At 68.5% G+C, this 57,671-nt stretch carries 46 protein-coding genes and 2 tRNA genes (1 of these 48 only partly in view); 23 read left to right on the forward strand and 25 right to left on the reverse strand.

Going from position 1 to position 57,671, the window contains the following annotated elements:
* The 4 genes from accC to OXQ95_RS05565 form a co-directional block, all read left to right on the forward strand.
* Window positions 1-981 carry the 3' portion of an acetyl-CoA carboxylase biotin carboxylase subunit gene (gene accC / locus OXQ95_RS05550; RefSeq protein ID WP_242095519.1) on the forward strand. 399 nt of this gene lie to the left of the window's left edge, so 981 of the gene's 1,380 nt are visible here — the last part of the coding sequence; its start codon lies beyond the left edge, outside the window; the stop codon is at window positions 979-981.
* 246 nt (window positions 982-1,227) lie between these two features.
* Window positions 1,228-1,566: a P-II family nitrogen regulator gene (locus OXQ95_RS05555; RefSeq protein ID WP_242095518.1), complete on the forward strand. Its 339-nt coding sequence runs from the start codon at window positions 1,228-1,230 to the stop codon at window positions 1,564-1,566.
* A 43-nt stretch (window positions 1,567-1,609) separates the two neighbouring features.
* A complete protein-coding gene (gene glnA / locus OXQ95_RS05560) occupies window positions 1,610-3,022 on the forward strand; it encodes a type I glutamate--ammonia ligase (RefSeq protein ID WP_267380448.1) in 1,413 nt (470 codons plus the stop codon).
* A 248-nt stretch (window positions 3,023-3,270) separates the two neighbouring features.
* Entirely contained in the window at window positions 3,271-4,608 is a 1,338-nt protein-coding gene (locus OXQ95_RS05565) for an FRG domain-containing protein (RefSeq protein ID WP_267380450.1), read from the forward strand.
* A gap of 74 nt (window positions 4,609-4,682) precedes the next feature.
* On the opposite strand, the gene OXQ95_RS05570 is transcribed toward OXQ95_RS05565, so the two are convergent.
* Complete coding sequence (locus tag OXQ95_RS05570) at window positions 4,683-5,660, reverse strand: quinone oxidoreductase (RefSeq protein ID WP_267380452.1); 978 nt, start codon at window positions 5,658-5,660, stop codon at window positions 4,683-4,685.
* The gene (locus OXQ95_RS05575; protein ID WP_242095514.1) at window positions 5,657-6,415 is read right to left on the reverse strand and encodes an SDR family oxidoreductase; all 759 of its coding nucleotides are present in this window, start codon (window positions 6,413-6,415) and stop codon (window positions 5,657-5,659) included. The genes OXQ95_RS05570 and OXQ95_RS05575 overlap by 4 nt, the downstream gene beginning before the upstream one ends.
* Window positions 6,416-6,535: 120 nt before the next feature.
* On the opposite strand from OXQ95_RS05575, the gene OXQ95_RS05580 reads away from it, so the two are divergent.
* Window positions 6,536-7,960: an aldehyde dehydrogenase family protein gene (locus OXQ95_RS05580; RefSeq protein WP_267380455.1), complete on the forward strand. Its 1,425-nt coding sequence runs from the start codon at window positions 6,536-6,538 to the stop codon at window positions 7,958-7,960.
* Here the strand turns inward: OXQ95_RS05580 and OXQ95_RS05585 are convergent.
* The 4 genes from OXQ95_RS05585 to OXQ95_RS05600 form a co-directional block, all read right to left on the reverse strand.
* Window positions 7,906-8,997, reverse strand: a complete 1,092-nt coding sequence (locus OXQ95_RS05585) for an acyltransferase (protein ID WP_267380457.1) — start codon at window positions 8,995-8,997, stop codon at window positions 7,906-7,908. The genes OXQ95_RS05580 and OXQ95_RS05585 overlap by 55 nt on opposite strands.
* 135 nt (window positions 8,998-9,132) lie before the next feature.
* The gene (locus OXQ95_RS05590) at window positions 9,133-13,245 is read right to left on the reverse strand and encodes a translocation/assembly module TamB (RefSeq protein WP_267380459.1); all 4,113 of its coding nucleotides are present in this window, start codon (window positions 13,243-13,245) and stop codon (window positions 9,133-9,135) included.
* Window positions 13,245-15,209 carry a BamA/TamA family outer membrane protein gene (locus OXQ95_RS05595; RefSeq protein ID WP_267380461.1) on the reverse strand — a complete coding sequence of 655 codons (1,965 nt, stop codon included), beginning with the start codon at window positions 15,207-15,209 and terminating at the stop codon, window positions 13,245-13,247. The genes OXQ95_RS05590 and OXQ95_RS05595 overlap by 1 nt, the downstream gene beginning before the upstream one ends.
* A 273-nt stretch (window positions 15,210-15,482) precedes the next feature.
* Window positions 15,483-15,695 carry a hypothetical protein gene (locus tag OXQ95_RS05600; RefSeq protein WP_242095509.1) on the reverse strand — a complete coding sequence of 71 codons (213 nt, stop codon included), beginning with the start codon at window positions 15,693-15,695 and terminating at the stop codon, window positions 15,483-15,485.
* A gap of 178 nt (window positions 15,696-15,873) precedes the next feature.
* Here OXQ95_RS05600 and OXQ95_RS05605 point away from each other — a divergent pair, with 178 nt between their 5' ends.
* Complete coding sequence (locus tag OXQ95_RS05605; RefSeq protein WP_242095508.1) at window positions 15,874-16,041, forward strand: hypothetical protein; 168 nt, start codon at window positions 15,874-15,876, stop codon at window positions 16,039-16,041.
* Between the two features lie 271 nt (window positions 16,042-16,312).
* Here the strand turns inward: OXQ95_RS05605 and OXQ95_RS05610 are convergent, their stop codons facing one another.
* Window positions 16,313-16,927: a S24 family peptidase gene (locus tag OXQ95_RS05610; RefSeq protein ID WP_267380467.1), complete on the reverse strand. Its 615-nt coding sequence runs from the start codon at window positions 16,925-16,927 to the stop codon at window positions 16,313-16,315.
* Between the two features lie 90 nt (window positions 16,928-17,017).
* Here OXQ95_RS05610 and OXQ95_RS05615 point away from each other — a divergent pair, with 90 nt between their 5' ends.
* The 4 genes from OXQ95_RS05615 to OXQ95_RS05630 all read left to right on the forward strand — a co-directional run bounded on the left by OXQ95_RS05615 (window position 17,018) and on the right by OXQ95_RS05630 (window position 19,595).
* Window positions 17,018-17,194: a hypothetical protein gene (locus OXQ95_RS05615; RefSeq protein ID WP_242095506.1), complete on the forward strand. Its 177-nt coding sequence runs from the start codon at window positions 17,018-17,020 to the stop codon at window positions 17,192-17,194.
* Window positions 17,191-17,499, forward strand: a complete 309-nt coding sequence (locus OXQ95_RS05620; RefSeq protein ID WP_267380469.1) for a hypothetical protein — start codon at window positions 17,191-17,193, stop codon at window positions 17,497-17,499. Before OXQ95_RS05615 ends, OXQ95_RS05620 begins: the two co-directional genes overlap by 4 nt.
* A gap of 66 nt (window positions 17,500-17,565) precedes the next feature.
* Window positions 17,566-18,354, forward strand: coding sequence for a tryptophan 2,3-dioxygenase family protein (locus OXQ95_RS05625; protein ID WP_242095462.1), 789 nt, complete (start codon window positions 17,566-17,568; stop codon window positions 18,352-18,354).
* A 56-nt stretch (window positions 18,355-18,410) separates the two neighbouring features.
* Complete coding sequence (locus OXQ95_RS05630; protein ID WP_242095461.1) at window positions 18,411-19,595, forward strand: acyl-CoA dehydrogenase; 1,185 nt, start codon at window positions 18,411-18,413, stop codon at window positions 19,593-19,595.
* A gap of 20 nt (window positions 19,596-19,615) precedes the next feature.
* Here the strand turns inward: OXQ95_RS05630 and OXQ95_RS05635 are convergent, their stop codons facing one another.
* Both OXQ95_RS05635 and OXQ95_RS05640 read right to left on the reverse strand, forming a co-directional pair.
* Complete coding sequence (locus OXQ95_RS05635) at window positions 19,616-20,023, reverse strand: protease inhibitor I42 family protein (protein ID WP_267380473.1); 408 nt, start codon at window positions 20,021-20,023, stop codon at window positions 19,616-19,618.
* Between the two features lie 81 nt (window positions 20,024-20,104).
* Entirely contained in the window at window positions 20,105-21,463 is a 1,359-nt protein-coding gene (locus OXQ95_RS05640; protein ID WP_267380474.1) for a sugar MFS transporter, read from the reverse strand.
* A 122-nt stretch (window positions 21,464-21,585) separates the two neighbouring features.
* On the opposite strand from OXQ95_RS05640, the gene OXQ95_RS05645 reads away from it, so the two are divergent.
* Window positions 21,586-22,347 carry a class II aldolase/adducin family protein gene (locus OXQ95_RS05645; RefSeq protein ID WP_242095458.1) on the forward strand — a complete coding sequence of 254 codons (762 nt, stop codon included), beginning with the start codon at window positions 21,586-21,588 and terminating at the stop codon, window positions 22,345-22,347.
* Between the two features lie 5 nt (window positions 22,348-22,352).
* Here the strand turns inward: OXQ95_RS05645 and OXQ95_RS05650 are convergent, their stop codons facing one another.
* Complete coding sequence (locus OXQ95_RS05650; RefSeq protein ID WP_267380476.1) at window positions 22,353-23,153, reverse strand: class III extradiol ring-cleavage dioxygenase; 801 nt, start codon at window positions 23,151-23,153, stop codon at window positions 22,353-22,355.
* A gap of 81 nt (window positions 23,154-23,234) precedes the next feature.
* On the opposite strand from OXQ95_RS05650, the gene OXQ95_RS05655 reads away from it, so the two are divergent.
* The 5 genes from OXQ95_RS05655 (at window position 23,235) to OXQ95_RS05675 (ending at window position 27,460) form a co-directional block, all read left to right on the forward strand.
* Window positions 23,235-23,780, forward strand: coding sequence for a (2Fe-2S)-binding protein (locus tag OXQ95_RS05655; RefSeq protein WP_242095912.1), 546 nt, complete (start codon window positions 23,235-23,237; stop codon window positions 23,778-23,780).
* A gap of 152 nt (window positions 23,781-23,932) precedes the next feature.
* A complete protein-coding gene (locus OXQ95_RS05660) occupies window positions 23,933-24,796 on the forward strand; it encodes an RcnB family protein (protein WP_267380477.1) in 864 nt (287 codons plus the stop codon).
* Between the two features lie 95 nt (window positions 24,797-24,891).
* Complete coding sequence (locus OXQ95_RS05665; protein WP_267380479.1) at window positions 24,892-25,569, forward strand: 2OG-Fe(II) oxygenase; 678 nt, start codon at window positions 24,892-24,894, stop codon at window positions 25,567-25,569.
* Window positions 25,539-27,338, forward strand: a complete 1,800-nt coding sequence (gene recJ / locus OXQ95_RS05670; protein WP_267380481.1) for a single-stranded-DNA-specific exonuclease RecJ — start codon at window positions 25,539-25,541, stop codon at window positions 27,336-27,338. Before OXQ95_RS05665 ends, recJ begins: the two co-directional genes overlap by 31 nt.
* Before the next feature lie 47 nt (window positions 27,339-27,385).
* A tRNA-Glu gene (locus OXQ95_RS05675) sits at window positions 27,386-27,460 on the forward strand.
* A gap of 71 nt (window positions 27,461-27,531) precedes the next feature.
* Here OXQ95_RS05675 and OXQ95_RS05680 read toward each other — a convergent pair.
* The 6 genes from OXQ95_RS05680 to OXQ95_RS05705 form a co-directional block, all read right to left on the reverse strand.
* Window positions 27,532-28,230, reverse strand: a complete 699-nt coding sequence (locus OXQ95_RS05680) for a phosphatase PAP2 family protein (RefSeq protein WP_267380483.1) — start codon at window positions 28,228-28,230, stop codon at window positions 27,532-27,534.
* Window positions 28,230-30,653 (reverse strand): TonB-dependent receptor, encoded by a 2,424-nt coding sequence (locus OXQ95_RS05685; RefSeq protein ID WP_267380485.1) that lies wholly within the window; start codon window positions 30,651-30,653, stop codon window positions 28,230-28,232. The genes OXQ95_RS05680 and OXQ95_RS05685 overlap by 1 nt, the downstream gene beginning before the upstream one ends.
* A gap of 119 nt (window positions 30,654-30,772) precedes the next feature.
* Window positions 30,773-31,219 (reverse strand): DMT family transporter, encoded by a 447-nt coding sequence (locus OXQ95_RS05690; protein ID WP_242095398.1) that lies wholly within the window; start codon window positions 31,217-31,219, stop codon window positions 30,773-30,775.
* Between the two features lie 16 nt (window positions 31,220-31,235).
* The gene (locus OXQ95_RS05695) at window positions 31,236-32,486 is read right to left on the reverse strand and encodes an arsenic transporter (RefSeq protein ID WP_267380490.1); all 1,251 of its coding nucleotides are present in this window, start codon (window positions 32,484-32,486) and stop codon (window positions 31,236-31,238) included.
* Complete coding sequence (locus OXQ95_RS05700; protein WP_267380491.1) at window positions 32,483-33,601, reverse strand: metallophosphoesterase; 1,119 nt, start codon at window positions 33,599-33,601, stop codon at window positions 32,483-32,485. The genes OXQ95_RS05695 and OXQ95_RS05700 overlap by 4 nt, the downstream gene beginning before the upstream one ends.
* Complete coding sequence (locus OXQ95_RS05705; protein ID WP_267380492.1) at window positions 33,598-34,920, reverse strand: MFS transporter; 1,323 nt, start codon at window positions 34,918-34,920, stop codon at window positions 33,598-33,600. The genes OXQ95_RS05700 and OXQ95_RS05705 overlap by 4 nt, the downstream gene beginning before the upstream one ends.
* Window positions 34,921-35,238: 318 nt before the next feature.
* Here OXQ95_RS05705 and OXQ95_RS05710 point away from each other — a divergent pair, with 318 nt between their 5' ends.
* Window positions 35,239-36,153 (forward strand): cell wall hydrolase, encoded by a 915-nt coding sequence (locus OXQ95_RS05710; RefSeq protein ID WP_267380494.1) that lies wholly within the window; start codon window positions 35,239-35,241, stop codon window positions 36,151-36,153.
* Between the two features lie 3 nt (window positions 36,154-36,156).
* Here OXQ95_RS05710 and OXQ95_RS05715 read toward each other — a convergent pair whose 3' ends face one another.
* The 3 genes from OXQ95_RS05715 to OXQ95_RS05725 form a co-directional block, all read right to left on the reverse strand.
* The gene (locus OXQ95_RS05715) at window positions 36,157-38,703 is read right to left on the reverse strand and encodes a TonB-dependent receptor (protein ID WP_267380496.1); all 2,547 of its coding nucleotides are present in this window, start codon (window positions 38,701-38,703) and stop codon (window positions 36,157-36,159) included.
* Window positions 38,704-38,918: 215 nt separating this feature from the next.
* A complete protein-coding gene (locus OXQ95_RS05720) occupies window positions 38,919-41,327 on the reverse strand; it encodes a hypothetical protein (RefSeq protein WP_267380498.1) in 2,409 nt (802 codons plus the stop codon).
* A gap of 122 nt (window positions 41,328-41,449) precedes the next feature.
* A tRNA-Arg gene (locus tag OXQ95_RS05725) sits at window positions 41,450-41,526 on the reverse strand.
* 86 nt (window positions 41,527-41,612) lie between these two features.
* Here OXQ95_RS05725 and OXQ95_RS05730 point away from each other — a divergent pair.
* Window positions 41,613-42,119: a hypothetical protein gene (locus OXQ95_RS05730; RefSeq protein WP_267380500.1), complete on the forward strand. Its 507-nt coding sequence runs from the start codon at window positions 41,613-41,615 to the stop codon at window positions 42,117-42,119.
* A 6-nt stretch (window positions 42,120-42,125) separates the two neighbouring features.
* Here OXQ95_RS05730 and hemB read toward each other — a convergent pair whose 3' ends face one another.
* On the reverse strand, window positions 42,126-43,118 hold the full coding sequence (gene hemB, locus OXQ95_RS05735) for a porphobilinogen synthase (protein ID WP_267380502.1): 993 nt from the start codon (window positions 43,116-43,118) through the stop codon (window positions 42,126-42,128).
* A 78-nt stretch (window positions 43,119-43,196) separates the two neighbouring features.
* Here hemB and OXQ95_RS05740 point away from each other — a divergent pair, with 78 nt between their 5' ends.
* Entirely contained in the window at window positions 43,197-44,087 is an 891-nt protein-coding gene (locus OXQ95_RS05740; RefSeq protein ID WP_267380504.1) for a diacylglycerol kinase family protein, read from the forward strand.
* Between the two features lie 315 nt (window positions 44,088-44,402).
* On the opposite strand, the gene OXQ95_RS05745 is transcribed toward OXQ95_RS05740, so the two are convergent.
* From OXQ95_RS05745 to OXQ95_RS05765, 5 genes are read right to left on the reverse strand one after another with little or no spacing between them, the layout of a single operon-like run.
* Complete coding sequence (locus tag OXQ95_RS05745; protein ID WP_267380506.1) at window positions 44,403-45,845, reverse strand: MATE family efflux transporter; 1,443 nt, start codon at window positions 45,843-45,845, stop codon at window positions 44,403-44,405.
* A gap of 60 nt (window positions 45,846-45,905) precedes the next feature.
* Window positions 45,906-48,596 carry a valine--tRNA ligase gene (locus OXQ95_RS05750; RefSeq protein WP_267380508.1) on the reverse strand — a complete coding sequence of 897 codons (2,691 nt, stop codon included), beginning with the start codon at window positions 48,594-48,596 and terminating at the stop codon, window positions 45,906-45,908.
* A 43-nt stretch (window positions 48,597-48,639) separates the two neighbouring features.
* Window positions 48,640-49,200, reverse strand: a complete 561-nt coding sequence (locus OXQ95_RS05755) for a DUF2497 domain-containing protein (RefSeq protein WP_267380510.1) — start codon at window positions 49,198-49,200, stop codon at window positions 48,640-48,642.
* 29 nt (window positions 49,201-49,229) lie between these two features.
* Complete coding sequence (locus OXQ95_RS05760) at window positions 49,230-50,750, reverse strand: TolC family outer membrane protein (protein WP_267380512.1); 1,521 nt, start codon at window positions 50,748-50,750, stop codon at window positions 49,230-49,232.
* Complete coding sequence (locus OXQ95_RS05765) at window positions 50,750-51,424, reverse strand: protein-L-isoaspartate O-methyltransferase (protein ID WP_267380514.1); 675 nt, start codon at window positions 51,422-51,424, stop codon at window positions 50,750-50,752. Before OXQ95_RS05765 ends, OXQ95_RS05760 begins: the two co-directional genes overlap by 1 nt.
* Before the next feature lie 687 nt (window positions 51,425-52,111).
* Between OXQ95_RS05765 and OXQ95_RS05770 the strand changes: the two genes are divergently transcribed.
* From OXQ95_RS05770 to OXQ95_RS05785, 4 genes are all read left to right on the forward strand, one after another.
* Complete coding sequence (locus OXQ95_RS05770) at window positions 52,112-54,664, forward strand: phage/plasmid primase, P4 family (RefSeq protein WP_267380516.1); 2,553 nt, start codon at window positions 52,112-52,114, stop codon at window positions 54,662-54,664.
* A 293-nt stretch (window positions 54,665-54,957) separates the two neighbouring features.
* Window positions 54,958-55,179, forward strand: coding sequence for a hypothetical protein (locus OXQ95_RS05775; protein WP_267380518.1), 222 nt, complete (start codon window positions 54,958-54,960; stop codon window positions 55,177-55,179).
* 142 nt (window positions 55,180-55,321) lie between these two features.
* The gene (locus tag OXQ95_RS05780) at window positions 55,322-55,603 is read left to right on the forward strand and encodes a helix-turn-helix domain-containing protein (RefSeq protein ID WP_267380521.1); all 282 of its coding nucleotides are present in this window, start codon (window positions 55,322-55,324) and stop codon (window positions 55,601-55,603) included.
* Entirely contained in the window at window positions 55,600-57,645 is a 2,046-nt protein-coding gene (locus tag OXQ95_RS05785; protein WP_267380523.1) for a prohead protease/major capsid protein fusion protein, read from the forward strand. Before OXQ95_RS05780 ends, OXQ95_RS05785 begins: the two co-directional genes overlap by 4 nt.
* Window positions 57,646-57,671 lie beyond the last annotated feature (26 nt).

A 57,671-nucleotide genomic window follows, 5' to 3' on the forward strand; every position in this document is an offset into this window, starting at 1 on the left:
CGGCTCGGCCTGCCGCTGGTGCCGGGCTCGGACGGGGCGATCAGCGACGTGGCCGAGGCCAAGCGCCTCGCCGCCGAGATCGGCTATCCGGTCATCATCAAGGCGGCGTCGGGCGGCGGCGGGCGCGGCATGAAGGTTTGCGCGTCCGAGGACCAGCTCGAGACGCTGATGCAGCAGGCGGGCACCGAGGCAAAGGCGGCGTTCGGCGATGCCACCGTCTATATGGAGAAATATCTCGGCAATCCGCGCCACATCGAGTTCCAAGTGTTCGGTGACGGCAACGGTGTGGCGATCCATCTGGGCGAGCGCGACTGTTCGCTCCAGCGCCGCCACCAGAAGGTGCTGGAGGAGGCGCCCTCGCCGATCATCACGCCCGCCGAGCGCGAGCGCATGGGCGGCGTGGTGGCCAAGGCGATGGCCGATATGGGCTATCGCGGCGCGGGGACGATCGAGTTCCTGTGGGAAGCGGGCGAATTCTACTTCATCGAGATGAACACCCGGCTCCAGGTCGAGCATCCCGTCACCGAGATGATTACGGGGATCGACCTGGTGCGCGAACAGATCCGCGTGGCGGAGGGGTGCCCGCTGTCGGTAACGCAGGATCAGGTGCGCTTCACCGGCCACGCGATCGAATGCCGGATCAACGCCGAGGATCCGCGCACCTTCGCGCCCTCGCCCGGGCTGGTGAAGCAGTTCCACGCCCCCGGCGGCATGCACGTCCGCGTCGATAGCGGCCTCTATGCCGGCTACCGCGTGCCGCCCTATTACGACAGCATGATCGCCAAGCTGATCGTCTATGGCACCACGCGCGAGCGCTGCATCGCGCGGCTGCGGCGTGCGCTGGAGGAATTCGTGATCGAGGGGATGAAGACCACCATCCCGCTCCACCGCGACCTGATCGAGGACCCCGAGTTCCAGGAGGGCGCCTATACGATCAAGTGGCTCGAGGACTGGCTGGCGCGCGAGGCCGTCGCGGCGTGACGATCGGGCGGCCGGCGTGAGCGCGGCGGCCGCCGCGATCCCGAATGCCGGCCGCCTCCAATCGGGCTCGCGAGGCGCATCGCTGCCGCGTCCTTGGGCAGCCGTTGCGGATATGCCCGATTCGCGGGCAGCGATCTTCATGTTTTGCTTACCATTTCGCCTGTTGCCCCAGGGGCGCGGCGCTGGCACGTTTGGTGCAAGGCGCCCATGGGGCGACTATCGATTCATCGGGTCCGGGGGCGTTGCGTGAAGAAGATCGAAGCCATCATCAAACCGTTCAAACTGGATGAGGTGAAGGAAGCGCTGCACGAAGTCGGCGTGTCGGGCATCACGGTGACCGAGGCCAAGGGCTTCGGCCGGCAGAAGGGCCATACCGAACTGTACCGCGGCGCCGAATATGTGGTCGATTTCCTCCCCAAGGTGAAGCTCGAGGTCGTCGTCGAGGATTCGCTCGCCGAACGCGTGGTGGAGGCGATCGCGGGCGCCGCGCAGACCGGCCGCATCGGCGACGGCAAGATCTTCGTCATCCCCGTCGAGACCGCGCTGCGCATCCGCACCGGCGAACGCGACGAGGACGCGCTCTAGTCCCCAGAGTTTTTTCTGACGTTCTAACCAAGGAAGCGAAAACATGGCGAATTCGGCCAACGACGTCCTGAACATGATCAAGGAGCAGGAGATCGAGTGGGTCGATCTGCGCTTCACCGATCCCAAGGGCAAATGGCAGCATCTGACGATGGTCGCGAGCGTCATCGGCGAGGACGAGCTGACCGACGGGCTGATGTTCGACGGCTCCTCGATCGAGGGCTGGAAGGCGATCAACGAGTCGGACATGATCCTGAAGCCGGATCTGGACGCGGTGTGGACCGATCCGTTCTCGGCCACGCCGATGCTGATCCTGGTATGCGACATCGTCGAGCCGTCGACGGGCGAGCTGTACGCGCGCGATCCGCGCTCCACCGCCAAGCGCGCCGAGGCCTATCTCAAGACCACGGGCGTCGGCGACACCGTCTATGTCGGCCCCGAGGCCGAGTTCTTCATGTTCGACAACGTGCAGTTCGACACCAACTATGCCGGCTCCTATTTCAAGATCGACGATATCGAGCTGCCGACCAACACCGGCCGCGAATATGAGGGCGGCAATCTGGCACACCGTCCGCGCGCCAAGGGCGGTTACTTCCCCGTTGCCCCGGTCGACAGCGCGGTCGACATCCGCGGCGAGATGGTGTCGACCATGCTCGAAATGGGCCTGCCCTGCGACAAGCACCATCACGAGGTAGCCGCCGCGCAGCACGAACTCGGCATGACCTTCGGCACGCTGACCACCACCGCGGACCGGATGCAGATCTACAAATATGTCGTCCACCAGGTCGCGCACGCTTACGGCAAGACGGCGACGTTCATGCCCAAGCCGATCAAGGAGGACAATGGCTCGGGGATGCACACGCATTTCTCGATCTGGGATGGCGGCAAGCCGCTGTTCGCGGGCAATGGCTATGCCGGCCTGTCGGACATGTGCCTGTTCTTCATCGGCGGCATCATCAAGCATGCCAAGGCGCTGAACGCCTTCACCAACCCCTCGACCAACAGCTACAAGCGGCTGGTACCGGGTTACGAAGCGCCCGTGCTGCTCGCCTATTCGGCGCGCAACCGTTCGGCATCGTGCCGCATTCCGTACGGCACCGGCCCCAAGGCGAAGCGCGTCGAGATCCGCTTCCCCGATGCGCTCGCCAACCCCTATCTCGCCTATGCGGCGCTGATGATGGCGGGGATGGACGGCATCCTGAACAAGATCCATCCCGGCGAGGCGATGGACAAGAATCTGTACGACCTGCCGCCCGCCGAACTGGCCTTGGTGCCGACCGTCTGCGCATCGCTGCGCGAAGCGCTCGACAGCCTGGCGGCGGATCACGACTTCCTGCTGAAGGGCGACGTGTTCTCCGCCGACCAGATCGAAAGCTATATCGATCTGAAGTTCGAAGAGGTCGCGCGCTGGGAAATGACGCCCAGCCCGGTCGAATTCGACATGTATTACAGCGGCTGACATCGCGGGGACACTCGGCGGCGTGGTTCGCCACGCCACCGCGCGAGAGGGGCGTCCGGAGCGATCCGGGCGCCCTTTGTCATAAGGTGGCGATGGCCGTTCCCCTGCCACCAACATCTACCGGCCCGGCCGATCCGAAACGCGACGTGCCCCTGCACACGCCCAGATGGTTCATTTCGGCTCCAAAAACGCTCGTGCGGCCATTCCCGTCGACCTAAGCCGTTGGAAACGAGTGAAAGGCGTTGCGCGTGTATAGCATCCTGATGGCCGGCGACGATTCCGACTGGGCAGTGGAGGAGGGCGAACCGCACCAGGACTCCTTCCCACTGTCGCGGTATCTGGAATATACGGATCAGGACCTCGAGGATGCGCTGAAACCCGTATCGGCCGAAACCCTGGACGCGCTCGAGGGCCAGGACGCCATCTTCATGAGTGAGTTGAAGGGCGATGACGCCGGCGACTATGTCACCATGCGACTGGGACGCCTGTCCGGTTTGTCGGTCGCGCGGGGCAGGATCCACTATGGCTTCGTGATCGAGCGCGATTTGGGGGAGGTGCCACTTGGGGACCGGACCGCGTTTGAGGCCGCGCTCGACTTGGGCCGCTGGGAGCTGACCCGCACGCATTGGGCCGTGAAACCGGGTGATCTCGGGAAGGCGCTGGCCAAGCTGGGGCTGGATGGCCCGAGTCTTCCCTCCGCCAGCACCCCCATCACGCGTGCACCCACCGCCGACGACCAGCCCGTCGTGAACAATGTCGAGGAATATCTCCGCTTCATCCTGGCGCAACGCAACGGCGACTATGACGAGGCGTTCTACCGGGGTCATACCGATCGCTCGTACAGACTCGAACCCTCGCTGTTCCGAAAGAACAGCTCGGGCGAATATCGCTTTCTGCGCAAGGAAGCCTATCTCATTCGCGAGCTGCTGACGGCCCATCCAACGGATTTCGCGGCCGATCGCTACATGATCGACAAGTTGGTGCGCATGCAGCATTATGGCTTGCCGACCCGCTTGCTCGATGTCACGTCCAATCCGCTCGTTGCGCTCTACTTCTGCTGCTCAGACGCGCTGAACAGCCAGGATGACCAAGAGAGCGATGGGGAGGTCATCATCCTTTCCACGCCACGCGACGAGATCAAATTCTTCGATTCCGATACGGTGAGCTGTATCGCCAACATGGCAATGCTGGAAGATGGCGATAAGAACCGGCTGCAAACCTCCGTGTCGCAAAATGATTTCATCGAAACCATGGAGGCAAGGCGATTGCTTCATGTGATCGGCGAAGAAAAGCCCTACTTCAAACCCGATATCGTCCCCGGAGATCTGGAACGGATCATCTTCGTCAAGGGGCGAATCACCAACTCGCGCATCTCGTCGCAGGCTGGCGCCTTTCTCCTCTTCGGCCACAACGCCATCTTGCCCGAGACGGGGCACAGCAGTCTGAACATACGCCGCGTGACCGTTCGGAACAAACGCAATATTCTGGATCAGCTCGCCAGACTGAACATCCGGTCGAGCACGATCTACCCCGGCATCGATCGGACCGCTTCGGAAATCGCCCGCCAGCACGAAGATGGCGGGTGACGGGCCGCTGATGCCCTAGCCGGCATGGCGATCGCCTCACTATCCGCGCGTCTGCCAGCTTGCCCAATTTAGCCTCAGACCACGAGCACCGTGCTCCCCTGAGTCTCGCCCGCCTCCAGCGCGCGGTGCGCGTCGGCCGCGCGTTCGAGCGGAAAGTGGCGGCCGATCTCGGGCACGATCGCGCCGCGCGCCAGCATCGCGAAGACGCGCGCGGCGATCCGCCGCTTGTCGTCGCCCGATACCGCATAATCGAACAAGGTCGGCCGGGTGACGAACAGCGAGCCGTGCGACGCCAGCGTGGCGAGCTTCACGCCCTCCACCGCGCCGCCGGCATTGCCATAGCTCACGATCAGCCCGCGCCGTGCAGCACTCGCGAGCGACACGTCCCAGGTCGCGGCACCGACACCGTCGAACACCGTCGACACGCCGGCCCCGTCGGTGATCGCACGGACGCGCGCGACGACATCCTCCTGCGTGTGGACGATCACATGGTCCGCGCCCGCCGCAGTCGCGCGCGCCGCCTTTTCGGCCGTGCCGGCGGTACCGATCACCACCGCGCCCACCGCCTTCAGCCAGCCGACGAGCAGATGGCCGACGCCCCCCGCCGCCGCGTGGACGAGCACCATCTGCCCTGCCGCCACCTTCGCGCAATCCTCGACGAGGAAGGCGGCGGTCGCGCCCTTCAGCATGATCGCCGCTGCCGTGTCGAAATTCACCGCATCGGGCAGCGGCACGACCTGATCGGCGGCGACGTTGCGCGCACTGGCATAGGCGCCGCGCGTCGGGCCGAAGGTGCCGACGCGGTCGCCCACGGCAAAGCCCTCGACGCCCTCGCCCACCGCCTCGATCGTGCCCGCCGCCTCGCTACCGAGCCCGGAAGGCAGGCTGACCGGATAGACTCCGCTGCGGTGATAGACGTCGATGAAGTTCAGCCCCACCGCATGGTGTGCGATCCGCACCTCGCCGGCGGCCGGGGCCGGCAGGTCGACGTCATGCCATTCGATCACCTCGGGGCCGCCGATGCGATCGATCCGGGCGACGCGCGCGCTCACTGCGCAGGCTGCCCGTTGGAGGCGGTCAGCCCGCCATCGACGGGCAGGTTCACGCCGGTGATGAAGCCCGCATCCTCGCTCGCCAGGAACGCCATCGCCGCGGCGATGTCTTCGGGTTGGCCGATACGCCTCATCGGAATGCGCTCCAGAAATTTGGCGACGGTGGCCTCGTCCTTCATATCCGACGTCATGCCGGTATCGGTGAAGGTGGGGTTCACCGCGTTGACGCGCACCCCGTCCTTGCCGTGATCCATGGCCATCGCGCGCGTCAGGTTCGTCACCGCGCCCTTGGACGCGTTGTAGGCCGCCATCCCCCAATCGCCGCCCAGACCCGAGACGGACGATGTCTGCACGATCGCGCCGCGCGTCTTCTTCAATTCGGGAAGGGCCGCCTTCGCCATGTGGAAATAGCCGTTCACGTTCACGGCCATCACGCGGTTCCAATCCTCCTCGTCGGTGTCGGTCACGTCGCCCGTGACCGCGACGCCGGCATTGTTGACCAGCACGTCCACCCCGCCGAACCGTTCCACCGCCCTGGCCACCGCCGCGCGCGCATCCGCCGATCGCGCGGTGTCGCACGCCATCGTCTCGAGCCGCTCCGCGGGGAGCGCCGAGAGCGCCTTGGCGAGCTTGTCCCCGTCCAGATCGAGCGCCAGCACATTCGCGCCCTCGCGCGCGAAGCGCTCCGCGGCGGCCTTGCCGATGCCCGAGGCGGCGCCGGTGACGATGACGGTCTTGCCCGTGAAGCGGGTCATGAACTTCTCCTTGATCGCGAACGTCCCGAACGCGCCCGGCGCGTTTCGGGTTGCAACCCACCCGCGCGGGGCCCAAGGATCGTCGCCATACCCGATCGTGGAATCTGGAGAGGATCGACCATGAACAGCTATCTCGACCATTATATCGACGGCGCCTGGGTGAAGAGCGAGGGCGGCCGGCGGCATGCGGTGATCGACCCGTCGACCGAACAGCCCGTCACCGAGATCACGCTCGGCACCGCCGCCGATGCCGGCAAGGCGGTCGCCGCCGCACGCCGCGCGTTCGAAAGCTGGAGCCGCACCAGCGTGGACGAGCGCCAGGCGGTGCTCCAGCGGATCATGGCCGAATACAAGGCGCGCATCCCCGATCTGGCCAAGGCGATCAGCCAGGAGATGGGCGCGCCGATCGGCCTGGCGACGATGGCGCAGGCGCCCACCGGGCTCGGCCATTTCGCCGCGACCGCCAAGGCGCTGGCCGCGTTCCAGTTCGAGGAGACGATCGGCAAGGCGCGCGTGGTGCATGAGCCGCTGGGCGTCGTCGCGATGATTACGCCGTGGAACTGGCCGCTGAACCAGATCTGCGCGAAGGTCGCCCCCGCGCTCGCGGCAGGCGACACGATGGTGCTGAAGCCCTCGGAAGAGGCGCCGGGGTGCGCGGCGATCCTGGCCGAGATCATGCACGCGGCGGGCGTGCCCGCGGGCGTGTTCAACCTGGTGCAGGGCGACGGCCCCGGCGTCGGCGCGGCGCTGAGCGCGCACAAGGATGTCGACATGGTGAGCTTCACCGGCTCCACCCGCGCCGGCATCCTGATCGCCCAGGCGGCCGCCGCCACCGTGAAGCGGGTCCATCAGGAACTGGGCGGCAAGGCGGCCAATCTGGTGCTGGAGGGCGCGGACCTGGCGGCCGTGCTGCCGCCGACCGTCGCGGGCGTGCTCGCCAATTCGGGCCAGAGCTGCATCGCGCCCACCCGCCTGCTCGTGCACGACAGCCAGGTGGCCGACGCCACCGCCTTCGTGAAGGCGATGATGGAGCAGACCCGCGTCGGCGATCCGGCCGAAATGGGCCAGCAGATCGGCCCCGTCGTCAACAAGGCGCAGTTCGACAAGATCCAGGAGCTGATCCAGTCGGCGATCGACGAGGGCGCGACGCTCGTGACCGGCGGCCCCGGCCGCCCCGACGGCCGCAACGCCGGCTATTATATCCAGCCGACGCTCTTTGCCGACGTGACGCCCGAAATGCGGATCGCGCAGGAGGAGACGTTCGGCCCGGTCGCGACGATCACCCGCTATGCCGATCAGGACGAGGCGATCCGCATCGCCAACGACACGCCCTACGGCCTGTCTGCGACGATCTCGGGCGATCCGGCGGCGGCGGCCGAGGTCGCCGGGCGGCTGCGCGCGGGGCTCGTGACGATCAACAGCTGGAGCCCCGATCTGGGCGCGCCGTTCGGCGGCTACAAGCAATCGGGCAACGGCCGCGAGAACGGGCGTTACGGTCTGGCGGACTTCATGGAGGTGAAGACGGTGGTGGGCCTGCCCGGCTGAAGCCGTCGGGCTAGCCAGTTGCGGAGCGCGCGATCGACGGGAACGAGCAGGGCGGCCGACGCCAGGCACAATCCCGCGATCGCGACGATCGCGTTGCCGCCGCCGATGTGGAACCGGGCGCAGAGCACCATCGCCGGCCGGATCAGCGGATAGTGGATCGCATAGAGGGGATAGGACATGTCCCCCAGCACGGTCGCGATCCACGCGCCTGCGCCCGCCATCCGCGCGTTCGCCGCCAGCGCCACGATCGCGGGAAACACGATCATCACGCAGGCGAGATCGAACCACGGCCGCAACGCCGCGCCCGGCGGGAAGGCGATGACCGCCAGCACGAGCGCGAGGATGGCATAGGGCAAGAGCCGCCCGCTTCGCGGATCATGCGCGGCATGGATCCCCCGCCGCGCCATCAGCACGCCGAGCGTGAAGCTGAACGCGCAGCGGATCGGGCCGCCGATGGCGTTGGCCGCCTTCCACCCCGTATCGAGCGACCCGAAGCGCAAAGCGACCATGACAAGCGCGAAGGCGACGACGACGCACAGCATCCCCAGCATCCGGTTGGGCCGCCGCACCATCCACAGGCAGAAGGCGATGTTGACGATCACCTCCAGCGACAGCGACCAGGCGGGGTTGTCGAGCGGGAACACGCCTTCGTCGCTGACGCCGGATGGGATCAGCAGCGCGGTCGCCAGCGTCTGCACGATCAGCATCGGCCAGGTCGGCGCGCGCGGATCGCCGAGATGCATCGCCCCCAGCGCGCGGACGATCCCCAGCGCCATCCCGATCGCGAACATCGGATAGAGCCGCACCAGCCGGATGCGCAGGAACGCGCCCGCCGACAGGCCCTCCACCAGCCGCGCGCCATAGGCGTTCCACAGCACGAAACCGCTCAGCAGGAAGAACAGGTCGACCGCGAGATAGCCGCCGGCCAGCATCGGATCGCGATCGATGTTGGTGACGTGGAACAGCATCACCGCCACGGCCGCCAGGCCGCGCAATGCGTCGAACAGATGGTTTCGCGACGGTACGCGGTGCGACACCCGATATCCTTTCGGCGCCCGGCCACCGGCGATACGGCGCAAGGCTCATCATCGCGCGATACGCGTCCCCGCGTGCAAAAAACGTGAATTTTCCGTCAGATCGATCCTGTTATGGCACGTTCACCAAAGCGGGGATCAATAATCCTTCGACACGCGCACATTGCCGCTCTGCCGTCCGAGCGTCGAGATGCTGGAGAGGAGCGACAGCCAGCGCGTCACCTGAAACTCGGCCTGGGTCGCGCTATAGCCCTGCCCGTCGGTCACGATCTCGGCATAGAAACGCCGCGTTACATATTTGCCCGCCGCGATCGAGGTGCCCTGCCCGGTCTGCGGATCGGCGGGCAGGATGCGCAGGCGATCGAGCCCCGCCGCGCGCCGCACCGCGTTGATCGGGTTGAGCCCGCCGCGCCCGCCATTCTGCAGCGCCGCCACGGCCGCTGCGAGTTGCAGCGCCTCGGGCGCGGACAGGTTGGTGATCGAGGTGCCGAACAGCAGCCGCGACAACAGCTCGTCCTGCGGCAGCGCGGGCACGCTGGTGAAGCCGATCTCGGGCTTCAGCGCCACGCCGGTCACGCGGATCTGCGCGTTAAGCCCGGTGCTGTCCGCATTGGCGGTGATGTCGAGCGCGGGGTTGGCGGGCAATTCGCCGGCGAAGCGGATCACGCCGCGATCGAGCGTGAACTTGCGGCCCGCGAAATCATAATCGCCGCGGATCAGCGTCGCGCGGCCGGTGATCGCGGGATCGTCCGGCGCACCCGCGATGGCCAAGTCCGCGCTCCATTCGCTGTCGAGGCCGAGGCCCAGCACGCGGACCTGCCCGGGCGCATGCGCGTGCACGGCGAGCGTCCAGGGCCGGGCGGGCGCCTCTGCCTCCTCGCCGCCTTCGGGCAGGTTGATCTCGCGGATGTTCAACTGCGGCACCGCGCTCGCCGCGGTCGCCTGGCCCAAGCGATAGCGGCTGCGGTCGAGCGTGACGTCGCCGCCGATCGTCCCGCCCGAACCGTCCGATTTGAAGGTGAGCGTGCCGGTAACGGTCGCGGCGATGTCGTCGCGCGCGATCATCGCGGCGTGATCGGCCTTGAGCGCGAGATCGAGCCCGACACCGTGCGCGGCGGAAAAGTCGAACCGGCCGCCGCCGGTCACCCGCCCGCCCTTGCCCGCATCGCCGGCGAAACGGTCGATCACCAGCCCGGCGCCGCCGAATCGGCCGCTCGCCTGCACATTGGTGAAGACGGTGCCGGTCGTGCCGCTTTCCAGCCGCGCGCCGGTTGCCTGCACCACGCCGCGGATCGCGGGCGCATCGACACGGCCGGTGGCGTCCGCCGCAACCGCGATCGGGCCGGACAGGTCGAACAGCTCGACACCGCCCAGTCGCCACAGCGCGTCCGCCGGCCCGGCATAGCGGAGCTGCGCGAACAGCCCTGCCGAGGCGATCCGCGTGGCGACGTCGCCGCCGGGCGCCAGCGCGAGCCGCGCCTGCGCGCGTCCGATCGTCTTGCCGCCGCTCGCCAGCACCGCGCGCGCGCCGAGCGTGTCGGCGGAGAGCATTCCCGCGAGCCCCAGGTCGATCGGCCGCGACGACAGCACCAGCCCCGCGCGCGACAGCCCGCGCACCGTCACCGCGATCTTGCCCGTGGTCGGGCCCGGCCCCGTCACCACCGACAGGCTGCCCGAGGCGTTGCCCAGCAGCCCGAGCCCCGGATAACCGATATCGAGGATCGCCAGCGGCATCCGCGTCATGGTCGCGTCGATCGCGCCATGGCTGCCGCCGAACCGGCCGGCGATGGTCGCCTCGCCCCCGGCAAAGGCAAGCCGCGTCGTCGCCAGCCGCCAGCCATCGTCCTCGCGCGTCAGGATCGCGGGCGCCGTCAGCGCGATCGGGCGGCCGTCGAGCGTGCCCTGCGCCGCCACGCTCGCCCGCGTGGGCGTCATCTGCGCGATCGCCTGGATCGCGAAGGGCCGGCCGCGCGTGCCGGCGATCGATCCGCGAACCTCGCCCGTGCCGCCCTTCAGATGCGCGGCGATGGCGAAGCGCGAGAGGTTCAGCGCGCCGCGGCGGAGGCCCTGCCCGCTGGCGCTCGCATCGATCCGCGTGCCCGCGGGATCGAGCAGCAGATCCGCCTCGACATGGCCCTGCCGCAGCACCGCGCCGCCATATCGGACGGCGCGCCCGTCGAGCGCCACGCCGATCCGCTGGATGGTGCCGACCGGCCGGAACGTCAGCGCGCCCGTCGCCGCGCCGGTGACCGCGAGCCGCCCGTCCAAACCGCCCGCCACGATCGCCAACAGCCCGCTCGCATGCGCGCCCGCGGTATCGATCGCATCCACGCGAATCGCCGATGCGCCGGGCCCGCTCGGCAACAGGATCGCGCCCCGCGCCACGAACGGCCCGGTGTGCGCCCCGCCGCTCGCGGTGAAGGCGAAGCCCTGCGGTGTCGGATCGAGATGCGCGCGCACCCCGTTCAAGCCCAAGGTCGCGTCGGGGCTCGCGAAGGCCAGGTCGATCACCGGCTTGCCGATCGGTCCGTCCAGCTTCAGCGTCAGCGGGCCATAGGTCGCGTGGCGGCCCACCCCCTCGAAATGCACGCTGCCGTCGCGCCGGCGATAGCCTGCGCCGACGATCCGCAGCAGCGGCGCGGTCAGCACGATGTTGCTCAGATGGAGAACGGTGTCGGGGGTGCGCTCCAGATCGGCGGTGACGTGCGGCAACCCGCCCATCAGGCTGGCGAAGAACGCATCGTCCAGCCGGCGCACATCGGCGGTGCCCTTGCCGATCAGCCGCGTGCCGTGATTGCCCGGCCCCGGCACCGCGCGGAAGGTGGAGGCGATGTCGACGATGCCGAGCCCAGGGATGAGGTAACGCCCCAGCCCGCCCGCGATCCCCACCGCATAGACGCCGCTGTCGAGATCCACGGTGAGGACGAAGCGGCCCTTCAGCTTGTCCGAGACGAGCGCCAGGTCGCTGCCGCTCACCGTCTCGGGCGTGACGTGGAGGATTCCCGACAGCGTCAGGTTGCGCAGGATGCCGCCCGCGACGCTGCCGACCCCGGTCACGCGCGCCGCCGCGATCCGCACCGGCACCGCGACGGGCGCGGCCGACAGATGGCCGTGACCGCCGGCGTGAACGTCCTCGAACCCGGTATCGTCGAACGCGAACCGGTCCGCATCGAGCCGATAGGCGAAGGCCGCGCTGTCGAAGCCGCCGTCGAGCGTGGCGCGCAGCCGGATGTCGTTGCCGGTCATGTTGGGGAACAGCGCGCGCGCGCGCAGCAGCCGCGCGCGGACGTGCAGATCGCGAAACGCGTTCGCCCCCAGATCCACCGCGCCGCTCGCCTCGGCCAGCAGCGAGGGCGAGCGCAGCGTCAGCGTGCCCGCCAGCCGGCGATCGGCGAAGGTGGCGCTGCCGTTCACCAGCACGCGCGGCACGGTCAGGCTGCGCAGGATGCCGTGGGTCAGCCGCTCGGGCGCGACCATGCCCGACAGCGTGTAGCGCCCCGACTGCGCCGCCAGCGTCAGCGCGGCGAGCCGCTCCGCCCCGCCCGACAGCGTCGCGCGCCCGTTCCACGCGTGCCAGCGGCCATGGCCGCCCAAGTCGATCGCCACGCCGGTCTTCGCGCCCAGCATCCGCGCGAGCACGCCGCCGCGCGCGCCCGCCCCGTGCACCGCGATCGCGAACCGATCGGCGTCGGGCGCCACGTCCACCCCGATCGCGAGCCGGTCGCTGCCCGCCACCGTGCCGTTCAGCGCCACCAGCGCGCGGCCCGATCGGATATCGGCGCGCGCGTGCAGCGCCGCGGTGCGCGCGGTGCCGAGCACGGGCGCGGCCAGCGTCAGCCGGTCGATCGCCAGCCGGTCGATGCGAATGTCGAAGCCGGGCAGGATCGGTCCGTTGCGTCGAGTCGGCCGCGTGACCGGCGTGCGCAGCAGCGTGGCCGACGGCACCGCCAGCCGCCGGATCGCCAGCGTGTTCGCGAACCACCGCCAGGGCGACCAGTCGAGCGCGACGTTCGGCGCGGTGAACACCAGCCCGCGCGTGTCATAGACGCGCAGATCGCGGATCCGCGTGTTCGAATAGAGCGAGCCGTCGATCCGCCCGACCGCGAAGCGCAGGCCGGTCGCGGTGCGCACCGTGCCGATCCGGTCCGCGACCACGCGGTGGCCGATATCGGTGTCGACGCCCAGCAGCGCCGCCGCGAACACCGCCAGCAGCACGCCGATCGCGATCCCGATCCGCCGCACCCAGACCATCAGAACGCCTGGCCCAGCGAGACATAGACCGCGATCCGCCCGTCGCCCGCCTGCGGGTTGATCGGCGTGCCGACGTCGAGGCGGATCGGGCCAAAGTTCGAATAATAACGCACGCCCACCCCAGTGCCATATTGCAGGCCGGTGAATTTGGGCAGCGGGCTGATATAGATGTTGCCTGCGTCGAGGAACGGCACGATCCCGAAGCTGCCGAACAGCCGCAGCCGCGCCTCGGCGGAGAATTCGGTGATGCTGCGCCCGCCGATCGGATTGTTGTTCGCATCGCGGGGCCCCACGTCCTGATAGCCATAGCCGCGCACCGACGCGCCGCCGCCCGCATAGAAACGCCGCGACGGCGCCACCGCATCGCGCGGCGCGCCGACGATCGTGCCGAGCCGCGTGCGCCCCGCGAGCACCACGCCGGGCAGGATCGTGCGGTACACGCTCGCATCGAGCTGGGTGCGCGCATAGCCGAACGCGGCGCCGCGCAGCGACAGCTCGGGCGAGATCCGGCCGCCGAGGCGGAACCCCTTCGTCGGATCGAGCAGATCGTCGGAGCCGTCATAGGTGAGGCTCGTGGGCAGCGCGCCGATGAAATAGGTCCCCTCGCGCGGCGCGCCGGTGGCCTCCACCGAATCGCGCTCGTCCGACGCCAGCAGCTCGGCGCCGAGCGACCACACCCACGCCTTCTGGAAGAAGATGTTGGTCTGCCGCTCCAGCGTGCCCGACAGCGAGAAGGTCCGCGCCTCATAAGCGGTGCGGTTGACGTGCGCGGCGGCGAGCTGGAACGTCAGCACCCGGTCGCGCCCGTCGAAATTGTTGCGGCGGAAGATCACCGAACCCAGCTGCTCCTGTGTGCCGAGCACGCCGCGCAGGATCAGCGCGCCCTCGGGCGGAAACAGGTTGCGGTGAGTCCAGTCGACCTCGGCGGTGGCGCCCTCGCCCGTGCCATAGCCGAGCTGCGCCGCGATGGTGCGCGGCGGCGCCGGATCGAGCTTCACCGCGATATCCACCGTGTCGGGCGTCGGCCCCGGCACCGGCTTCAGATCGACCGCCGACACCAGGCTCGTCTGGATCAGTGCGCGGCGCAGATCGTCGAGCGCGGTGGCGTCATAGGGCGCGCCGGGGCGGAAGCGGGCGATCTCCTGCACATGGTCGGCCCCGAACACGCGGTTGCCCGGTTCGGCGACGACATGACCGAAGCGCTTGGCCGCGCCCGGCGCCACCGCCACGTCGATCGTCGCGGTGTGAGTCGCATGATCCACCACGATCGCCGGCTCGCCCACCGTGGCGAAGGCGAAGCCCTGCTTGCCGATCGCGGTGCGCAGCTTCGCCTCGCCAGCGACCACGGCGTCCGAATCGACCGGAGCGCCGGGCGCGATCCCGAACGCGCCCGTCAGCCCCGCCGCCTTGTCCCCCGCCGCCGCGACGCCAGCGAGCGTCACGCTGCCGAAGGTGTAGCGCGCACCCGGCGTCGTCGCGAGCACCACCAGCGGCTTGGCGCCGGGCTCGACCCGGGTGGCGACATGCGCATCATAATAGCCGCGTGCGCGCAGCAGGCTGGTGAGCAGCGCGGCGTCCTCGCGCGCGCGGCGTTCGAGCTGCGCGGCGTTGGCGGGCTGGCGGTCGTTGGCGTCCAGCGTCGAATTGTCGGCGAAACGCTGCTGGAGCAGAGTGCTGTCCGCGCCGCCCAGGCCGTCGATCCGCCACGTATAGCGGCGCTCGGCGCCCGCGGGATCGGTGGCCGCCGCATCGGTGGCCGGATCGCCGGGCTGAGCCGTCAGATCGGGCCAGCCGACCCCCAGATCGGTCATCGGCGCCAGCGGCGAATCGGGGGCGAGCGGGATGTCGGAGCCGGCCGGCGACGACGCGGGCGCGGGCGCGGTCTGCGCGCGCACCGGTGCGGTGAAGACGAGAAAGGACGCGGCGGCCGCGCTCGCGCTGCGCCGCCCCAGACGGGACACCATGGCCGACCCCTAGCCGTATCGGCGGCGAAGCGACAGGCCATGCCCGCCCGCCGGTCGCACGCGCCATGCCGCCGAACGCATCCACGCGGCGGCGATCCCCGTTTAAGCGGGATGACGTCAGGTTGATCCAGTCCCTCTTCCGTTCGTGCTGAGCTTGTCGAAGCACGCCCTCCGCAGGCGTGCCTTCGCATTCAGGACAGGCCTCCTTCGGAGGAGCTCAGGACAGGCTTCGACAGGCTCGGGGCGAACGCGTCGGGGTAACGTCATCAAACTCTAGTGGACGGTGCCCAGCGCGCCGGGTGCGGCCATCACCGCGATCAGCCGCTCGATCTGGCGCCAGCGGCAGAAATGGACGACGTTGCCGATGTCGCGGCTCCGATCGGCGCGCAGCGCGGCTTCTTCGGCCGCTGCCGGGCCGTGAAGGGCGATCAACTCGGCGGCATCGTGAACGGCCTTGGGATCGGCGAGATAGGGCATCGTCGGCATCGCCAACCCGATCGAGGATCGGCTTCCATGTTGCAAGCCCTTGCGATCCGAGGCGCCCGATCGGCCGCCAGCCGCGCCACGCGGCGGCATACGATGGTAAACACCGGCTCCCGCCCGGTTTTCGCGTGCCGCCACGGGACGCTGGCGTCCCGCCGGGGGACGTGGCAAAGCCTGCCACATGGCCCAATCCCGTCCTCCCGCCGCCGGCGGTGCGCTCATCGCGCTCGGTGCGCTCGGCGGCGCGGCGATCGGTTTCCTGTTCGGTCAGGCGACCCCGGGGGTTCTGATCGGAATCGCGGCCGGCGTGGTGCTGGCGCTGCTGATCTGGTGGCGCGGGCGGGGATAGGGTTCCGGGTGATCCGGCCGAGCCAGTCGGAGAGCTCGAGCCTCGATGTGCTTCGACAGGCTCAGCACGAACGGTTCATTGGACGTCGCAAAACGCGCGGGCGGAATAACTTCGGCCAAGCGCAGCCTCCCCATCCGTTCGCGCTGAGCTTGTCGAAGCACGCTCTCCACCATCGAGCGTTCGCAGACGTTACAGGCCCTGCCACGAGCTCAGGGCGAACGGATCAGGGAACATCGTCCGACCTTGGCCACGCCGCGGCGCCCGCCCGACCCTAGCGAGTCTCGCGCATCTGCCACACCACGCGGCCGATCACCGCGATCGCGCCGTCCGGCACGGGGGGCGCGGCGGGATTGTCGCTGGTGGCGACGATCCGCCCGCCCTGCACCGCCAGCCGCTTGACCATCGTCGCGTCGTCGATCCGGATCACGAAGATCCCGCCGCGTGGGCGCCGATCCGCGGTGTCGATCAGGATCTGGTCGCCGTCCATCAGCCCCGGCTCCATCGAACTGCCCCGCACCCGCAGGATCGCGCCCGCGCCGGGCGTCAAGCCGAGCCGCCGCAGCAGCACCGGATCGAACGCATTCGCGCCGAGCGTCACCTCGCCATCGACCAGCGCGCCCGGCCCCGCCGACACGCCGATATCGAGCCGCGGCACGCGCACCGGCCCGCCCATGGCCGCCGGCCCGCCCAGCACCGCCTCCGCCACGCCGAAGAACGCCGCCAGCGCCTGCCGGTCGCGATCGGCCAGCGCGCGCGGGGTGCCGCGCTTCACATATTGCTGCAGATAGGCCGCGTTGCGCCCGATCATCGCGGACAGCGCGGCGAGGCTGACGCCACCGGCCGCCGCGTGATGCGCCAGCGCCGCTCTTGGATCCAGATCCGACATATCTCCCGCCTAGCGTAGGAAGTTTTCCTAGACAAGTTGGAGAGGCCGGAACATTTCGGGAACATCGATGGCGAATCAGCGAGGCTCCCCATGTCCATCATCATCAAGATCGACCGTTATCTGCGGCACACGGCGATGCCCGTGACGCGCTTCGGCCGGCTCGCGGCGAACGACCCGCGGCTCGTCGGCGACCTGCGCCGCGGGCGCCAGCCCGGGCCCGACCTGGTCGCACGAATCGAAGCGTTCATCGAGGGGCCACGCGCATGAGGATGGATCGGATCGGCCCGGTCGATGCGGGAACGCTGCTCCTCCGTGCGCTGCGGGCGAGCGCCGCGGCGGCGGGATGCACCGTCGCGATCGAATCGCTGGCGGCGCGACCCTGGTCGAGCGCGACCTTTACCGGCACGCGCCACCGGGTGGTGCTGGCCCTCGAGGCGGATGCGGCGGCATGGCTGGACGCGCTGCCCAAGGCCGAGTTCGCGCTGCGCGGCCATCTGGTCGCCGATCTGGCCGTCGTCGCGCGCGGCGACGGACGGGCCATGATCGACGTGCTCACGCTGGTGGAAGGATGAGGCGCGAGCGAAGTGGAAACGGCGTTCGTGCCTCCACTTCCTCCACTTCGTGCTAGATCCCACGCCATGACCGCCCTCACCTATCGCCGCTATTTGCGCCTGCCCGAACTGCTCGACTGCCAGTCGACGCCGAGCGGGACGCATGACGAGTTGCTCTTCGTCACCATCCACCAGGCCTCCGAATTGTGGCTGAAACTGTGCCTCCACGAACTGGGCGAGGCGCGCGCGCGGATCGCGGCGGACGATGTGGCGCCCGCGCTCAAGATGATGGCGCGGGTCAGCCGGATCCAGGCGCAGCTCATCCAGTCGTGGGAGGTGCTGGCCACCATGACGCCCGCCGATTACGCCACGATGCGCGGCAGCCTGGGCGCGAGTTCGGGCTTCCAGTCGGACCAGTATCGCATGCTCGAATTCGTCATGGGCAACCGCAACGCGCAGATGGTCGGCGTCTTCGCCGACGAGCCCGCGGTGCAGGCGCGGCTGGAGGCGGAGCTGGCGCGGCCTAGCCTCTATGACGAGGCGGTCGCGCTGCTGGCGCGGCGCGGGCTGCCGGTGCCGGCGGCGCGGCTCGCCCGCGACGTTTGCCAACCCGCCGAAGCCTCGTCCGATGTCGAGCGCTGCTGGGCGGCGGTCTATGCCGAACCCGATCGCTATTGGGATCTCTACGCGCTCGCCGAAAAGCTGGTCGATCTCGAATATCACACCCAGCTTTGGCGGTTCGGCCATCTGAAGACGGTGGAACGCGTGATCGGTTTCAAGCCCGGCACCGGCGGCACCGCGGGCGTGCCCTATCTGGCGCGCGTGGTGGAACAGCGTTTCTTTCCCGATCTGCTGAACGTGCGCACCGGGCTGTAGGGGTTGGCGTACGCCCGGAAATCGGCCAAGGCCGTGGCCGGCAAGGAGAGTTTCGCATGAGCGGTATGGCGCGTTTCGATTGGGCGGATCCATTCCTGCTCGACGACCAACTGTCCGACGACGAGCGGATGATCCGCGATACGGCCAAGGCCTATGCGCGCGACCGGCTCGCGCCGCGGATTATCGAGGCGTTCCAGAACGAGCATACCGACCCGGCTATCTTCCGCGAGATGGGCGAATTGGGGCTGCTGGGGCCGACCATCCCGGAGGAATATGGCGGCGTCGGCGCCAGCTATGTCGCGTACGGCCTGGTCGCGCGCGAGGTGGAGGCGATCGATTCGGGCTATCGGTCGATGATGTCGGTCCAGTCCAGCCTTGTGATGTACCCGATCTACGCCTATGGCTCGGAGGCGCAGCGCCACCGCTATCTGCCCAGGCTCGCGAGCGGCGAATGGATCGGCTGTTTCGGCCTGACCGAGCCCGATGCGGGCTCTGACCCCGGCGGCATGACGACGCGCGCGGTGAAGACCGAGAGCGGATACCGGATCTCTGGCGCGAAGACCTGGATCTCCAACGCACCGATCGCCGACGTGTTCGTCGTCTGGGCGAAATCGGACGAGCATGGCGGCGCGATCCGCGGCTTCGTGCTGGAACGCGGTATGAACGGCATCGAGACGCCGAAGATCGAGGGCAAGCTGTCGCTGCGCGCCTCGATCACCGGCATGATCCTGATGGACGAGGTCGAGGTGGGCGAGGATGCGCTGCTGCCGAACGTGTCGGGGTTGAAGGGGCCGTTCGGCTGCCTCAACCGCGCGCGCTACGGCATCTCCTGGGGCGCGATGGGCGCGGCGGAGTTCTGCATGGCGGCCAGCCGGCAATATGGGCTCGACCGCAAGCAGTTCGGCACGCCGCTCGCCGGGCGCCAGCTCTACCAGAAGAAGCTGGCCGATATGGAGACCGAGATCGCGCTTGGCCTCCAGGCGTCGCTGCGCGTCGGGCGCCTGATGGACGAGGGCCGGTTCGCGCCAGAGATGGTCAGCCTCGTCAAGCGCAACAATGTGGGCAAGGCGCTGGCGATCGCCCGCGACGCGCGCGACATGCATGGCGGCAATGGCATTTCGGGCGAATATCAGGTGATGCGCCACATGATGAACCTGGAAACGGTCAACACCTATGAAGGCGCGCACGACGTCCATGCGCTGATCCTGGGCCGCGCGATCACCGGCATCGCCGCCTTCTGAGCGACGCGCCGATCCCCGCCTCAGCGCGGCGGATCGGCCGTGAAGGCGTAACGCACCGTCTTCGCCGCCGGCCTGTCCCCTTCCCAGGGTCGCGCCAGCGCGAACGCCGCCTCGGACTGCGGGGTGACGGTGCGGAACTGGAAGATCTGCGCCTCGGCACCGCCGGGCTGCTCCGCCCCGCCCGGCGCCGTGCGGGCATTCACCGGGAGGATGCCGATCCGGGCGACATAGCGCCACAGATACCCTGTGCCCGCGGCGCGGTTCAGCGTCACCGTCACCACCGTGCCGCGCGGCACCGAGAAGCTGCCGCCCGAATCCGCCTCGGTCAGCGGTGCGCGGATCCCGTGCTGTGCGGTGGCCGCCGGCAGGAGCAGCGCGGAGGCGACGCCACCGGCCAGCGACAGGAGCGTTGCGGAGAGAAGGCGCATCGGGAAGCTCCGGCGGGTGGACGGCTCCGCTGTGATCCGCCCAGGCTGAACGCCGGCCGAACAGGCGGCGTTCAGGCCCGGTCAGGCGTCCGCATAGTCGGGCGCCGGCCGCCGCGCATACAGGCCGAAGGCGGCGATGACGACGTAGCAGACCACCGGGATCAAGAGCGCGACCGTCAGGCCGGCCGCGTCCGCGACGCCGCCGGTGACGAGCGGCACGACCGCCCCGCCGAAGATCGCCACGTTGATGATCCCCGAACCGTCGGCAGCACGCTGGCCGAGTTTCTCGCTGGCGAGCGAGAAGATCGTCGGGAACATGATCGAATTCATCAGCCCCACCGCGAGCAGCGTGTCGGCCGACACCCCACCCGTCGTCGCGATCGAGATCAGGACGAGCGCGATCGCGCCCACCGCCGTGCCCGCCAGCACCTTGCCGGGGTTGACGACGCGCAACACCGCCGAGCCGATGAACCGCCCGATCATCGCACCGCCCCAATAGAAAAGGAGCTGCTTGCCCGCCGATTCGCCGGTCAGGCACAGCGTGTGGCTCGACCGCAGATAATTGACGAGCGTCGAGCCGATCGACACCTCCGCGCCGACATAGAGGAAGATGCACAGCGCCCCGAACGCGACGCGCGGCCGCTTCAGCAGCGCGATGCTCGACGCGAGATCGGTCACCTCGTGCCGCTCGCCCTTCAGCCGGTTACGAAGCAGCCAGACGACCGCGGCGATGATCGCCAGTACGATCGCCAGGCCGGTATAGGCATGTGCGACGGTCTGCGATTCGGCGATGCGATAGGCGGTGGTCTGCACCGCGCCGCCCACCGGCCCCTGACCCCCGCAGCTCGGATCGACGACGCGCGTCACGTCCCAGAAGGGCTGAACGACGGTGCCCGTCTTGGCGGCGAGCGGCGCGAGGATGACGATCGAGCCCACGAAGGGGAAGATCGTCGTGCCGAGCGAATTGAACGCCTGCGCGAAGGTCAGTCGGCTCGACGCGGTCTGCGGCTTGCCCAGCAACGTGACGAGCGGGTTCGACACGACCTGCACGATCACCACGCCGCTCGCCAGCACGAAGAGGGCGAGCAGGAACAGCCCGTAGATCCCGTTGCGCGAGGCCGGGATGAACAGCAGACATCCGACCAGCATCGTGACCAGCCCCGCGACCGCGCCGCGCATATAACCGATCCGCTTCACCAGCCGCGCGCCGGGAATGCCGATCAGCGCATAGGCGGTGAAGAAGCAGAACTGCACGAGCATCGCCTGCGTGTAGTTGAGCGTGAACAGCTCCTTCAGCTTCGGGATGACCACGTCGTTGAGCGACGTGATCCCGCCGAAGATGAAGAACAGCGCGAACACGAACACGCGCAGGTCGGGCGCGTCATAGCCCCCTTGCGTGTCGCGCGTGGCGGCGCCCGCCGGCTTGCTCTCGATCTGCATGCTGTCCCCAAGAAAGTTTCGCCGAGCATAGGCGCTCGCGGCCACCCCATGCAACGCCCGCGAGTTGCTCCCCGCCCGCGACCGTGCGATACCAGAGGCGGAGAGAAATCGGAGAAAACGCCATGGCCACCGCCGTCCTTCGCAATGCGTCCATGTCCGCATCCGAATGGGAGGCGCGCCAGCAGCTTGCCGCCTGCTACCGCGTGTTCGACATGCTCGGCTGGTCCGAGATGATCTACAACCACATCACCGTGAAGCTGGAGGGCGAGGAGAACGCGTTCCTCATCAACCCGTTCGGGCTGCACTTCAGCGAGGTGACCGCCTCCAGCCTCGTCAAGATCGACATCGACGGCAACAAGCTGGACGACAGCCCCTACCCCGTGAACCTCGCGGGCTTCACCCAGCATGCGCTGTTCCATGCGCGGCTGCCCGATGCACATTGCATCATGCACACGCACACCACCGCCGGCATGGCGGTCAGCGCGGTGGAGGGCGGCCTGCGCCCCACCAATTTCTATGCGTGCAACTTCGCCGGGCAGATCGCCTATCATGATTTCGAGGGCGTCACCGTGCGCTCCGAAGAAGGCGAGCGGCTGATCGAGAATCTCGGCGCCAAGCGCGTGATGTTCCTCAAGAACCATGGCATCCTCGTAATGGGCCGCACATTGCCCGAGGCGTTCCTGAAACATTGGTCGCTCCAGCGCGCGTGCGAGATCCAGCTCGCCACCAACGCGATGGGCACGCCGATCGAGGTGCCACCCGAGGTGATCGCCGTCCACCAGCGCGATCTCGGCAAGGTCGCGATCCCCGGCGGTGTTGGCAAGGCGGATTTCGAGGCGATGGTGCGACTGGTCGATCGGCGCGACACGAGCTGGCGCAACTGAGCCGGTCAGCCGAAGCGGTAGTCCGACACCACCCAGCCGATCACCACGCCGCGGAAATCGTGCACCGCGCGGTCATCGCCGCCCGCGCCTAACGCGACCATCAGCGGCAGCAGATGCTCCGCCTGGGGATGCGCGAACCGGGCCTGGGGCAGGTCCTCCCATGCCGCCACGCGCGCGGCGCGCGACGCCGGATCGGGGTCCGTCACCGCCGCGGTCAGCGCCGCGTCCCATGACGCGGCCTGTGCTGTCACCGCAGGCCCGCGAGCCCGCATGTTGTGGAAGCTCATGCCCGATCCCACGATCAGCACACCCTCGTCGCGCAGCGGCGCCAGCGCCCGGCCGGTCGCGATGTGCGCGGCGGGATCGAGATCGGAGCGCAGTGACATCTGGACGAGTGGGATGTCGGCATCCGGCACCGCGACCATCATCGGCACGAACACGCCGTGATCCCAGCCGCGCGTCGCATCCTCGGCGATCGGGTGGCCCGCGGCTTCGAGCAGCGAGGCGGCCCGGCGCGCGACGTCCGGCGCCCCGCCCGCATCCCAGCGCAGCCGATAGGTATGCTCGGGAAAGCCATGATAATCATAGAGCAGCGGTTGACCGTCGCCCGTGTTGAGCGTGATGACGGGGGTTTCCCAATGGCCCGACACCAGCAGGATCGCGCGCGGCCGTTCGGGCAAGGTGGCGATCAGCTCCGCCAGATAGGCCTGCATCGGCCGCCACATCGGGTCGGGCGGACCACCCTGCGGATCCATGAAGAAACAGGGGCCGCCGCCATGCGGCACGAAGAGCGTGGGAAGCGTCATGCCCCCTTGTCCGCTCCTCACCGCGCGCCCGCAATCGCCGCCTTGGAAACAGCGCGTTTCGCGGGCATGACCGTCCGCGTCATGACCCGCTTCACCGTCAACAACCAGCCGGTCGAATACCGGCTCGATCCCGCGACACCGCTGCTCTGGGCGCTGCGCGACGCATCGAACCTGACGGGCGCGAAATATGGCTGCGGGACGGGGCATTGCGGCGCGTGCACCGTCGATGTGGACGGCCAGGCGGTGCGATCCTGCCGCGTGCCGATCGGCCGGATCGAGGGCAGCACCGTCACCACGATCGAGGGGTTGAGTCACGAGCGCACGCATCCGGTGCAACTGGCGCTGATCGCGGGCAACGTGACGCAATGCGGCTTCTGCATTCCCGGCATCGTGATGGCCGCCGCGATCCTGCTCCGCCGGGAGGCCGACCCGTCGGAGGAAACGATTCGCGCGCAGATCACCAATCTGTGCCGCTGCGGCATCTATCCCCGCCTGGTGGAGGCGATCCAGCGCGCCGGCCGCGCGGCGCGGGGCGAGGAGATCATCCCGGCCGGCGCGCGCCCCGGCATCGACCCCGCCGACGCCGCCCGCGTCGTCCCCGCGCTGACGCCGCCGCCAGCGCCCTGACCTGACCTGACCTGACCTGCCGCGGCGATCATCGTTCGCCCACATTCTTTCGCGTCGCTGACGATCGGGTTCAGCTTCGGTTCGCCGGCGGCACGGCATAGGAGTTGCATTATCGGGGCCGGCTCGTGCGCCGGCGAACAAGGATGACGGTGATGATGAAATGGATCACGAGCGCATTGCTGGCGGCGTCCGCCCTGGTGCCCGCCGCGGCGAACGCCCAGCAGGCGCCGAACGACGATCGCGGCCAACAGCGTGGCCCCGATCAGCGCGGACCCGACCAGCGTGGCCCCGACCAGCGCCCGCACGGCCAGCGCCCCGACGGGCAGCAGCGCCGCGGCCCGCAACAGGGCGATCCGCGCGCGCAGGGGCAGGTTCAGGCGGGCGTGCAGGTGCAGCAGCAGGGCGGCCGCGACGCCTCTCGCCAGGGCCAGCCCGGCCAGCCCGGCCAGCCGAACTTCGGTCAGGGCGGACGCGGCGGGTATGACGCCAATCGCGATCAGAACCGGCAGAACTTCGATCGCGGTGGCCCCGGCAACTATGCCGGGCGCAACGATCATGGCGGCTATGGCGGGCGCGGCGACGAGGGCGGCCCGAACGGCCGCTACGGCAACCCGGGCAATTATGCCGGGCGCGGCCAGCCCGGCTATGGCGGCCAGCAGCGCGGCGGCCAAGGCGGCTATGCCGGCCATGACGACGGCCGCGGCGGCTGGAACCGCGGTTGGCGCGGCGATCAGCGCTACAATTACGGCGGCTATCGCAACCAGAATCGTGGCGCCTTCCGCCTGCCGCGCTATTATGCGCCGCCGAGCTGGCATGGCGGGTATCGCCGCTTCTCGGTGGGCGTGACGCTCGGCTACGGCCTGTTCGGCGGCAATTACTGGATCGGCAATCCCTATGCCTATCGCCTTCCGCCGGCCTACGGCCCCTATCGTTGGGTGCGCTATTACAACGACGCGCTCCTGGTCGACACGCGCAGCGGCTATGTGGTCGACGCGGTGTACGACATCTTCTGGTAGGTCGATCGCGGCTCCGGCGCGTGGCGCGCCGGAGCCGCCCTTGCCCTGCCGGACCCGGTTGCCTTTCGCGCCGGAATCGGCAGAATCGGGCGATCATGAAATTCTTCGCCAAGAAGCAGGGCGCGCTGTCGAAGCTGCGCCAATTCGCCGGGCTCCAGGTCGCCGAGCGGCTGGATGCGACGCCGGGCGCCGTCCGGATGCCGATCGACGGCATCCAATTCTATCACCACGACGATTTCCTCGACGCCGCGCAGTGCGAGCGGCTGATGGCGATGATCGACGCGAGCCGCCGTCCCTCCACATTGCTCGCCACGCATGCCGAGCCAGGCTTTCGCACCAGCGAAAGCTGCGACATGGATCGCTGGTCCCCCGATGTCCGCCCGATCGACGAGGGCATCGCGCAGCTGCTCGGCATCGATCCGCTGAAGGGCGAGACGATGCAGGGCCAGCGTTACGCCCCCGGCCAGCATTTCCGCGCGCACCATGATTATTTCCACGAGGGCGAGGCCTATTGGAAGGATATGCAGAAGGTGGGCGGCCAGCGCACCTGGACGGCGATGATCTATCTGAACGACGTGATCGAGGGCGGCGCCACCTGGTTTCCGCAGGCGGGGATCAAGGTGTCGCCCAAGCGCGGCCTGCTGCTCGCCTGGAACAACATGCGCGCCGATGGCGGCCCCAACACGCTGACGATCCACGAGGGCATGCCCGTCGTCAGCGGCGTCAAATATATCGTGACGAAATGGTTTCGCGAGGAGAACTGGATCCGGTAGGCGCTCCCCTTGTGAACGTCCTCGGCATTACGCAATCCATTCTCGGCCAGCCCTGGCGCTGGCGGGCGCTCTCCGCCGACGGCCGCGACGGCGGTTTCACGCCCGACGATCTGGTCACGCAGATCCTGCTCGCCCGCGGCGTCCCGCGCGAGGCGCTCGCGCTCCACCGCACCCCCTCGATCCGCGGCTTCATGCCCGATCCGTCGATCTTCCGCGACATGGACCGCGCCGCCGAACGGCTGGCGGATGCGGTGCAGGCGGCCGAGACGGTCGCGGTGTTCGGCGATTACGACGTGGATGGCGCGACGTCCGCGGCGCTGATGCTGCGCCTGCTCGGCGATCTGGGCATCGCGGCGACCGCCTATATCCCCGATCGGCTGACCGAAGGCTATGGCCCCAGCGCCGAGGTCATGGTGCGCCTCGCGCGCGAAGGCGCGTCGCTGATCGTGACGGTCGATTGCGGCGCACAGGCGTTCGATGCGCTGGAAGCCGCGCGGCTGGCGCCGGTGGACGTGATCGTGGTCGATCACCACAAATGCGCCGCCGCCCTGCCCCATGCGCACGCGCTGGTGAACCCCAACCGGCTGGACGAGGACGAAGGCGCCGCGCACGGCCATCTGGCGGCGGTGGGCGTCGCCTTCCTGCTCGGCGCGGCGCTCGTCCGCACGCTGCGCGCGCGCGGCCATTTCACCGGTCGGGCCGAGCCGCGCATGCTCGACCTGCTCGATCTGGTCGCGCTCGGCACGGTGGCGGACGTGGCGCAGTTACGCGGCCTCAACCGCGCCTTCGTCACGCAGGGGCTGAAGATCATGGCGCAGGGCCGCAACCTCGGGCTGGCGGCGCTGGTCGAGGCGTCGCGGCTCACCCGCGCGCCGACCGCGACCGATCTGGGCTTCGCGCTGGGCCCGCGGATCAACGCAGGCGGGCGCGTCGGCCGGTCGGACCTGGGCGTCCGGCTGCTCACCACGCCGGACGCGGACGAGGCCCGCGCGATCGCCGCGGAGCTCGACCGGCTGAACGAGGAACGCCGCGCGATCGAGGGGGTGGTGCAGGACGCGGCCGATGCGCACCCGCACGGCGAACGCCGCGTCCGTGTCGTGGCCGGAGCGGGCTGGCATCCCGGCGTGATCGGCATCGTCGCGGGGCGGCTGAAGGAACGGCTCGGCCGCCCCGCGATCGTCATCGCGCTCGGTGAGGACGGCATCGGCAAGGGATCGGGCCGATCGATCGCGGGCGTCGATCTGGGCGCCGCCGTGCTGGCCGCCAAGGAGCACGGCCTGCTGGTCGCCGGCGGCGGCCATGCGATGGCGGCGGGGCTGACGATCGCGGCCGACCGGGTGGCGGCGTTCGCCGATTTCCTCGAGGCGCGGCTGGCCGACGCCGTCGACCGCGCGCGCGAGGATCGGGCGCTGCTGGTGGACGCGGTCATGGCGCCCGGCGGCGTCAATCCCGAACTGGTCGAGGCGATGGACGCGGGAGGCCCCTACGGCATGGGCTGGCCCGCACCGCGCATCGCCGCCGGGCCGGTGCGCGTCGTGAAGGCCGATCTGGTCGGCCAGGGCGGCCATGTCCGCGCCATCGTGGCGGGCGACGACGGGCGCAGCCTGAAGACGGTGGCGTTCCGCGCGGGTGAGACGCCGCTCGGCCAGGCGCTGCTCAGCGCACCGCCGCACCGCCGCCTGTGGCTCGCCGGCCGCGCCAAGGTCGATCTCTGGTCCGGCCGCGCCACCGCGGAACTTCACGTCGAAGACGCCGCCTGGGCCGATTGAGCGCTTGACCGTCCCCGCCCTTGGCCCTAGTCGCATCCACCGGCGCAGGCCCCTTCGTCTAGCGGTTAGGACGCGGCCCTTTCACGGCTGAAGCACGGGTTCGATTCCCGTAGGGGTCACCAAGCCAGGTTTTTCTACGACTTGGTCATGGTGCAGTCGCGATCTTTCGGTCCATCTGACCAAGCGCATCCCCTCAGGGGATGAGCCGGTTCGCACGAAGTTCGGCCGCGGCTTCAGCATAGGCCGTGGCAAAGGCGGGTTTGCCCGACAGGCGTTCGGCCACGAGCAACCCCAGCGCTTCCCCCGCGGTCACGTCGCTGCGGAAATGCTGCTCGCAGGTGATGCGCGTCTCGGCATAGCGGGCGGCGCGCGCCAGGATCGGTGCGGCGCGATCGGGGAACAGCCGGGCGAGCGTGCCCGCATAGGCATAGGCGCTGGTGGTGTGGCCGCTCGGATAGCTGGAGAGCGGCTCGCCCTCGCTGCGCTTGCACGTGGCGAGCCGGGGATCGATCACCCAGGGCCGTGGACGGCGGAACTCGTCCTTGCCGCGCGCCGTCACCGCCTTCTCGGTCGCGCGCACCAGCGCCATCAGCCGCGCGGTGGCGGGCAGGCGGGTGAGATCGAAGCCCGGCCCGATCGCGGCGGCGAAGATCGAGGCATCCTTGATCTCGCCCTCCGCCTTGGCCGCTTCCGCCTGCGCCGCGGTGCGCGTGCGTTCCGCGGTGCGAAGCTCGGCCAGTTCCGCCATCGCCTGCACGCTGTCGCGTGCGGGCGGCGGCGGCAGCACCAGCGCCGGATCGAGATCCGATGCGGCCAGCAGCGACACCTCCTTGGGCTCCTTGGCCGCCGCCATGGTGGCCAGCGCGATCGCGAGCAACGCCAGGGACTTCATCAGAACGTCACCGTGATGTCGCCGGTGAAGGCGCGCCCGACCTGGAAGATATATTGGTCGTACGGATAGACGGTCGCTTTCGACACCGGATCGGTCACGCCCTTGCCCTGGCTGATGCTGGTCACGCGCGTGGAGTCGAACAGGTTGGTGACTTCGATGCCCAGCCGGACCGGCCCGATGTCGTACCGCGCGGAGACGATGGCGGTGTTATAGCCTTTGCTCTGATAGACGGGGCTGTCGTAGCTCGTGCCGGTGGTGCCCGGCGGCGCGATGAACCACTGGTGGCCGACCCATTTGTCGATCAGCGAGAAGCGGATCGGTCCGCTCTTGTAGAGGAGGCCGCCGGCGGCGGTCCATTCGGGCGCCTTGGCCACCTGCTGCTGCGGCGCCCCGGCGTTGTCGGTCTTGGCATAGTTGCGCGAACCGTTGGCGAAGACCGCGAAGCCGCGTGGCAGCGCATAGGTCACCTGCCCCTCGACGCCCTTGTAGGTCACCGCGCCCTGGTTGAAATACACGACGCCCACGCCCGGCGTCGCCGAGGTGACCGAGGCGAACTTGTTCTTAAAATCGATCTTGTAGACATCGGCGTCGATGCTGAGATTCTGGCCGTGATAGACCGCGCCGGCCTGATAATTGGTCGAGCGCTCGGGTTCCACGGTCGAAAGGCTCGGATTGGCGACGTAAAGCACGCTCAGCGGCGGCGCGAGGAAGCCCTTGGCATATTGGCCATAAACCGAAAGGCCCGGCGTGATCGCGTAGTTGATCGTCGCGAACGGCAGGTCGGCGACGTAGTCGTTGCGCTGCGACTGCGCATAGCGCGTCGTCTGGTTGTAGAGCGCATCGATCCGCCGCTGGAAATCGACATGCTTGTAACCGGGCGTGATCGTCAGCCCGTCGATCGGGCGAAGCTCCAGTTCGACGAACTCCTCGGTGTGGTTCGTCTCGCTCTTCTGGTCGAACTTGACGTTCTGCGGCGTGACGGCGCCCGTCGCCGGGTTGGTCACCGCCTTTTCGATATAGTTGGGCGCCATGTTGACGAGGTTCACGTCGCGCTGCTGGCGATAGGTGTTCGAGAATTCGAGCCACGCGCCCGCGGTGATCGCACCGAAGCCGAAATCGATCCGCGTCTTGGCGATGTCGCCGAACACGCGGTACTTGTTCGTCTTGGTATAGCCGGGCACGCCAGCGCCGGTCACCGCCTTGGTCGCGCCGGCCGCGGGCGAGATCGTCACCACGTTCGCCGCCGTCACCGCCGCCGCCACCTGCGCTGCGGTGGCCTGACCCGTCGCCGTCGGGAAGGCCGTGCCGAAGATCGTCACGTCGTTGCCCGACAGCGTCTCGTTGTCGTAGCTGTAGGTATAGGCGCGGTTCTCGAACACCGAATGCGGGGCGAGTTCGGCCTCGAACTTCACCAGCTCGAAATCGGTCGTCTTGTGCGTGTGGTTGTAGCCATAATAATCCTGCGTGTTCGGATCGTTGTTGAGGCTGAAATATTTGCCGTAGAGCGCCGCTTGGCCGAGCGTTACGCCGTCATTGTCGGGCTGGTTGAACGTGTTCTCGTTATAAGTGCCGAGGATCGTCAACCGCGCCGACGGTCCCACGGGGATGACGATCTTGCCGAAGACGTTGTTCGAATTGAACGGGCTGTAGGTGCGCGCGCCGTTCGAATGGATGTGCTGGCCGCTGAACACCATCTCGGTGCCACCGAGCGCGTCGATCGCGCCGGTCTGGACGAGGCCGCGCAGCAGATAGGTGTCGAAACTGCCATAAGTGCCCTTGAACTCGGCGCCGGCATTCTCGCGCGTTGCGCGGCTGAACAGGTTGAAATTGCCGCCGAACGTCGCCTGGCCGAGCTGGCTGGCATTGCCGGGGCCGCGATCGATGATCTCGGTCTCCACCGTATTCGACGGGAAGAAGGTGTTCGAATGGTGCGTCGGATCGTTGGTGTCGCCGAACGGCACGCCGTCATAGGTGACGTTGTATTCGCCGTCCTGGAAGCCGCGGATCTGCGCCTTGGATTCCGACAGGCCGATGCCGTTGGCCGATCCGGTGTTCGACACGCTGGGGCTGATGAGCGCGATCTGGTTGAAATCGGCGGTCGCGGGCAGCGAATCCTCGATGAAGCTGCGCGAGATGATCGATTGCGGCTGCGTGGTCTTCAGCGACGCGGTGACGGGCGCGATCACGTTCGCCTTCGTCGCGGTCACGACGATGTCGGAACCCTCGGCGATGCCATCGCCGCGCGTCTGGGGATCCTCGGCGGCCGGGAGCGGCGCGGGCACGGACGTGTCGCGCGCGACTTCGGCGCCGGACGCCACCGGCTTGTCCGCGGCGTGCGCACCGGCGGGTGCGAAGCAGAACGCCAGCGTGCTCGTGCCGAGCGCCATCGAACGGGCAAATGCCCGTTTGCGAAGATTGGTCATGTGTCGGTCCCCCTAAGGCCAGTACCTTTGTGGCGGCGTTAGGAAGAACCGAAGTCAGTTGTGTTACAAAAGGCCCGGCCAGCCGGACATTGGGATTTTTTCAGGGAGATTAACGCCGATCAGAACTTGGCGATCAGCGTCACGCCGGCCACCATCAGCACCGCGCCCAGCGCCCGCCACGGGTTCATCGCATGCTGTTCCATGCGCAGCAGCCCGAAATGATCGATGGCGAGGCTGGCGAGGATATTGGCCGTGATGGTGATCCCGTTGACCGGCCCCGCCCCCAGCTTCTGGATCAGCAGGAAGCCGGCGAACACCGCGACCGCGCCGACGATGCCGCCCAGCGGCGCCCACCACGGCATCGACGCGAAGTCGCCGACAGTCGGCAGCGGGCGCGGCATGCACGCGAAGAGCGCGACCGTCGCGAACAGCACGAGCATGAACGAGACCGAGGTGGCGAGCCATGGGTTCTGCAGCGACTTGTTGAGCTCGCCGCCCATGGCCGCGCCCACCGCCTGCAACATGCCGGCAGCGAAGATGAAAGGATAGGCCCAGGCAGCGTTCATGCGATGATTTCCTTGTTCAGCCGATCAGAAGCCGCAGGCCGAGCGCGGCGAGGAGCGCGGCGGGCATCGCGACGGCGCCCACCTTGAGAAATGCGGCGAAGGTGACGTTCTCGCCCTCGCGGCGGATCGCCTGGAGCCAGAGAATCGTCGCGAGCGAGCCCGTCACCGACAGATTGGGTCCGAGATCGACCCCGATCAACAGCGCATCGGTGACGAGCCGCGGCGGCTGCGCCTGAAGCACGGCCGTGCTGGCGATCAGCCCCGCGGGCAGATTGTTCATCAGGTTCGATCCGAACGCCAGCACGGTGCCCGCCACCGCCGCGGTTCGCGTCGGATCCTGCGCGCCGTGCCGGATCGCATCGGCCACCATCCGGATCACGCCGGTCCGGTCCAGCGCCTCGACCAGCACGAACAGCCCGGCGACCAGCGGCAGCACGCCCCACGAGACGCTCTTCACGAGATCGATCGGCGAGCGGCGCGCGATCGCCGATACCGCGAGTGCGGTGGCGATGCCCGCCAAAGCGGTCGGCAGGCCAAGCTGCTGGTCCAGCGCCGACATCGCCACCAGCAGTATCGCCGTCAGCAGGATCCCGGCAAAGGCGAGCTTGCCGCCGCGCGACAGCGCCTCGCGCTCCACGTCGCATTCGCATTCGCCCGCGATCCGCTTGCGTTCGATCACGCGCAGAACCACGAACGTGACGGCGATCGAGGCGAGCGACGGCAGCGCGAACGATCCGAGCCACTGGCCGAGTGGCGGCATATGGCCCCCATAAAGAACGAGATTGGCGGGGTTGGAGATCGGCAGCACGAAACTGGCCGCGTTGGCGATCAGCGCGCAGGCGAAGAGCAGCGGCAGCGGCTCGGCCTTGGCCTTCTTGGCGGCGGCGAACACCGCGGGCGTCAGCACCACCGCGGTCGCGTCGTTCGACATGAAGGTCGTGACGATAACGCCTGTCGCATAGACCAGCGCGCAGAGCCGCGGCCGCGACCGGTTGGCGGCGTTGACCGCGGTGGCCGCGACCCAGTCGAAGACGCCATGTTCGCGTGCCGTTTCACTCAGCAGCATCATGCCGGTGAGAAACAGATAGACGTCGAGCCCCTTGGCGATCGCGTCGCCCGCGGCGCCGATCGGCATCAGGCCCGCGACCACCAGCAGCACCGCACCGGCGACCGCCCAGATCCATTCGGGCCAGCGCATCGGCCGGCCGATCACGCCTGCCGTGGACAGGCCGGCAATGGCCCATGTCGCCCCCGTCGCCAAGGTCACCAGCCACCGCCATTCTTGTTGGGGCCGCGCTGCGATCCATCGATCCCGGCCTCGGGCCACGCACCCACCGCGTGGCAGTCGATCCCCGGCGCCACCAGCGGCCGGCGTTTGGGAATGTCCATCACGTCCCGCACCAGCAGCTCGATCCGATCGCGCGCGGTGCCGCAAGCCACCTCGACGCGCCGCAAGCCCTCCGACAGCATCGTTTCCGCCTGCCAGGCGCCGTCTACCAGAGTCATCGTGGCGGCCGGGCCGCCGTCGATCGACACGGACACCGCCGCGTCCGGGCCGGCGCCGAAGAGCCTGGCGACGATCGTCACCGGCCCCGGTCGCGGCACCTGATGGGAGTCGGACGGCCGGGTCACGAGCCGCCGGTCGCATGGGGCGACGATCTGGACATGCGGCCAGGCGTCATCCAGCCGGCGGAATCGCCAGCTCGGGACGCGGCCGTGGAGGCAGACGATCGTGAAGCCTGGCCGGCCGTCATCCTCCTCGATCTGCCCGGTGGAACGAGTCGCGCCATAGACGGTGCGGCCGTCGTTCAGCAGCTCGTTATAATGGGTGTGCCCCGTATCGACGAACGCCACGCCGCCATCGGCGAAGGTGCGCGCGATCTCGTCGCCATCGGCGGCGAGATCGCCGGGATAGGCGTGCATGAAGACGAGCGGGATCTGCCCGGCCGCCTCGGCCCGCGCCAGTTCCTCGCGGATCCGGTTGCGGTGGTGCATCGTCACGCGAAAATCGGGGCCGCCCGCGCCGTCGCCGACGATGTCGAGGAACACGCAGCGATAGCCGCCGATCGTTTCCGCCTCGGGCCGGTTCGCGGGCGGAATCGCGGCCTCGTAGGCGATCAGATCGTGCGGTTCGAAATCATGATCGCCGGGGATCGCGCGCCAGGGCCGGTCGAGCGGCGCGAGCGCTTCGATCATCCGCGCATATTGCTCCGGCGTGCCATGATTGGCGTTGTCGCCCGGCAGGAACACGAAATCGGCATCCCGGCCGATCCGCGTGTTCACCTGCCCGACGATGGTCTCCAGCCGATCGAGACTCTGCCAGCCATCGGCCTCGTCGATGTGGAGGTCTCCGACATGGACCCAGGCGATCGTCGCGGTCATCGCGCGGCCTCCGGCTGGGGCTCCCCGCCATCGCCATCCCCGTCACCGTCGTGCTTGGGCGAACAGGCCGGGCGCAGCGTGCCGGCAAAACCGATCCACAGCGCGAGGCTGGCCAGCGCGAAGCTGCCGAGGATGAAGAAGGCGACGTGATAGCCCAGTTCCTGCGCGAGCCACCCGCCGATCGCGGGCGACAGGCTGGCGCCAACGCCCTGCACCGTCATCACTGCGCCCTGCCCGACGTTTACGCGGCCGGTGCCGCTGAGCAGGCAGGCGACGAGCCCCGGCACCGCGACGCTCTGCAACCCGGCACCGATCCCGTCGAGCGCCTGCACCGGCCACACGCCCCAATATTCGATGAAGGTTCCGGCGAGAAACCCGCGCAGCGGCAGCGCCGCAAACGAGATCAGGAGCACCAGCCAATAGCCCCGGCCGGCCGCCACCTTCATGGCGATCAGGCTCGTCACGATCATCACCGCCTGCGCGACGACGACGGTCATGGCGGTGAACATCGCGGGATTGCCCTTGCCCGCGCCTACCACCGCCAGCCCGTACAGCGGCAGCATCGCGCCATTGCCGAGATGGAAACAGGCGAGCGCCGCGGCCAGGATCAGCATCGGCTTGTTGCGCATCAGGACCTTGAAGCCCTCCGCCTTGCCGCCCGCGTCGTCGTCGCCGCCCTCGCCTTCCAGCCCGCGCGCCGCACGATGGTCGATCGCGCGCTCGGGGATCGACAGGACGGAAATGATGGCGAGCACGCCGAAACCGGCCGCGAGATAGAAGATCGCCGGCATGCCGAACTTCCAGCCGAGCCAGCCCGAAAGCCCCGCGCCCACCATGTTGCCGGCGTGGTTCCACGCCTGGTTGCGCCCGTTCTGCGCGTTGAAACCCTTTTGCCGGACGATGCCGAGCGTCATGCCGGCGACGGCGGGGCCGATGGCGGCACCGGCGATCGCGGTCGCGACCTGGCTGATCGTCACCACGGTCCAGGTCTGCGACCACAGGATCAGGAACGACGCGAGCACCGTACAGATGCCGGTGACGACGACGACCCAGCGCTTCTTCTCGGTGTGATCGATGAACGCACCGGCGGGCGCAGTCATCAGCATCCCGGCCACGCCGCCCGCGGTCATCACCGTGCCGATCGGCCCGGTCTGCCATCCGCGCTGCTGCAGGAACACGCCCAGGAACGGGCCGATGCCCGCCTGCATGTCCGCCATGCTGAAGTTCAGCGCCTGAAGCGCGCGAGTGGCGCGCTTCGTGTCGCCCCCCTTCGTCCCCGCAGCGTCACCACCCCCGCTCGGGACCACCATCGTCGCCATGCCATGCTCCTCGCTGCCCGCGCTTAACCCAAGTGATGGGCGAAAGGTCCAAGCCGGTCGTTATTTGTCATATATTATAATCGCGTACCGTTCGGCTGTTGAAGGCACGCTGTTGAAAACAGGGCGAAAGCTCGCGTTCGAACATCCGCAAGAACCTTGCCGCCGTTCCTAGCCGGACGGCCGCAATCGCCGCTGAACATCATCGTTCAGCTTCTGTTTAGAAAGGTTAACGGCGGAGCGCCCGGCCGCCGATCCGGCTTAACCGGCCGCTAACCAGCCGCTCCTATGGTCGGCGCTTCGGCGGCGACAGGCGCGGGCATGATGTATAGACAATTCCTGCTCGTGAGCGCCCTCGGCGTCGTCACGTCGTGCGTGCCGTCGGAGCACGCGGCGCGGACGGTCGCCTCCACCCGGCCGCGGGCGCTCGACTCGCGGTCGCTGCTGCAGGCACTGGCGCTTCGCGTGCCCGACGACGCCGTGCTCGCTGCCGCTACCGCCACGCCCCGCTTCGCCGCGCGCATCGCCTCCGCCCCGCCCTTCTTCGCCGCCGCCCGCAGCGCCGACGACGCGAGCCGCGCGACCGATTGCCTGACCCAGGCCGTCTATTACGAGGCGAGATCGGAGCCGCTCGACGGCCAGCGCGCGGTGGCGCAGGTGGTGCTAAACCGGGTGCGCGACCGCGCGTTCCCCAAAAGCGTGTGCGGGGTGGTCTATCAGCGCGGCACCCGCTCGTCGGGGTGTCAGTTCACCTTCACCTGCGACGGTGCGCTGATGGCGCGCCGCGAACCGCACGCATGGGAACGCGCGCGCGCGGTGGCGGAAGCGGCGCTGTCCGGCAGCGTCTATGCTCCGGTGGGCGCGGCCGTCTTCTACCACACTCAGGCGGTCTCACCCTGGTGGGCGCCCAGCCTGTCGCGGATCGGCAGCATCGGCGCGCATATCTTCTATCGCTGGCACGATGCGCTCGCCCGATCGCTGTCGTTCCACCAAGGCTATTCGGGCCTCGAGCCCGCGACCGGCGGCAGCGCCCCGGCGCCCTTCACGCCCGAGGCCGCGTTCCCCATGGATCTGGTGCAGCAGGCCGGCGTCACCATCCACCGCGAACACGCGGCGGCGATGCCGGAGACCGGCGCATGGATGACGGCGGGGGTCCGCATCCACCGCGGCATGACCCCGCCCCAGTCTCCCGCCGAGACGATGGCGGCCGACGGGGAACCCGCCGACCGCACCTGATCGTCAATAGTGGAAGCGCAGCGTGCCGCCGAAGGTGCGCGGTGCGCCCAGGAACGCGTCCAGCACGCCGGTCGCGTTGGTCGGCACGTTCTGGAAGCCGGAGTCGAACGCCACCTGCTTGTAGTTGGTGTCGAACATGTTCTCGACCCAGACCTCGGCGCTCCAGCGGTGATCGGTCGGACCGAAGCCCAGCCGGCCGTTCGTCAGCGTATAGCCCGTCTGGTATTTGCCGGGATCGAGATCCGATCCGGTGTTGTAACCCGACGAGTATTTCGCACCGATCGTGAGGCGCAACTGCTTGGTCTCGCCGATCGGCTGCGTGTAGGTGCCCGACAGCGACGCCGAATAGAGCGGTGCCAGCGACAGCCGCGACCGCGCACCGCCCTGGAAGTCCGTCCGCAGCACCAGATCGGCCAGTTCGCTCGACGACAGGTGATAGCGCGTATCCGCCACGGTCACGCCGCCCTGCAGATTGAGCCGGTTGGTCGCGAACCAAACGAAATCGGTGTCGATCCCCTTGCTGACGACATGGGGCACCGAATCCACCACGAACACCAGCCCGTTGAAGGTGTTGAGCTGGAAGCCGGCATATTTCTGGTAGAACAAGGTCGTGTTGAACAGCACCTTGCGGTTGAACAGCGTCGCCTTCTGGCCCAGCTCGAACGAGTCGTTGGTTTCCTTCGGGAAACCGGTGTTGGTGATCGGCGTGTTCACCGCGGCGCTGCCCGGCGCACAGCCGGGCTGGCCGACGGTGCATTCGACGCGATCGAGGTTGAACCCGCCGGCCTTGTAGCCGCGCGCATAGGAACCATAGACGAGCAGCGAACGGCTGAAGCGATAGGCGAGCTTGGCCGTGCCCGACAGGTTGCGCTCATTCTCCGACTGATAGTCGGTAAAGTTGTTGTAGCCCGGGCTCAGGAACGGCAGGCAGAGTGTGCCGTTCACGGCGGCCAGTTGCGCCGCTGCCGCCGGATTGACCCGCGCAAGAATCCCGAAGGCCGCATTGGCCGCGCCGCAACCCGCGCCGCTGCCGATATTGGTGCTCGCCGTGTTCAGCGACTTGTCGTCCCACGTGTAGCGAAGGCCGACGTTGAAATCGAGCTTGTCGGTCAGGTGCAGCGTGTTGTTCGTGAAGATCGCATAGGTGTCGTCGGTCTGGCGATAGCGATCGACCGATCCCGAATCGGCGGCATAGTTCACGCCGCCGACGAACGGAAAGGTGAGCCCCGTGCGCAGGAAGGTGGGATCGGGCTTGCCCTCGACCAGCGAGGAGAAGAGCAGGCTGAGATAGGGCGTGAACTGGCTGCCGACAAGCACGCTAGTGTTCTGGCGCAGCTTCTCGTTGGAGAAGAACCCGCCGACGAGATAGTCGAGCTTGCCGGACGTGCCCGCATAGCGGAGTTCCTGGCTGAAGGTGCGGAACTGGCTCGAATTGCTGTCATTGTCGGGCAGGTAATCGAGATCGGCGGTCGAGAAATCGGCATCGAAGCCGCCGGTGATCTTCCAGTCGCGATAGGCGGTGATCGACGTCAGCGTTCCCGGCCCGACCTGCCAGTCGGCCTGGAGCGACACACCCTGGTCGCGCGTCCGCTGGCGATCGTCGCGGTTCGAATAGGCGTTGCGGTCATAAGGCGTGGCGGGGTTTCCGTCGTTGCCGCCCAGTGCCGCGACCAGATTGTTGGCGAGGTTGGGTGCCGGTGCCTGGCTGGCGCGCGTGATGACCGCGATGCAGCAATGCTCGTCGCGGCGCGACACGTCGCCGATCAGGCGCAGCGTCAGCGTGTCGGTCGGCTTGTAGAGGAGCTGCCCGCGGAAGGTGTAGAAATGACGGTCGGTGTCGTCCCTCTTGGTGCGCGGCCCCGCGCCCGTGTTCACGTCGAAATAGCCGTCGCGCTCGCGGCCGGCGAAATAGAGGCTCGCGGCCAGCTTGTCGCTCACCGGGCCGGTCACCTCGACCGCACCGCCCATCGCGCCGTAATTGCCCGCGGTCAGCTCGGCATCCATGCCGAAGGTGAATTGCGGCAGCGCGGTGATGATGTTGATGACGCCGGCCGTCGCGGATTTGCCGAACAGCGTGCCCTGCGGCCCCTTCAGCACTTCGATCCGCTCGACATCGCCCAGATCGCCGAAGCCGACGCCGTTGCGCGAACGGTAGACGCCGTCGATCACGATGCCGACCGAGGATTCGAGGCCGGGATTGTCGCCGACCGTACCGATTCCGCGAATTCGCGCGGTGGTCGAGGCCTCGCTGCTGGTCGAGGTGACGAGCAGGCCGGGGGCGAGCAACGCCAGATCCTTGATGTCCTTGACGCCCGCATCCTGGAGCAACTGGTGGCTCACCGTCGTCACGACGATCGGCACGTCCTGCAGGCTCTGGCTGCGCTTCTGCGCGGTGACGACGATGTCGTCGACGCTCGCCGGGCCGTTCGCGGTTGCCGCCTGCGGCGTGTTGGTGGCGGCGGCGGCGGGCTGATCCCCCGGCTGCGGCGCAGGGCTCGCGGCGGACTGCGCGAAGGCCGGCGCGGCGATCGCTGCCGCCACCAGCGCCATGGCCGATCCTGCTGCGCGAAGATTTCCTCGAACCGTCATCATCATCCTCCCGGGCCCGATCATTCGGTGCCTTTGCCGGTGCTTTGGGCCACGCCAGATGAAGATCGGATGACAACCGCATGACAGGGGCATACCCGTTGCTCGAAAACTGTGTCGAACGGGTAACTGTCCGCCGCAAAGGGGGAAAAAGGGTCGAACCTTCGCCGACGATCGCGTTAGGACGCAGGGCGCGGTCCGCCGATCACGACGATCGCGTCCGGCGCATCGCGAAGTGTCAGGAACAACCGTCCGCCGGGCGCGCGCGGTACTGCGATGGTCGAGCCCGTGAATCCGTCGGGCACCTGCGTCGGCGGATCACCGGCTGCGGCCTTGTTCGAAGACGTGCGGATCTCGCGCACCAGATAAAGTCCGGCGCCCTTCAGCACGCACGCGCCGCCCGCGGCCGGACAGGTAAGCGCCTCCAGCCGGGGCATGCGCACCAGCGTCGTCAGGGGCTGCCAGTCGCCCGCGACGTCGGCCTGAACCACGCGAAACCGGATCGGCCCATAGGCCGAACCGCCAAACGCCGCCCGGGCATCCAACTCGCCGATCGCCACCCCGGCGTCCTGGAGATGCAGCGGCAGCGTGACCGTCTGCCCCGTCGTGGCGGCCATCAGCTCCACGGTGTCGCTCGCCGAGAACCGCGTGGCCCCCTCGCCTTTCAGCGAAAAGGTGAGCCGTCCGTCCTGCGGCATCAGCTCCGCACCCTGGAGCGTGGTCGGCACGGGCGCCGGCGCACCGGTTCGCGCGACCGTGGTGCCGATCAGCACAACTTGCGGGCGGGGCGGGGCGATCGTGATCTTCACCTCCACCGCGCGCCCGTCGCGGCGCACGACACGCGCCACCCGGACGTCGCCGACGTGGAGCGCGCCGACCGCGGCCAAATCGGTCGACATCGCGAGGCGGTCGGTGCCGGCGACCCGGTCGAGGCTGCCGGGCTCGAACGCCACACCGCCCAGCTCCAGCCGCGCGACCTGATCGAGGCGCGTCCCCTCGAGCACCCCGGCGCGATCTCCTGCATGGATCACGAAGCCCGCGATCCGGCCCGCCTCGGCATAGGCGCGCAGCACGATCCGCTGCGGCGCCTCGACCCCGTGGCTTTGCACGGCGATCGTCACCGGCCCCGGCTGCGCGTCCGTCAGCGGCACCTTCAGCGCCAGATGGTCCTCGCCCTGCGCCGTCCAGGCGACCGGGCGGTGCCCATCGCCGTCCCCGATGGACACGTCCGCGACGCAGGCGGCGGCGCTGCCCGACAGCAGCAGCGGCGTCTCGCGGCCGACCACCAGCGAGCCGCCGTCCACCACCTGCCAGGTCCGCCCGGCGGGGGCGACCAGGCGGAAGCGCGGGCCGTCGAAGGTGCCGAACCCCCAGGATCCGTGCAGCACCCCCTCCATCACCGGATCGAGCGTCTTGCCGGCGAGCCCGGCGGAATCGACGACATAGCCGCCCTTCGCCGCCTGCGCCTCGACGGGGAGGTCGATCGTGGCGCCGGCCTTGGTCCTCAGCCGCAGCGCCATGTTCCGCGCATAGGCGGTGGCGAACACCAGCGGCGCACCAGCCACGCGCAGCACCGGCGCGGGCTGCGTCGCGCACAAGGCTGCATCGTCCTTGGCCACCAGCGGCGGCGGCGCCGCCGGTGCAATCCCCGGAAGCGCCGCGACCAGCACCGATTGCGGCTTGCGGAACGAGGGGACGGCGTTCAGCAGCAGCGCGGTCGATCCGCCATGCTGCACGCTCAGCGCCGGGATGAACTGAAGCTGCGCCGACTGGAACGCACCCAGGATCCGCGCCACGTCGCGGATGACGCCGATATAGGGGCTGTAATAGCCGAGCCCCGCCTGCGGGGTCGAGCTGAGCTGCATGGCGACATCGGCGGGCGCACCCGCCAGGGTCTGCGCGATCGAACTGGTCTGGCCGTCGGCCAGCACCGCCGCGTCGCCGCCCTGGGTCAGGCAGGCGGCGCGCGCATCGGGCTGGCGCAGCAGGCAATCCGTGTCGAGCTTCACCGCGAGGCTCTGCGCGAGCCGCGGCGACGTTTCCGCCAGTTCGGCCGGGCCGAGCCCGCGGATGCCGTCGACGAACGCCGCCAGCCGAGCCCGGTCCAGCATCGACTGGTTCAACACCTGCGACACCCGGACGAACGCGCCCGGCCGCCCGCGGATCGCCGCGGTCACCGCGCCCAGCGCACCGCCCGTTTCGGGCACCAGCAGGACGACCGCCTGTTCGGCACCGGTCGGAACGACGGCGTCGATCGTCGCATCCTTCGGCTTCCATGTCTGGGCGTCGATCAGCCAGCCCTTGGGCGGCGGATTGGTGGCGCCGCGCAGGAACGCCAGCACCATGCGGTAACGCGCCGCCTGCCCGGCCGGCAGATCGGCGACGATGCGCAACCGGTCGCCCGCCGCGAGATTGGGCGTCTCCGACAGGGGCAAGGTCACCCCGTCCCGCCCGACCGAGACGCGGAGCGAGGGGCCGGCGAGATCGAACGGCGCGGGGTCGGCCCGGGCGACGCCGGTCGCGAGCGCCGCCCCGGCGCAGGCGAGCAGCAGCCGCCGCGCTGTGCCGATGGGGTCGATGATGGTCACGGCCCGCTTCTATCGATGGCCCCGCCCACTGCAAGCTGGCTCGTCATCCGCGGCGAGCGCCGCACAAACGACGACCCCCTCCGTTCCGGCAGGAACGAAGGGGGTCATGTCGCTGTAACCAATGGTGCACCCGGAGCGATTCGAACGCCCGGCCCTCAGATTCGTAGTCTGATGCTCTATCCAGCTGAGCTACGGGTGCACATTGGAGTGGCGCTGTTAGACGCGGCGATCGGATCGCGCAAGTGCGTTGCGCAACATTCTTCGGCCGCATAGAGCAAGGCCATCATGCGCACCCTCCCCCTCCTCGCGGCCTTGTCCCTCGCCCTTGCGTCGCTCGGCGGTTGCGCGGCGGAAAAGGGGCATTTTCCTTCGCTGGCACCGCGTCCGATCGAGAAGCTGGGCTTTGCCGAACCGACCGTCACGCCAGTTGTCGCCACCGCGGATCCCGCGCTCGATGCCCGGCTGGCGGAAACCGCGCAGCGGCTGGGTGCGATCGCGCATGGTTTCGCCGGCGACGCCGCAAAGGCGGAAATCGCGGCGGCGGCGGCCAAGGGTCAGGCGGCCGGCAGCGAACGCTGGATCGCCGCGCAAAGCGCGCTCGCCTCGCTCGACGACTGGCGCGCGCAGGCATCCGCGCTCCTCACCGATGTCGAGCAACTGGCGATCGACCGCGCCGCGACGCTCGCGCCCGATTATCCCGGCATCGCCGCACTGCGCGATCGCGCCAAGGCGGAGGCGGACAGCGAAGGCGCCACGATCGCGCGCCTGTCCGCCGCGCTGCCGCAAGGCTAGGCCGGACTACCCGTTCAGCAGCCGCGCGGCGTGCGCGGCGTGATAGGTCAGCACGCCCGATACCCCGGCGCGCTTGAACGCGACCAGCGTCTCCAGCACCAGTCCATCGCGGTCCCCCGCCCCGGCGGCGGCCGATGCCTCGATCATCGCATATTCGCCCGATACCGCATAGGCGAACACCGGCACCTGGAACGCGGATCGCACCTTGGCGATGATGTCGAGATAGGGCAGCCCGGGCTTCACCATCACCGTATCCGCGCCCTCGGCCAGATCGAGCGCCACTTCGCGCAGCGCCTCCTCGGCATTGGCATGGTCCATCTGATACGTCTTCTTGTCGCCCTTCAGCAGCCCGCGGGTGCCGACCGCGTCGCGGAACGGGCCGTAGAAGGCGCTGGCATATTTGGCGGCATAGGACATGATCTGGACGTTCTGGTGCGCCGCCCCTTCCAGTGCCGCACGGATCATGGCGATGCGGCCGTCCATCATGTCGGACGGCGCGATGATGTCGGCGCCCGCCTCGGCCTGGTTCAGCGCCTGCGCCACCAGACGCTCCGCGGTGCTGTCGTTGACGACATAGCCTGCCGCATCGACCAGCCCGTCATGGCCGTGGCTGGTATAGGGATCGAGCGCCACGTCGGTCAGCACCCCCACTTCGGGCACCGCATCCTTCAGCGCCCGCACCGCGCGGCACATCAGATTGTCGGGATTGAGCGCCTCGGACCCCTCCTCGTCGCGCAGATGCGGCGGGGTATAGGGAAACAGCGCGACGCACGGGATGCCCAGATCGCGCGCCTCGCGGCCGCGCGCCACGATGCCGTCGACCGACCAGCGCGAAACGCCGGGCAGCGCGCCGATCGGGTCCTCGACGCCCTGCCCCTCGCACACGAAGAGCGGCCAGATCAGGTCGGCGGGGGTGAGCACCGTCTCGGCATGAAGGCGGCGGCTCCACGCGCTGGAACGGGTCCGGCGCAGGCGGATGGCGGGATAGCTGGCGGTCATGCGGCGCGGTCTGCGCCTGCAAGCCGGCCCGTGCAAGCGTTACGGGGGCGAAACCGCCGCGCGTGCGTTGGGGTGTTCATGAACGACCGACAGCCTCGCATCCGCTCCGCCGCCATGATCGTGAACGCCAAATCCCGCAAGGGACGCGCGCTGTTCAAACAGGCGTGCCGGGCGACGCGCGCGCTGCCCTTTCCGGTGGACGCACATGCCGTGAAGGATCCCGACGATCTGGAGGACGTGCTGACGGCCGCGCTCGCCAAGAAGCCCGATCTGGTGATCCTGGGCGGCGGCGACGGCACGATCAGCGGGCTGGTCGACCTGCTGGTCGGCAAGGGCGTGCTGCTCGGCGTGCTGCCGTTCGGTACCGCCAACAGCTTCGCGCGCACGCTCGGCCTGCCGCTCGACATCGCCGAAGCGGTGGGCGTGTTCGCGAGCGGCAAGCCGCGGCGCATCGATCTCGGCATGATCGGCGACGATTATTTCGCCAATTGCGCAGCGATGGGGATGAGCCCGCAGATTGCCGAGACGGTGCCGCACGGGCTCAAGAAGATCCTGGGGCGGGTCGGCTATCTGAGCTGGGCGACGTACCAATATGCCAAGTTCAAGCCGTTCACGCTGATCGTCGGCGAAGGCGATACGGCCGAGCGGCTGCGCGTCGTGGAGGTGCGGATCTCCAACGGTCCCTATCATGGCGGCACCCAGCTGGTGGATGGCGCCACGGTCGATTCGGGCGAGATCGTGGTGCAGGCGGTGGTCGGCCGAACCAAGACGCGGCTGGTGCGCAACTGGGCGGCAAGCGTCCTGCGGCTCGACGCCCGTCACGACGACACGCGCGATTTCCGTGGCAAGAGCATCCGCATCGCCACCGAACCGCCGCTGCCGATCTCGATCGACGGCGAGGTGCTGGCCAAGACGCCGGTCACCGCCAAGATCGCGGCGGGGGTGATCGAGGTGATGGTGCCGGCTTAGATCGTCAGCCGGCTTGCACACGATGCCAGGAGACGTTCACGCGGAGGCGCGGAGCGCGCGGCGGCAGTAGGACATGGCCTGAAGCCTGGTGATCTCGGCTGATCCCACTCTTCACCGTTCGCTCTGAGCTTGTCGAAGGGCCTGTATTACAGGCGAAGGGCTGGATCGCGGAAGGCGTGCTTCGACAAGCTCGGTCCAACCGGATTATGGGATCCAACGCGCATAGGCTTTCTCCAGCGTCGTAGAGGTCGAAACGCTGCCGCGCCTCACACCGCTCCGCGCCTCCGCGCGAAACCCCTTTCCCGCCACCGCAGATCAGCCCACCGGCATAGGCTTGCCCGTCGGCTGCGCGTCCGCCAGCGCCGTTTCCTGCGCATGGGCGGGCGCCGCCACGAGCCTGCCCTTACGCCACCCGCCGAACCGGTAATAGCCAATCGTCATCAGCATCGAGGCAAGCGATCCGGCCGGAAAACTCCACCAGATCGCATCCGCGCCCAGCCGCGACGCGAAGGCCATGGCCAGCCCGAAGCGCACCGGAAACATCGCGATCGCCAGGATCACGAGCGGCCCGACCACCGCGCCGTTCGCGCGCACCGTGGCGGCGAGCACCATCGAGATGCCGAACAGCACGAAGCTCCAGCCCGCGATCAGGTTGATCCGCGCGGCGATGGCGATCGCGGTGCCGTCCTGCCCGAGGAACAGCCAGAGCACGTGCCGGTCGAGCAGCGTCAGCAGCACCAGCAGCCCGCCGGTGAGCGCGAGGTTCATCAGCAGCCCGGCGCGCGTGATCCGGTCGACCCGGTCCCATGCGCCCGCGCCGATATTCTGCGCCGCCATCGCGCTGACCGCCGCGCCCACCGCCATCGCGGGCATCTGGATATAGGTCCAGAGCTGGTTCGCCGCGCCATAGGCGGCGGTCGTCACCGTGCCGTGCCGGTTGACCAGCCCGATCATCGCCAGCGCCGAGGTGGAGACGACGAGCATCTGCAGCCCCATCGGAATCCCCTTCACGACGATCGTGCGCAACAGCGCGCGCTCGGGCCGCAGATAGCGCAGTTCGGCGCCGCGCAGCCGGATCACCAGATCCTTGGCATAGATATAGCCGAGCATCGCCGCCAGCGAGACCATGTTGGCGGTGAGCGTCGCCAGCGCCGATCCCTCGATGCCGAGCGCGGGGATCGGGCCGATGCCACGGATCAGCAGCGGGTTCAGCCCGACGTCGATCACCGAACCCAGCGCCATGAACTTCAGCGGCGTCAGCGAATCGCCCGTGCCGCGCAGCGCCATGGTGAGCAGCACCGCCAGGAAGCCCGGCGGCATCGCGACGAAGATCACGCGCAGATAGGCCAGCGCGAGCGGATAGACGTCCGCCGGCGTGGCCAGCAGCCGCAGGATCGATGGAGCGACGAGCCAGCCGAGCACCACGGTCAGCACCGAGATGATCGTGAACAGCCCGATCGACGTGCCGAGCACCCGCCGCACCGCGTCGATGTCGCGCCGGCCCATATTCTGGCCGATCAGGATCGTCGCCGCCATGCCGAAGCCGAACACCGCGGCCACCAGCAGGAACATGATGATATTGGCGTTGGTGGTCGCCGCCAGCGCGCGTTCGCCGAGAAACTGGCCGATCCACACCGCATTGATCGAACCGTTCAGCGATTGCAGGATCGACGAGCCGAGCGTCGGCAGCGCGAAGGCGAGCAGCGTCTTGCCGATCGGCCCATGAGTCAGATCATGTGCGCCCCGCCTGGGCGCCATCGCCGGTTTCTCGTCAGCCACTCCGCACCCCCACTCACCCCACCAACGCCGTCACCCCGCCTACCCCAGCCGCCCCAGCGCCGCGTGCAACCGCGCCGCCTCGGCGGATTTCTCCGCATGATCGGCACGCGCCTTCTCGACCGCATCGGGCTTCGCGCGCTCGACGAAGCTCGTATTGCCGAGCCGCCCGGCCAGCGCGTCGCGCTCCTTCTCCGCCGCCGCGATCGCCTTGGCCAGGCGCGTGCGCTCGGCCTCGAGGTCGATCACGCCTTCGAGCGGCAGGACGAAGGTCGCCTCGTCCACCACCACCTGCGCCGCGCCGCCGGTGGCCGCACCCTCCACCCGCTCGACGCGGGCCAGCCGCGCCAGCACCGATGCCTGCCGCTCCAGCCGCGCCAGCGTCTGCGCATTCGCATCGCGGACGTGGAGCGGCAGCCGCGCGCCGGGCGGCACGTTCAGCTCGGTGCGCGCGGTGCGGATCTCGCCGACCAGACGGATCGTCCAGTCGATCTCCGCGCTCGCCGCCGGATCGATGCTGCGCGCATCGGCCATCGGCCAGCGCGCGACGATCAGGTCGTGCGCGCGGGGGCGATCGGCCGGCGCCATCGCGTGCCACAATTCCTCGGTGATGAAGGGCATGAACGGGTGCAGCAGCACGAGGATCTGGTCGATCACCCAGCCCGCCACCGCCTTCGATTCCGGATCGATGCTCCCGCGCTCGCCGTCGATCATCGCCGGCTTGATGAGTTCGAGATACCAGTCGCAGAAGCGGCTCCACACGAACTGGTAGATCGCGTTCGCCGCGCCGTCGAAGCGATAGTCGGCGAGCGCCAGGTCTACCGCCTGCACGCAGGCGATCGTCTCCGCCACGATCCACTGGTTCACCGCGAGCATGGCTGCCGGCGCCTCCAGCGCGGTGCTCGATTCGATGCCATAACCCTGGGCAAATCGGGCGGCGTTCCACAGCTTGGTCGCGAAGTTGCGGTAACCCTCGACCCGCTTCTCATCCATCTTGATGTCGCGGCCCTGGCTCTCCATCGCCGCCATGAAGAAGCGCAGCGCATCGGCGCCGTAGCGGTCGATCAGCCCGAGCGGATCGACCGTGTTGCCCTTCGACTTCGACATCTTGGAGCCGTCGGCGGCGCGCACCAGACCATGGAGGTACAGCGTGCGGAACGGCACGTCCTTCATGAAATGCAGCCCCTGCATCATCATCCGCGCGTTCCAGAAGAACAGGATGTCGAAGCCCGAGACGAGCACGTCGTTCGGGTAGCGGCCGGCGAGCGTCGGATCGGCATTCTCCGGCCATCCGAGCGTGGCGAACGGCCACAGCGCCGAGGAGAACCAGGTGTCGAGCACGTCGGGATCGCGCACCAGCACGACGCCGTCGCCCGCCTCGGCCTGCGCCTCGGCCTCGGTTTCCGCGACGAACACGCGGCCATCCTCGGCGAACCATGCCGGGATCCGGTGCCCCCACCACAATTGGCGGCTCACGCACCAGGGCTGGATATTCTCCATCCAGTTGAAGAAGGTCTTCTCCCACGTCTTGGGCACCAGCCGGATCGCGCCCGATCGCACCGCCTCGATCGCGGGAGCTGCGAGCGTCTTGGCGTCGACATACCATTGGTCGGTCAGCCAAGGCTCGATCACCACGCCCGAACGGTCGCCATAGGGCGTCTGGATCGTGCGCGGCTCGGCGTCGTGCGCCTCGCCATCCTTGTCGATATGCGCGATCAGCACGTCATCGGCCTTCAGCCGCGCGACGATGGCCTTGCGGGCCTCGGCGGTGGTCAGGCCGATCAGTTCGGCGGGGATCAGCCTGTCGGCGGTCTGGACGACCTGCGCCTTCGCATCGAGCATGTTGAGCATGTCGCGCGCCTCGATCCCGGCGCGGCGGCCCACCTCGAAATCGTTGAAGTCGTGCCCCGGCGTGATCTTCACCGCGCCCGAGCCCAGTTCGGGATCGGCATGTTCGTCGGCGACGATCGTAATCAGGCGCCCGGTGATCGGCAGCCGCACCTGTTTGCCGACCAGCGCGGTGTAGCGCGTATCGTCCGGATGCACGGCGACCGCCATGTCGGCGAGCATCGTCTCGGGCCGCGTCGTCGCGACCTCGATGAAGCCCGACCCATCGGCGAGCGGATAGCGCAGCCGCCAGAAGCTCCCTTTGATCTCCCGCGTTTCCACCTCGAGATCGCTGATCGCGGTGCCGAGGCCGGGATCCCAGTTCACGAGCCGCTTGTCACGGTAGAGCAGCCGCTCGCGGTGAAGCGCCACGAACACCTTGAGCACGGCCTGCGAAAAGCCATCGTCCATCGTGAACCGCTCGTTCGCCCAATCCATCGAACAGCCGAGCCGGCGGAGCTGGCGCGTGATCTCGCCGCCGCTCTCCGCCTTCCAAGCCCACACCTTCTCGACGAACTGCTCGCGCGTCAGATCGGTGCGTTTCTGCTGGAGAAGCGCCATCTGGCGTTCGACCACCATCTGCGTGGCGATGCCGGCGTGATCGGTGCCGACCACCCACAGCGCGTCCTTGCCCTTCAGCCGCGCGTGGCGCGTCAGGATGTCCTGCAGGCTGTTGTCGAGCGCGTGGCCGATATGCAGCGCGCCGGTGACGTTGGGCGGCGGGTTGACGATCGTCCACGGCTCGGCGCCCGGACGATCGGGATGGAACAGGCCCTGCTCTTCCCAATGCGCGTACCAGCGCTGCTCGATGGTGGCGGGATCGAAGGTCTTGGGAAGTTCGCTCATGCGCCGAGCCTTAGCGAGGCGGCACGCACGAGGCCAGCGGGGTTCAACCCTGCTGGCTGGTGATCCGTTCGATCTCGCGCGCGACCATCGTCTCGACCAGCGCGGGCAGGTTCGCGTCGAGCCATTCGCTCAGCATCGGCCGCAGCATCTCGCGCACCAGCCCCTCGAGCGTCCCGTCGGAATCGCTCTCGGGTTTCACCATCATGCGCGACAGCATGTCGAGCGCGCCGCGGCTCGCCGCGGCGGTCTGCTGCGACACGATGGGGGCGGTCACGGGCGCCGCAGCAGCAGGAGCCGCGGGCGTGGTCGTGGCTACAGGGGCGGCGGCAGCGGGCGCGGGATCGCGCACGGCGCGGGCCGCGGGAACAGGCTTGGGCATCGGCGCAGGCTCCGGCAGGCGGTCGATTTCCGGCATTGGATCGCTCAGTTCGAGGACATGGTCGTCGTCATCCTCGTCGTCGCCCAGCAGGTCGACGGGCGAGGGCAACGGCGCGGTGCGCTGCGGACGGCGCCGGGGCGGAACGCCCTCGCCCTCTTCGGCGATGATCCGTTTGATCGACGAGAGGATCTCCTCCATCGAAGGTTCGACGCTGACTTCGCCCATCCTGAGCTTCCCGATCCCGGCCACCACCCTTATTGACGGCGGCTCGGCGCTTGCGCACCTGTGGTTAACGGCGCGCGTCTGTCAACCGGGCTTTCGAGCATCGGGTCGACGGGCGCCGCGACGGTGGCGTCCTGCGCCGGGGTCTGGGCGGTCGATGTCGCCTGTGCATTGGGCTCGCCATCGCCGCCGAAATCGCCGAACCGGTTGCGGACGCGCTCGTAATTGGTCACCGGATTGTAGAGCACACCGCCCTCCAGCCCCAGGTCGCGCGCCTCGGCATCGCCCATCGCGGCCAGCAGCGCGAAGCCCGCGACATAGGCGTCGCGCCGCGCCGTCACCAGCGTCACCTGGCTGTTGAGCAGCTCCTGCTCGGCGTTCAGGATGTCGAGGATGGTGCGCGTGCCCACGCTGTTCTCGGCGCGCACGCCTTCGAGGCTCAGCTTGTTCGCGTTCACCGCCGTCTCGGACGAGGCGATCACCTGTTCGGACGATTTCCAGCTCGCATAGGCCGACCGCGTTTGCGCGATCACCGCGCGTTCGGCCGAGGTCGCATTCTCGATCGACTGGCTGCGCAGCGCCTCCGCCTGGCGCACCAGCGATGCCGGGCGCCCGCCCTGGAACAGCGGCACCGTCAAGGCGACCCCTGCGGTGCCCGACGTGCCCGTCTGGCCCACCGGCACCGCGGTGCCCGCGCCCAGCGAACCCAGATAATTGTAATAATTGCCGCCCAGCACGACGCTCAGCTTGGGCAGCCGGCTCGCGCGCGCCACGTTCACGTCGTAACGCGTCGCATCGCGCGCCTTGGCGGCGGCCAGCAGCGTCGGATTGTTGTTCAGCGCCTCGCCCACCGCCGCGTTGGGCGACGGCGGCAGCTTCGGCAGCGTGGGCGGCACTTCGAGCTTCGTGGGCGGCGTCCCCACGACGCGGATATAGGTTTCGCGGCTGCCGATCAGCTGCGCCTGCGCGGTTTCGAGCTGCGCGCGGGCGAGCGCGAGCCGCGCCTGCGACTGCGCCACGTCGGTGCGCGTCAGGTCGCCGACCTGGAACCGGTCCTGGCTCGCCTGCAGGTTCACCTCCAGCACGCGGACATTCTGCATGTTGAGCCCGACGATCGCCTCGTCGCGGATCACGTCCATATAGCTGGCGACCACTGCGGTGAAGAGATCCGATTCGGTGCCGCGCAGCGTGGCCCGTCCCGCCTCCACGCGAGTCTCGGCCGCGCGCACCGAACTGCGCACCGCGCCGCCCTGATAGACGGGCACGGTTAGCTGCGTGTTCCCCGTCGCCTGGCGCGCGGGCGAGGCGAGCGAATTGCTGGTGCCGAGCACATTCTCGACATAGCCCGTGTTCAGCGCCACCGACGGCAGCCCCGCCGAGCGCGCCTGCGGCACGCCCTCGTCGGTCGCGCGCAGCGCCGCGCGCTGGCCGGTGATCGTGGGATTGCTCGCATAGGCCTTGACGAGCGCCTCGCGCAGAGTCTCCGCCGATGCGGGGCCCGCGATGAGGCTCGCCCCGGCGAAGAGCAGCCAGCCGGAACGGAGCCGCGCCATCAGAAGCGGAACGGCGTGGGCTGGTCGAAGCCCGGCAGCACGGCGCAGTCGCAATCGAGAAACGGCATCACCGCGAACCCGCCGGGCGTGCGCGCACCCGCGGCGAGCCGCGTCAGGCCGCGATCGACCAGGCCCAGCACCGCCCGGCCGCCCGGCCGGATCTGATCCGCCAGCGCCTGCGGCACCGCGGGCACCGCGCCGTCGATCACCAGCACGTCATAGGGCGCACCCGCGGCATCACCCTCGGCCAGCGGCCCCTCGACCAGCACGATGCGCTTGGCGTGCTCCAGCCGCTCGCGCGCGATCGCGGCGAGCGCCGGGTCGCTCTCGACCGCGGTCACCTCGGCAACGATCTCGGCGAGCACCGCCGCGGTATAGCCCCCGGCCGATCCGATCAGCAGCACGCGCTCGTCTGCGTGCAGATCCGCGGCATCGAGCAGCCGCGCGGTGGCCAGCGGCAGATTGGCGTAACGCCCGCCGCCCAGCGCGATTGCGGTGTCGCGATACGCCAGATCGCGCGCGCTGCGGGGAAGATAATCCTCGCGCGGCAGGCGTGCCATCGCGGCGACCACGCGCTGGTCCTCGACCGCAGTGGTCCGCAACTGGCTCGCCACCATCGCGTGGCGCATCGTGGCGAACCGGTCGCCGCTGATCTGATCCATGTCCGTCGTCATCATGCCCACCCTGTCGCACAGCCGTGTTAGTTATGCAATACACTTCGTTTCGCGCCATGTTCTATCCCGCGCGCCGGCCACCGCCAAGCCGTCTGCACACGGATTTGCACGGCGAAATGGTTGACACCCTCGCCCCGCCCCGGCATTGGCCCCGCCTCCAGCGATCGAGGCCCGATGGCGGAGTGGTGACGTAGAGGACTGCAAAGCCACACCCGAGTGGCAGAAAACCTCAAGTTTTCGCAGTTTACGGGGTGAAAGCACCCTACCCAATATCAATGACTTAGCAGCCGACTGCGAACTTTATCGGGCTGCAAGTAGCCCTTGCGCGACCGGTTTGGATCGTGCCGGGATCGAACTGGCAGCGAGCTACGCGCAGCGCGCGGATGGCTGGCCGGTTGGCCCCGAGCACCCCCACGGGGGCGGTTTGCATTGCACGTCCCCTACGGTTCAGCTTGTAGAGCGGCCCGTTGCCGGCAGCGCTCGTCGCTTCGTTGTCTACACGCTGTTCCCGTTCAATCGGATCGACCGCCGCTATCCGCCCTCGGCGCCCATGACGCTGATGCGGGCGCGGCGATTCGCATTCGCGCGCCTTGATGCCTTGGCGCCGAATGGACGCGCGGTACGCGGCAGCGGACCCGGAATCGAGTGGTGGCGCGGCGGGGATCATATCGGTCTGGAGGTGCTGCGGTGAACGCCACCACACCCTTGCTCGAAGCCGCGCTCGACTATGCCGCGCGCGGCTGGTCTGTCTTCCCCTGTTCACCCGTGCACAAGCGCCCGCTCGTAGCGGCCGACAAGGATGCGGCCGGGAAGCCGGTCAAGGGCACGGGCGGCGTATGCAAGGCGACCACCAACCCCGATCAGGTACGCGCCTGGTGGTCGAAATGGCCGTCCGCGATGATCGGCATCGCGATGGGTTCGAACAGGCTGTTCGCGCTCGACTTTGACCCACGCGTTGATCCTGACACGGGTGAGGAATGGACCCTTGAGCGCCTGAAGGGCGAACTGGAGGCGCAGATTGGCGGGCCGCTGCCGGCCTCGCTCGCGGTGCGCACGCCTAGCGGCGGCGTCCACGTCTATCTCCAGCAGCCGACCGACGGGGACACGATCCGAAACCGGGGTAACCTCCCCGAGCATGTCGATGTGCGCGGCGAAGGCGGCTACGTCATCGCGCCGCCTAGCGTCATGAAGGACGGCCGGCGCTATCGCTGGCTCCGCGACGATGCCGGCGCCGCGATCGTCCCAGCGCCCGCCGCGCTCGTCACGGTCCTGCAAGCCCGCAAGGGTGCAACGCCGACCCATGGACAGCCAAAGCTGAGGTTGGTGGACGGAGCGCCGCCCGCGCAACGCTATGCCATGGCCGCGCTCGATCGCGAGTGCCAGACGATTCAGTCGGCCGCCAGCGGTGCGCGCCAGAACGCTCTTAACCGCGGTGCCTATTCGGTCGCGCAGCTGGTCGCGGCCGGCGCCATCGGCGAACCGCTCGCACGCTCCGCGATAATGCAGGCGGCGCTTGCCAACCCGGGCAACGACGATCGGAGCGCGATCGAGGCGACAATAGACAGCGGCTGGACGGCCGGCATGGCGCAGCCCCGCGACCTGTCGGCTGTCGCGACCCACGCCGGGAACGCTCGTCAACGGACGGCAAATGACAATCCACCCTTGCGCGATCCGGCGTCGGAAGACGCGCTGAATCGGCGCTTGTGCCAGCGTCCCTTCACGGACCTCGGCAATGCGGAGCGGTTCGCCGCGCGCTACGGAGATCGGGTCCGCTACGTCGATAAGATGGGCTGGATCGCATATGACGGCCGGCGGTTCATCCTCGACGGTGCGGATGCGCTGATCGGCGGATGGACGCAGGACACGGTTCGCACGATCCGTGCCGAGGCCAAGGCCATGGTTGCCAGCGGCCGGCGCGACCTCGGCGTTGACGGCGCGCTTGACGATCTGGTCGAGACGAAGCGTGACGGCTCCGAAGTGTTGCTATCCGACAAGCTGCTCGCGTGGGCGAAGGCGTCGGAGAGCGCGACGCGTCTTGCCTGCATTCCCGGCATCGCGAAGAACATCGGTGGTGCAGGGCTGACGATTCAGCCCGAGCAACTGGACCGCAGCCCGTTCCTCATCAACGTGCTGAACGGCACGCTGGAGCTTGTGCACGAAGCGGACGCACCCGAGCCGTGGGCGAAGCTGACGCTCCGGCCGCACGATCCGGCCGACCTCATCACGCGCCTTGCACCTGTCGAGTATCGGCCGGGTGCCGAGTGCCCGGTCTATGACCGCTTCCTTGCCCGTGTGCAGCCGGCCGAGGATATGCGCCGCTTCCTTCACCAGTGGGGCGGCCTGTCGCTTACCGGAGATGTGTCGGAACAGAAGCTAGCGTTTTTCCACGGCAAGGGCGCGAACGGCAAGTCGACGCTGGTCGATACCTGGGCGACGATCGCGGGCGACCTCGCCGGCACGGTGCCGATCGAAACGTTCCTCGATCAGGGGCGGAAGCGGAAAGGATCGGACGCCTCGCCTGATTTGGCGGCACTAGTCGGCGTCCGCCTGCTGCGAACCTCGGAGCCGGAAAAAGGATCGAAGCTCGCGGAGGCGCTAATCAAGCTGGCGACGGGTGGCGAGCCAATGTCGGTGCGCCGGCTGAACCGCGACCCGTTCGACCTCTACCCGCAATTCAAGATGACCATGTCGGGCAATCACCGGCCATCGATCAGCGGCATCGATGACGGCATCTGGCGACGCGTTATGCTGGTGCCGTGGGAGGTGCAGATCCCCGATGCCGAAAAGGACCGCCAGCTGGTCGCCAAGATGCAGCGCGAGGCGAGCGGCATCCTCAATCGGTTGCTCGCAGGGCTGACCGACTGGCGCCTCCACGGGCTTCAGGAGCCGGCCATCGTTCGCGGCGCGACGGCTGACTACCGCGAGGAGAGCGACCCCATGGGGCGCTTCCTTGCGGCCTGTACGGCCGAGGCCAAGGGCGAGCGCGTCCAGTCTTCCAAGCTCCACGCGCTGTTCATCGCTTGGGCACGCGCGGCCGGTGAGCGCGAGTGGACACAGACGGGCTTCAGCAAGGCCATGCTCGATCGCGGGCACCGCAAGGTGGAAAGCCACGGCATGCGCTGGCTCGACCTCACCACCACGCGCGTGCCGGCCGACTTCGAGGACCCGGATGCGATCGGTGTCGATGATCGTCCATCGTCCCCGCACCCCTTTGGAGATGATGATGACCGGCCAATCTGACCCGCCTTGCAAGGGTTCGTGCAAGGGTAGTGCAACGGTTTGTGCAAGGGTTTTCCCTAGCGTTTCCGCGCGTCTGCAAGGGTTGCAAGAGTTCTGTGTAACCCTGCCTCACATGTATGCGCGCATACATGCGCAGGCGCATGTGTGTGTCTTTACCTTTAACCCTTGCAACCCTTGCAACCCTTGCACTTCTTTCTCAAGAATGGCGGATTTCCGCCATTCTCCGTCATCCAAGCGTGCAAGGGTCGCGCAAGGGTTATCCATTTCAACGCAAGGGTTCACGGAGACTGACCATGACGAAGCCTACTACGCTCTGCGATCAGCTGATCCAGCATGCGCTGGACCATACCGACCACACCGCGCCGGCCGTCGCCGTGCTGATGCGCGCTGCCGCCACGATCATGCATCGCGCATTCGGGCCGGACAAAGCGGTGGCGTTGATGGTCGAGATGGCGACAACCGCCGAGATCGACTGGCACAAGGCGCGGGGCGTGGCTGGGAAGGCGCCGAACTAACCTCGACCGCGCGGACCCCACCCCTCACGGGTCCCTTCGGGGGCGCCAGGCGCATTGCGGTGTGGCGCGGTGCATCGTTTCAGCGTTCAAACGCCGTTCGTGATTATGAACTTCATGAACTGAACTGTTCACGGGGGTGGGCATGATCATCGATCAGGTCCGCGACTTCGATGAGAAGGCGGCTGCACGGATCCTCTCGATCGCGCCGAAGACGCTGAGCCGCTGGCGCAAGGCTGGCATGGTCAGTCACTACCGGACCCCGACCGGGCGCGTGCGCTACACCATGGACGACCTTATCGCCGTCCAGCGGCGCGGCCGGGTGCCGGTCGAAGTGGCAATGTCCGCAAATGTCCTCGCATGTCCTCAATTGGGTGCGCGTGTCACGTCGACCAACGGCGACGATGCGCCGACGATGGCGGCATGACGATGACCGCCGCCAGCACCGCCGAACGACGCGCCAGCGCAACCGCCGCCCACCGCGACGTGAGCCTTCAGCCTGGGACGTGGAACCCGGAGACGCGCACGCTGGATGTGGTGTGGACGACGGGAGCGCGAGGCGCGCGGTTCGACTGGGACAGCTTCGACATGATCGAAGAGGAACTGGCGACCGCTCCGCAGAACGTTCGCCTCGATCGATTGAACAACGGCGCGCCGGTCCTCAATACGCATGATCGAAGCGACCTTGGCAGTCAGATCGGCGTAGTCGTCCCCGGCTCGGCTCGCATGCAAGGCGGGCAAGGGATCGCAACGCTCCAACTTTCCGCGCGCGCCGACCTAGCGCCGATCGTCGGTGACATTGCGGCCGGTATTATCCGCAATCTGTCAGTCGGGTACGTGGTCTACGTCTACGAGGTCGAGCAACCCGCCGGCCGACCGGCCGTATGGCGCGCGATCGACTGGGAGCCGACCGAGGTCAGCTTCGTCCCCGTGCCCTTCGATGCGCAAGCACAAGTCCGCTCTGCACCCGCCGCCACGCACCATTCCTGCATCATCCGCACACTCAATCGATCGGAGCCCATCATGACCGTTCCCGCCTCCAGCACCACCCTTTCGACCACCGACGCACCCGTAACGGTTTCCCCGCCTGCCACGCTTGCCCAGCTGCGCGCGATGGCGACCGACATGGGCACGTTCGACAATCTGACGCCCGAGGCGTGTTCGCATATGGCGGTTCAGATCGCGGAGCGGGGCATGGGCGAAGCGGAGGCGCGTGTGGCGATGCTGGCGATCATGGGCGAACGCCAGCGCATGCGGTCAGGCGGTAATGCCGCCAGCCCCCGCCAATTTTACGCCGATGTCGCACTCGGTTTGGGGGGAGGACCGAACGCCACCTTCGACAATCCGACGTTCCATGCCCGCGCGATCGAGGACGCGCTCTATGCGCGTATGAGCGGACGGGCGCCTACCGATCAGGCGCGCGAGTTCGCCGGTATGACGATGGTGCAGCTGGCAGGCGAGATGCTGTCGCGCAACGGCGTCGCTAATGCCCATCGCATGGCGCCCAACGAGGTCCTGAGCGCGTCCGCCTGGAACCGCGTGGGCGCGCGGGCGGGCTTCGTGCAGGATCACGCTCGTGCTTTCGCTGGTGGCATGCACACCACCAGCGATTTTCCGGACCTTCTCACCGCAGCCGGACAGCGTTTCCTGCTCGACATGTTCGCTGCTGCCGCGTCGCCGCTGAAGACCGTGGCGCGGCAGCGATCCGCCCGCGACTTCCGCCAAATCAGCGGGCTGCAACTGTCGGGCTTCGGCACACTGGTGGAGGTGCCGGAGAGCGGCGAAATCAAGAGCGGCACGTTTAAGTCGCGCAAGGAAAGCTACGCGCTGAAGACATTCGCGAAGCAGTTCTCGCTGAGCCGGCAAGCGATCATCAACGACGACTTGGGGGCGTTCGGTGATCCGATCCGGCTCATGGCGCGCGCGTCGGCCGAAACCGAAGCGAGCCTGCTCGCGCAGCTGATCGACAGCAACCCGATCATGGCGGACGGCAAGCCGCTGTTCCATGCCAGCCACGGCAATCTCGCGCCCGTGGGCGCCGCCCCCAGCGTCGAGACGCTCGACGCAGGTCGCTTCGCCATGCGTATGCAGAAGGACGATGATGGAGTGACGCCGCTCGCCACCGCGCCGAAATATATCCTGTCGGCCGCGAGCGACGAGACGCTGATCGAGAAGCTGATCAGCTCGCCGCTCACCGCCAACCAGGTGGACAACGCGAACCCGTTTGCGGGCAAGCTCGCGCCGCTGGTCGATCCGCGCCTTGGGGGCGACGGCTGGTATCTGTTCGCCGATCCCGCCCTCTCGCCGGTGCTGGAGTACGCCTACCTCGATGGCGAGGCCGGTCCGCATGTCGAGATGCAGGAAGCGTGGGACACCCTCGGAACCGCCTTCCGCGTCTACATGGATTTCGGCGCTGGCGTGGTCGATTCACGCGGTGCCTACAAGAACCCCGGCGCAGCGCCGGCGTAGCCAAAGCGAAGGGTGGATATACCGGC

The organism is Sphingomonas sp. GC_Shp_6, assembly GCF_026540835.1.
Classification (GTDB): domain Bacteria; phylum Pseudomonadota; class Alphaproteobacteria; order Sphingomonadales; family Sphingomonadaceae; genus Sphingomonas.

Coding starts and splice junctions, on each gene's coding strand:
- OXQ95_RS05745 (WP_267380506.1), bottom strand. CDS start 45,845: ATGGCGCCCAGGCGGGGCGCACATGATCTGACTCATGGGCCGATCGGC.
- OXQ95_RS05685 (WP_267380485.1), bottom strand. CDS start 30,653: ATGACCAATCTTCGCAAACGGGCATTTGCCCGTTCGATGGCGCTCGGC.
- OXQ95_RS05655 (WP_242095912.1), top strand. CDS start 23,235: ATGACCCGCTTCACCGTCAACAACCAGCCGGTCGAATACCGGCTCGAT.
- OXQ95_RS05760 (WP_267380512.1), bottom strand. CDS start 50,750: ATGGCGCGGCTCCGTTCCGGCTGGCTGCTCTTCGCCGGGGCGAGCCTC.
- glnA (WP_267380448.1), top strand. CDS start 1,610: ATGGCGAATTCGGCCAACGACGTCCTGAACATGATCAAGGAGCAGGAG.
- OXQ95_RS05615 (WP_242095506.1), top strand. CDS start 17,018: ATGTCCATCATCATCAAGATCGACCGTTATCTGCGGCACACGGCGATG.
- OXQ95_RS05575 (WP_242095514.1), bottom strand. CDS start 6,415: ATGACCCGCTTCACGGGCAAGACCGTCATCGTCACCGGCGCCGCCTCG.
- OXQ95_RS05600 (WP_242095509.1), bottom strand. CDS start 15,695: ATGCCGACGATGCCCTATCTCGCCGATCCCAAGGCCGTTCACGATGCC.
- OXQ95_RS05660 (WP_267380477.1), top strand. CDS start 23,933: ATGATGAAATGGATCACGAGCGCATTGCTGGCGGCGTCCGCCCTGGTG.
- OXQ95_RS05775 (WP_267380518.1), top strand. CDS start 54,958: ATGACGAAGCCTACTACGCTCTGCGATCAGCTGATCCAGCATGCGCTG.
- OXQ95_RS05610 (WP_267380467.1), bottom strand. CDS start 16,927: ATGTCGGATCTGGATCCAAGAGCGGCGCTGGCGCATCACGCGGCGGCC.
- OXQ95_RS05785 (WP_267380523.1), top strand. CDS start 55,600: ATGACGATGACCGCCGCCAGCACCGCCGAACGACGCGCCAGCGCAACC.
- OXQ95_RS05750 (WP_267380508.1), bottom strand. CDS start 48,596: ATGAGCGAACTTCCCAAGACCTTCGATCCCGCCACCATCGAGCAGCGC.
- hemB (WP_267380502.1), bottom strand. CDS start 43,118: ATGACCGCCAGCTATCCCGCCATCCGCCTGCGCCGGACCCGTTCCAGC.
- OXQ95_RS05590 (WP_267380459.1), bottom strand. CDS start 13,245: ATGGTCTGGGTGCGGCGGATCGGGATCGCGATCGGCGTGCTGCTGGCG.
- OXQ95_RS05705 (WP_267380492.1), bottom strand. CDS start 34,920: ATGGCGACGATGGTGGTCCCGAGCGGGGGTGGTGACGCTGCGGGGACG.
- OXQ95_RS05620 (WP_267380469.1), top strand. CDS start 17,191: ATGAGGATGGATCGGATCGGCCCGGTCGATGCGGGAACGCTGCTCCTC.
- OXQ95_RS05700 (WP_267380491.1), bottom strand. CDS start 33,601: ATGACCGCGACGATCGCCTGGGTCCATGTCGGAGACCTCCACATCGAC.
- OXQ95_RS05635 (WP_267380473.1), bottom strand. CDS start 20,023: ATGCGCCTTCTCTCCGCAACGCTCCTGTCGCTGGCCGGTGGCGTCGCC.
- OXQ95_RS05715 (WP_267380496.1), bottom strand. CDS start 38,703: ATGGCGCTGGTGGCGGCAGCGATCGCCGCGCCGGCCTTCGCGCAGTCC.
- OXQ95_RS05605 (WP_242095508.1), top strand. CDS start 15,874: ATGGCCCAATCCCGTCCTCCCGCCGCCGGCGGTGCGCTCATCGCGCTC.
- OXQ95_RS05580 (WP_267380455.1), top strand. CDS start 6,536: ATGAACAGCTATCTCGACCATTATATCGACGGCGCCTGGGTGAAGAGC.
- OXQ95_RS05665 (WP_267380479.1), top strand. CDS start 24,892: ATGAAATTCTTCGCCAAGAAGCAGGGCGCGCTGTCGAAGCTGCGCCAA.
- OXQ95_RS05680 (WP_267380483.1), bottom strand. CDS start 28,230: ATGAAGTCCCTGGCGTTGCTCGCGATCGCGCTGGCCACCATGGCGGCG.
- OXQ95_RS05755 (WP_267380510.1), bottom strand. CDS start 49,200: ATGGGCGAAGTCAGCGTCGAACCTTCGATGGAGGAGATCCTCTCGTCG.
- OXQ95_RS05595 (WP_267380461.1), bottom strand. CDS start 15,209: ATGGTGTCCCGTCTGGGGCGGCGCAGCGCGAGCGCGGCCGCCGCGTCC.
- OXQ95_RS05690 (WP_242095398.1), bottom strand. CDS start 31,219: ATGAACGCTGCCTGGGCCTATCCTTTCATCTTCGCTGCCGGCATGTTG.
- OXQ95_RS05640 (WP_267380474.1), bottom strand. CDS start 21,463: ATGCAGATCGAGAGCAAGCCGGCGGGCGCCGCCACGCGCGACACGCAA.
- OXQ95_RS05780 (WP_267380521.1), top strand. CDS start 55,322: ATGATCATCGATCAGGTCCGCGACTTCGATGAGAAGGCGGCTGCACGG.
- OXQ95_RS05645 (WP_242095458.1), top strand. CDS start 21,586: ATGGCCACCGCCGTCCTTCGCAATGCGTCCATGTCCGCATCCGAATGG.
- recJ (WP_267380481.1), top strand. CDS start 25,539: ATGGTTTCGCGAGGAGAACTGGATCCGGTAGGCGCTCCCCTTGTGAAC.
- OXQ95_RS05730 (WP_267380500.1), top strand. CDS start 41,613: ATGCGCACCCTCCCCCTCCTCGCGGCCTTGTCCCTCGCCCTTGCGTCG.
- OXQ95_RS05765 (WP_267380514.1), bottom strand. CDS start 51,424: ATGACGACGGACATGGATCAGATCAGCGGCGACCGGTTCGCCACGATG.
- OXQ95_RS05650 (WP_267380476.1), bottom strand. CDS start 23,153: ATGACGCTTCCCACGCTCTTCGTGCCGCATGGCGGCGGCCCCTGTTTC.
- OXQ95_RS05630 (WP_242095461.1), top strand. CDS start 18,411: ATGAGCGGTATGGCGCGTTTCGATTGGGCGGATCCATTCCTGCTCGAC.
- OXQ95_RS05625 (WP_242095462.1), top strand. CDS start 17,566: ATGACCGCCCTCACCTATCGCCGCTATTTGCGCCTGCCCGAACTGCTC.
- OXQ95_RS05710 (WP_267380494.1), top strand. CDS start 35,239: ATGATGTATAGACAATTCCTGCTCGTGAGCGCCCTCGGCGTCGTCACG.
- OXQ95_RS05740 (WP_267380504.1), top strand. CDS start 43,197: ATGAACGACCGACAGCCTCGCATCCGCTCCGCCGCCATGATCGTGAAC.